Raw genomic sequence first — 57,671 nt, forward strand, 5'->3', positions numbered from 1 at the left:
GATTTTGTCATCCTTTCAGCGTGACCCGAAACCTTTGCAGTCTAGGAAGGCCGAGCATCGGGCTTTCACAGGACGTCCGCGCACTTAACCGTCGTTCCTTACTTTTAGATGTGATGACGGCGGCGTTCAGGCAGGACGCCTGAGCGATTAGCCGCCGTTCCTTCCTTGAACGTGAGCACCGACTCAGCAGGCCTGACAACGAATGCGAGGGTTTGTCGACACGCTGAGCAGATTTCCTAAAGGAAATCTGCCGCGCAACCTTTCATCAACCGACACCGAACCGCCGTTCACATGCCGTTCGAATTGATCGTAACGGAAGCTGAGCGGTTTCCTTTGATGTCAAACCATGTTTCACCCGCATTTTCACAGGCGACATACATCATGTAGATTTTTTTACAAATACGAAAAAAAGAAAGTGCCGCTTCAACACTTTCTTCTCCATTTTAATTTCCTCTTTGCTTTTTCACCTTTTCAAGCTGAGATACTGTCACCAACTGATAGCCCTGCTGGTTCAGTCTCTCAATAATCTCTTCAGCGGCCTCGGCTGACGCAGCATAAATATCGTGCATCAAGACGATTTTTCCGTCTCCTGCATGACTCATCACATGATTGACGATTTTTTGTTTATTTCTGACCTTCCAGTCTTCCGGATCAACATCCCATAAAGAGATTTTCAGATTGGTAAGTCCTCGGACAGAATCATTGATTCCGCCGTATGGAGGCCTTAAATGTGTCGGAAGATGGCCGCTGATTTTCTCAATCACTTGTTGCGTATCATCGATTTCCTTGTATGCTTTTTCATCTGAAAGCCTTGTGAGCAATGGGTGATCCCACGAGTGATTGCCCACTTCATTTCCTTCTTTCATCATCCTTTTTACCGTTTCAGGATAGACTTGAGCTCTGCTCCCCAGCACGAAGAATGTCGCATGCCCTTCATATTTCTTTAACGCATCCAATATTTTATTTGTTGAGGCAGGGTTTGGCCCGTCGTCAAATGTCAGGGCGATCACTTTACCATTCGGATTTACTTTTGCTTCTTTCGGAAGAGGAACAGCTTCCTGCTTTTGCTTTGCCTGAGAGCGATCCTTTTTCATATTTTCATATTGATCTTTTAAAATATCTCTCAGCTGCTCTTTTTTGATTTTAACAGACTGCTCCAAGCCTGTTTGCTCCTTCTCAAAATAGAATTCTACTTCGTCCTCAAGCAGGGCAAAACGGCTGAAGTTTTCTTCAACAGGACTTGTACCTTCTCTTAATAACGCTAGATCAGCGGCGGCATTTTCATTTTTCAATTGCTGATAGGCCAGGCTTGAAATTTTGTTCAGATAGTCTGAATTCTCTATAAAAAGGTCTTCAAGCGCAAGTAATTTTTTATGTTTCAAGTCGGCGTTAAACGTTTTGATCGTCGTTTTTCCCGGAGCGCTTCCGATTGCTATGTATTCATTTAAAACCACTGCAGCCGTTTGTTTTGTGTGATAGACAATCTTATATTTGATATTCAATTCAAATGGCCCGTTTTCATTTTGAGCCCGCGCATTTGCGTTGTTTTCTTTAAAGCGGTTCAGTTGATCACGGACATATGTTTTTAATTGATCATCGATTTCTTTGATATGAAAGACGGGGTAATGGACGGCGTATCTCTCTTCATCGCTGTCGCTGACTAATGATTCGACCCCGATCTGTGCATCATCACGGCCTTGTTTTGGCTGAGGGGCCTCTGTATCGCTCGATACTTTATTAAAAGAGTACCCCGCCAATCCTATTAATATCGTTAAAAAAATCAATGCTTTGATCCATCGCAATGATGGCGGTTTGACAGACATCCCTGTTCACTCTCCTGCGTTATTAGATCTGTTTTTCTTCCTGTTTTGGTTAGATGTCTGGCATGTAAACCAAGATTAATATAAAAGAGAAGCAGGAATCTTGATTTCTTGGTTGCCAGCAGCATACGGCGCAATATCATACTGCTGAAAGACAATGGAAATTCCGTTGTTTGTATAATAGAAAGCAGTATTTTCATCTAAGTGGATATCGCTCTTTTTAAGGTCTGAATAAAATTGTTCCGGATGTTCGTTTATATAGCTGTAAATATAGTTTTTAGCTTTTTCGATTTTGGCCTGGTTATTTAAAAGGTCTATCAGGTTCACCCGCTGATGCTTAGCAAAATCATAGTTGTAGGATGTAACGGTATACATTCCGTGCGCTCCGCCGGAGAACTGGTAGTCATATATTAAAAAGCTCAGTTTGTCTCCGTCGTTGTATTTGACTTTATACGACGTTTCGTAGACGCTGTCTTCATCCTTTTTCCCCGCTTCTTTCTTCAGCTTCTGATATTCCTTGAAAGACGCTTTCATATGATGCTCAATTGCATCATGAACCAGCTTGAGATCATCGGCTTTTAACCCGCTGAATGCCGGAAACAATAAAGAATTGATGTCTTTGTAAAGCTCGGTATGAACTGAAGCTTTTCGATTTTGTGAAGCATTTATTTGAGATGATCCTTTATTGATCATAAATAGCAGCGACGCAGTAAGTACCAAAAATCCTAAAATCGCCATCGCTTTCTTCATAGGCATACTCCTTTGTCAATCTTCTTTCAAACTCGTAACATATCATTTTACTTTGTAACACAAATGTAATATTTATATCACATTTGTAATGATACTCACTTTTAAGTCCTCCGTCAACTTTTTTGGGTAAAAATTTCTTTATACGGGAAAAATAAGACACCCTCAAGCTGAGAGTGTCTTTTTGCGAGATTCGTTTGCTCAAAGATTAGCATCCTCTTTCCGTCAAGTGCCCTTTTTCTTTTTCCATGGCTTTAATACAGAAATGCAGAAGATCAAAACAGTGATTGCGATCTGGATGATGACGGCATATTGCCTGAGTGAATGATTTTGTATAAATACGGGATCATGCAAAACGGCGCTTTTTTCGGCTTCAAGCATATCCATATTTGACGTCATCAATTGATCGACAATGAATATCCCAATGAACGTCTGGATGATGAAAAGCACCCATTTCACAGTGATCCATCTATGTTTGAAAAATCCCCACTTTGTCAGGATTCCGTATATAAAACCGATCAATAAAGTGCCGACAGCGCCAATTCTAATCGTATGGTCGCTGATGATAACGGCATGCTGATAAAATGACAACGTTTCTTCATATGCCGCCATGTTTACCGCGAAATGCAAAGCCAAAGAGCTCATGATGCCGCCGAAAAACATCGCCGCTAATAGAATATGGATGATCTTCAGCCACTTCATTCCCGCCGGACCCAGCTTCTTCAAAACTCTCTTCCTCTCCTTTAACATCAAAGTCCTGTCAAGTTTAGCAGGGAGGCCGGCGGTCAAACACAGGCTGCGGTCTTAATCATCAGTTGGACTGGAGTCTTCATTTTGTGCGTATTGATTCACCATTTCAAATAATGTTTTCTTTGTCCTTTCGATTAATTCAGAAGGTTTTTGAATGACCGCTTCCCGGCCGAATGAGATGAAATAATCCGAAAAAAAGTCAATATCCTTTGGCGCGATCCCGCCTTTCAGCATTCCGGAACCGTCTTCTCTCACATGCAGCTCAAGATGCGGCCATTTGAGGAAACCGTATCGCTCCACGCCTTTTTTTGTCAGTTTCACGGATAATTCCAATATCTCCCGGGGACGGGCCAAAACCGAAAACCGGTTTTTTAAATTTATTTCGGACAAATCAATCGGAACGGTATTTTCATCAAGTTCGACAAACATGATCCGGTCGCATCTGAACATGCGATAATCCTCTCTTAAAAAGCAATAAGCCGGGCAATACCATTTTCCTTGATTGGCATAGATGCCGATCGGCTGAATGGTCCTCTCGCTTGTTGTGTCATTTGTGTCATATTTGATGAGCAGGACATTTTGCTGAACCGCCGCCTCGAGCAGCACCCTTAAAAACGGAATTTCCTCTTTTTGTTCATAGGCCGTGTAAAAATCGACGCGGTCCTTCATGCTGTCAATCGTTTCCCGAATATCTCCGGCAAGATTTAAATAAAACTTTTTCTTGATGGAATCGTACTGGGCATCAAACGGGAGAGACATATAGTGCCTGAGCGCATGGATCGCAAAGAATATGGAGATCGCTTCATTCTCGCTGAATGCGATGGGGGGAAGAATTCTTTCATTTAACACCTGATAGCCGCCGTGGGGCCCTGTTTCAGAATAAAGAGGAACCCCTAATTCACTGAGCTCTTGCAAATCCCTTAAAACGGTCCTTTTGGAAACCCCGAATTCCTGCGCCAATTCACCGACCGTAAACCGTTTCTTTCGATTCACCATCATCATCATTTCGTTTAATCTTTTTGCTTTTGACATAAATACCTCCCGAAAAAACATTTTAACCATGACATAAGTTGTCACCATTATAATATACAATCGCCTTAGAACAACAAAAAAGGAGATGTTTCAAATATGGAAATGCCATTCACCCCGTACATCCTAATGAACGGAAGAGCAAAGGAAGCAATTGAATATTATCGGGAAGTGCTGGATGCTGAAGTCAAGTTTCAGCAGACCTTAGGCGAAGGGCCAAAGGATGAGGCTGCGAATTTTAAAGAAGAGGAATTAGATCTGGTTGCACATGCCGTTTTGACAATCGGCGGAGCCACCCTAATGATTGCCGACATCATTCCAGAGCTGCCTTTTCAAAGCGGAAATCAAATCTCAATTTGCATCACGGCTGATGATGCGCAATCGGCTAAACAGCTGTTCGATAAGCTCAGAGAGCAGGGCGAGGTCAATTTAGAACTGAAAGAAACGTATTTCAGCCCCGCCTATGGCATTGTCACAGATCCATACGGTGTCGCCTTTCAGATTTTTGCAGCAAGAAATTGATATTAAAAGGTCTTTCTGTTTTCAGAAAGGCCCTTTGTCATTCACCTCCTCATTTAAGCTGCTCATCATTAAAATTTTTCCCCTTCATATTATCTTTTAATGAAAGCGAAATCATATGTTTGTGGCACACTTGCATCATGATTTCTTCTTCTCCATGTAAAAAATGACGTTGAAAAAGGGCTGCATTATGCGGGCCCTTTTAATGGAGAAAATGTGTTTTTTCTTTTTTTATTTCATTCCATTTCTTGATGAACGCTTCCCGTTCAAGAACACACACCTAGCCGATGATAATTTGCGCATGCTGTCGGCCTAACCACAATCTCGTTTACGTCTACTTCGGAAGGCTGTTCGATAGCGGACAGGATTGCACGTGCAATCGCCTCAGGCTGAATCGAAATGTGCCGGTATTCTTCTCGTCTGGCGGGCTTCTTCATCTGAAATGCTGTCTGCCGGCAAACTCATTTGGTTTTGCGGGCAACATTCGGCGATTTTATTGAACAAAAGGGGTGAGAAATGACTCTCACTCCCTCTGATTATTTTAAACAATTTCATTCATGAGCAAACTAATCTAAACCCGTTTTAATGCCAAACCCCACCAGCACCATACCTGCAGCTTTTTGAAAGACCTTCTGGAATTTGACGCTTCGAAGCCATTTTTTGGCGTAATCGATCAGATATACAAGAATGAGAAACCAAAACACTGCAAGACACGTAAGGATCAAAGCGAGTATGATCAGCTGCTGATTGACGCTTTCCTTCAAATTGATAAATTGCGGCATGATCGTGATATAAACCAAAACAGTTTTAGGATTCAGGACATTACTGAACAATCCTTGCATAAACGAATTTTTATAATGCCGACTGGAAGAGTCTTCAGGCTTGTTTTTCTCGGCTTGCATGTCCTCCAAAGAAAACATCCTTTTGGCAAAAAAACTTTTGATGCCTAAATAAATTAAATAGGCCGCGCCCAAGTATTTGATTGTATTGAAAAGAATGACCGACTTCGCAATCACAACCGCCAACCCGAGAATGGCAATCAGCGTCCAAAAGGAAAGTCCCGTCGCTAATCCGAGAACATTGCAGCGTCCGGCGTTCGGACCATACCGAAGCGTATTTTTCACAACGAGCATCGTATCAGCTCCGGGTATCACAACCATCATGGCGGCGATCGATATGTATGACAGCAGGCTATCCATCAGATGTCTCCCTCCATACTGATTTTTCTGTTGAAAATACCACAGTTTTCATATAGTGACTACCTTAGTAACTACTTATAAAAAGTGTATCAGCGCACTTGAAATAAATCAATACATCCCGCAAAATATGAGTTACAAAGACAGCGACTAATTTTGAGGCTGGAGGATGTATGAAGGAAAACATTTTAGAAATACTTAAACATCTGAATTTTACCGAATATGAATCGAAAGCATACCTCGCGCTATTGGAAGAATCGCCGCTGACAGGCTATGCGGCGGCAAAAAAATCCGGTGTTCCGCGGTCGAAAATATATGAAGTGTTGGAGAGCCTCGTGATTCGCGGCGATATTTTTGTAAGCTACGGCAACACTCCGCAGTACATTCCCGTTCCTGCCAAGGAGCTGATTAAAAACCGCCGCCTGAAGGCGGAAGAGACTTTTGAACAGGCAGAAAAATATTTTGAGAAATTTGAGCGTTCCGCAAATGACCGTGAAAATATCTGGAATATCACCGGACGGAGCGAAATACTCGATAAGGTAAAGGCGTGTATATTATCTGCCCAAAAAAGAATTCTCTTGGAAATTTGGAAAGAGGATTTCAAAGAATTAGAACCAGAACTAAGACAAGCCGCAAAAAAAGGCGTCAACGTAATCATTATTGCTTATGGCGACATTGAGGCTGATTTCGCTAATGTATATCTGCATGACAGGAGCCGCGAGATTACAGAAGAGTATGACGGACGGTGGCTCGTATTCAGCGCGGATGATTCTGAAGTTGTAGCAGGCATGGTTTCTCAGGGGAAAGACAGCCGTGCGGCATGGACGATGCATGTGGGATTGGTCATGCCGATTACGGAAGTGATGATTCATGATCTGTACCTCATGGAGATTATGGAGAAACATAGAGAGGTGTTGGAGGAAAGTTTCGGTGAAAACCTCATCCATTTACGCCGAAAATTTTCGATCCATCCGGATTTCAAAAAACATTACGTGAAATAAAAGCGGCCCGCATATGTTGCGGGCCTTTGCATTCTTTATGTCTTTTGCGATGCCTCCCAGCGGGCGACTTCCTCCCTGATTCGCGGCGCCGCTTCTTTTCCAAACAGCTCAATCGCCTTCATGACATCATCATGCGGCATCGTGCCAACGGGCACATGCAGCATAAACCTTGTGATCCCTACATTCTTGCGGAGATGAATAATTTTTTCCGCTACCGTCTCAGGGTCACCTACATAGAGCGCTCCCTCAAAGCTGCGCGCAGCATCAAAGCTGGATCGGCTGTACGGCCCCCAGCCGCGCTCCCTGGCGAGCGTGTTCATGGCCTGCTGGGTGGATGGGAAGAATTGATCGGCAGCCGTCTGTGTATTCTCGGCAAGAAAGCCGTGCGAATGAGAGGCGACCTTAAGCTTTGAAGCATCATGCCCTGCATGCTTTGCCGCTTTTTTATAAAGCTGAACTAGCGGAGCAAAGTGCAGCGGACTCCCCCCGATAATGGCCAGAACAAGGGGCAGGCCAAGCAGTCCAGCGCGAACGACGGATTCCTGGTTGCCGCCGCTGCCGATCCATACAGGCAATGGATTCTGCACAGGGCGCGGATATACGCCTACATTTTGAATAGCCGGACGATGCTTACCGCTCCACGTTATCCTTTCCGACTTTTGCAGCTCCAAAAGCAAATCAAGCTTCTCCTCAAACAGCTCATCATAATCGTCTAAATCGTATCCAAACAGCGGGAAGGATTCGATGAAAGATCCCCGACCCGCCATGATTTCCACCCTTCCATTTGAGAGGCCGTCTAGCGTGGCGAAATCCTGGAAGACGCGTACCGGATCATCAGATGAAAGCACTGTGACTGCACTTGTCAGACGAATTCGCTTCGTCTGCGAGGCCGCTGCGGACAGTACGACGGCAGGAGAAGAAGCCGCATAATCTTCACGGTGATGCTCCCCCACACCGAAAACATCCAAGCCCACTTGATCGGCAAGGACGATCTCCTCTACTACTTCACGCAGACGCTCTGCATGGCTGATCACTTTTCCGGATTTGATATCCGGGGTTGTTTCTACAAAGGTGCTGATGCCTAATTCCATTTTGTTTTTCCTCCACATGATGTTTCCTTTGATTTTTTCTTTACATCCTTGATTTATGTATGCTGGCAACTCTTAACCTGCATCATATTGTTATATATAGAATACGGCGAGCGTTTTGATCATGCAATTGATGTGATTCGGCTGTCGATCGGCATCACGTTTCTTCTTGATTTCTTCATCAATTGAATTTTCATTCACACCGACGACCTCGCTTCTTATTGTAACTATTTCATTTTTTCCTATAAAAAATACTTCAATATCAGACTTCCCTTGGAAGGATATTGTGAATTATTGTACTTAAACTAAAAGGCTTTACTTACATCATTTAGAGCCATTTGTTCTGAACCATTCCTTGTCTTAAAACCAAAAGGCCAATTATCAAGCACAATAAATTATTCCTCTTCGAGATCATTCACTTTTTCGTTAAGTAAGACTCCAAATAGGCGGGGGATTAAATATTGGATTCAGCCTGCTCCGCATAGGAGACTCCCCAATCAGATAGAGTGATTAATATCGGTAAAAGACTTTTTCCAACTTCAGAAAGAGAGTATTCTAATTTAGGCGGCACTTGATTATAAACAAATCGATTGACTATACCGGCCTCTTCTAATTCCCTAAGCTACTTTGTTAACATTTTTTGTGTAATCTGCGGCAATTCTCTTTTTAATTCACCAAATCGCATATTTCTTTCACCCAAATACCACAAAATGAGGACTTTCTATTTACCTCCTATTAGGAAGAAAAACAGACAGTTTGAAATCAACGATAGCAGTTGCGGTGTCCAACTGTTTGGAGGCGGGGTCGATCGCGGCCGGGGCAGGCGGGCTTTCTGGGTTGAATACCTTGTGCTAAAGTCGGCCTTCTCGGCGCGCTAAGCGCGTCATACCGTCTAATCAGAATACTTGCATTTTAGAAATTGAACGGCCAATATAGAATCAGGCCACATGTCAATTCTATTGTTTGACATACTAGACAGAAATGAGGGATTCCAATGGAACTGTCAGGAAACACAGTGCTGATTACAGGCGGAGCATCAGGAATCGGCTTCGCTTTTGCCGAACGTTTTATGAAAGCTGGGAATACGGTCATTGTCTGCGGAAGACGCGAAAGCAAACTCAAAGAAGCAAAAGAAAAATTTCCGGACATGATAACCCGCACCTGCGACGTAACAGTTGAAAAGGAACGGCTCGCACTATTTGAATGGGTAAAAGAACATCATCCTCAAGTGAACGTGCTTGTCAATAATGCGGGAATTCAGCAGCGTTTTCATATTTTAAAAGCCGATGTGAAAGACAACTGGGCTGACTACAATAAAGAAATGACCGTGAATATGGAAGCGCCGATTCACTTGGCTATGCTCTTTGCACAGTATTTTGCAGAAAAAAATGCGAAAGCTGCCATTATCAATGTGACGTCAGGCTTGGCGTTCACGCCGATGGCGATTGCCCCGGTCTACTCTTCGACGAAAGCCGCGCTCCACTCCTTTACGATGAGTCTAAGACATCAGCTGTCAGATGCCGCTGTTGAGGTTATTGAAGTCGCTCCTCCTGCAGTTAACACAGATTTAGGCGGTGTCGGACTGCATGATTTCGGCGCCCCTTTAGATGAATTCGCCGATGCGATCTTCAATGGACTTCAAGAAGGGCGATTCGAAATCGGCTATGCCATATCTGAAAAAGCCTTGCGCATGTCAAGAGACGAAATTGATGAAAGCGTCAGCCAAATGTACAACTCTTTAAAACATTCCATCGAATAAATGGACAATGCCAAAAGCGCTGCAGAAAAGCCCCTTTTGGCATTTTATTGTTCAAATAAGGACGGGCGTATGGGTTGTCCCCTTCAGTCAGCCGTTTTATCATATAAATATACCCATTAATCGGAAATGGAAGGAGTGATCCAGGTGCCGATTATTCTCCAGCGAATTTATCACGAAAACCCCCAATCAGAAGGCCGCCGCATTTTAATTGATCGGGTATGGCCCCGCGGAATTTCGAAAGAAAAAGCGAAGCTTGACGATTGGATGAAAGAGATCGCCCCAAGCCCCGATTTAAGGAAATGGTTTGATCATGATCCGAAAAAATTCGCTGCTTTTCAGCAGGCATACAAAGACGAAATCAAACAGGACCCTTTGAAGCAGGCCAAGCTCAAGGAATTAAGGGGCATGGCGCGCGAAGAAAACCTTATCCTGCTTTACGGCGCAAAAGATGAGGTTCACAATCATGCCGTTGTCCTTAAAGAAATATTGGAATCATTGCTCTGACCTTTGATAGGGATCATGAAACTTTTTTGTGCGGGCTCTCGTATTACAATCAACACAGAAAATGAAAAGGATGGTCAAAATGGAGACGGGCTTTTTTTGGCTGGGTCTGGGTTTAGCGGCTTTGGGCTATTTCATTGGCGACGGATTGAAAAATTTCAAAAACCCAAAAGGAAATGTCGCCGGGTACCCTCATTTAATCAAAGAAAGAGATTTGCAATATTATTTAGGTTTAAGCAAAGAAGAAACGAAAGAAATGCTCCACAAATATCCTGACATCCCTAAAATCGAATTGAAAGGCACGACATATTATCCTTATCAGCACTTGATGGAATGGATGTCGTCTGCAGACCTTTATCAAAATTAAGCGCAGCATCAAGCTGCGCTGACTACTTACGACTATTCCAAAATTTCTATATAACCTTCCGAACCATTGATCCTTATCTTTTGCCCATCTTTGATATCCTTCGTGGCATTCTCAACTCCGACAACGGCTGGAAGTCCGTATTCCCGGGCAATGACGGCGCCATGTGTCATGAGTCCGCCCACCTCAGTCACCAAGCCTTTGATAGAGACGAACAGCGGCGTCCAGCTCGGATCTGTGAATGGCGTGACAAGGATATCTCCCTCTTCGATATCAGCTTCCTCTAATTTTAAAATGACTCTGGCTCTTCCTTCGATGACCCCTGATGAAACAGGGATGCCCGCCAGCGCTCCTTCAGGGAGATTCTCTCTGCCGTATTCTCCAGTTATGACCTCGCCTTCAGATGTCATCAGCCGCGGAGGCGTCAATTTTTCATAGTGTTCATATTCCGCTTTTCTTTCTTTGATGACCTCGTAATCGAGGCGATTTGTGCTCACAGCATCCTTGAATTCTTTAAAGGATAAATAATAGACATCCTCTTTCGCTTGAATAAGCTTCTTTTCCTGCAAAACATCGGCTTCTTTCATCAATGCTTGCTTATAGACAAAGTAACGCTTGATCAGTGCATATTTTGGATATTCCCGATAGCCGATAAAATTCCGCAGAACACTGATCATCTTCTTTGTCTTTTTCGCCTTTTGTCTGCCCCCTTTTAATTGCTCCAAACGGCTTAAAAGGTTCCTCTCCTTTTGTTTTGCCTCAAGCCTTCCCTGCTCAAACTTGGCCGCACACGCCCCCGGCTCAAAATTTTTGATGTTGCTCAAAATCAACGGGACAAGCGCAGAAGGCCGTTCACTCCAGCGGGTCTTAGTAATATCGATCTCCCCAGTGCAGCGCATGCCGTATTTGTAAAGATATTCCCGCAAAACCCGGCTGACGGCTGCTCCTCCTTCAAACCGTTCAAGATCTTCAAAAAAGGTTTCATCATTGGCGTGCTCAAAATACTTCTGTACCTCAGGGTATGGTCTGGCAGCATCAGCTACGTCCAGGAGCGCCAGACCCATTTCGGATGTGACATTGTTCGAAACCGATTGGGAAAGAATATCGGCCGCACTCTTTTCCCCCAGCCATTTCTCCATTTTTTTATTGATCCAATACACCGCATACAAACCAACCATGATGACGGCCATGCTCCGTGAATCATAGAGGACTTTTTTCTGCTCCTTTTGATCTTCTGCAATGACTTCAAACAACGCTTCACCGGAGACGTTTTGCATTCGTTGTTCAGCATTTTTTACAGACGCCTCTGCTTTAGACATAAGCTCGCTGACGATCCCCGTGTCGTTTTTCCGGTAAATCTTCAGCGCCTCTTTTGGAAGAGACCATGGCATTCCTTCAGAACCTAACGTAAACATCCGTTTTCCTTTGGGTAATTTTTTGACAAGCTCCTTCCTTTTCAAAAAATGAGAAAGTGAGCTGTACATCAGCGGATCGTTTTTGCCCATCGAACTGAGGACAATCTTCCGGCCAATGGAAGATGCCAAATCATGTGATAAATCAATAAAGAGCCTTCCGCCGGCACATGTCATTTCAGTATCCGAGATCATTCCGAAGAGGGACATCCCGAGCGGGTTGATCGGTTCTGTCATCATTTGCTGGTGTCCTACTGACATATAGATGCGAAGCCTGTCATCGTTCTTTTTCGGAAGAGGAAATAATGTTGTCACCGGACGGCTCTGGACAAAGTAAAACACACCATCAGCCAGACACCATTCAATATCCTGCGGCGACTCAAAATGAGCCTCGATCCTCCGTCCCCATTTCCCCAGCTGCAAAATCTCTTCATCCGTCAGTGTTTGGCTTTTCTGCTGATTGATCTCAATCTCGCGTTCTTCTGTACCGCCGCTTTCTAATGAGTAGACCGCGTTTTTTTTCGCTGAAACCGTCTTTTCAACAATTTCCCCTTCGCAAATCTTATAGTTATCGGCAGACACAAGCCCTGATACGAGCGCCTCCCCCAATCCAAAGCTTGCATCGATAGATAATACTTTTCTGTTGAATGTGACGGGATCAGCCGTAAACAAAATGCCCGAGACCTGTGGAAATACCATCTTCTGAACCACGACAGCTAATTGAACTTTGCGGTGGTCAAAACCGTTTTGAATCCGATAGATGACGGCGCGCTCCGTAAACAATGAAGCCCAGCATCTACTGATATGCTGCAAAATCGCTCTTCTCCCAACGATATTCAAGTAGGTATCCTGCTGCCCTGCGAAAGAAGCATGTGGCAGATCTTCAGCCGTAGCACTTGAGCGAACCGCATATGCCTCATCCTCACCAAGCTTTGTGTAACAGCGAATAATCTCTTTTTCGAGATTGTCAGCCATCTCCGCCCTTTCGATTACATCGCGTATTTTTTGGCTGATTTGACTGATCCGCTTCCTGTCTTTCACCTTTAAAACAGACAGCTGATCAAGCAATTCGCCGACCTCCTGATGGTCGTCAATCACGTGTTGATAAGCTTCAGTAGTAACGCAAAAACCCGCCGGTACTTGAATGCCTTCGATCTTTGACAGCGCAACGAGATTCAGCCCTTTTCCCCCAACAAGCGGCAAATCGGTTTTATCGACCTCATGAAAGCCCAGTACATATTTTCGCAAAAGGCACCCTCCCCTTTCTTTCATCGCTCAATCCCAAAACGAATCATATTCAAAAAACGGTTTCTCTCTTCAAGGAGACGTCTATTATAGGCCGGATCAAAATCATGTTCTGCCCGGACCTCTGATAAAAACTTTTGTTCAAAATGCTCCATCATCACCATAACCAATTCAAACGCCTCGTCACGATCAACTCCTTCCTTTAAAGGCACCTGTTCAAATAGCTGTTTCAAAAAGCGGTTTCTTACAGCGAATTGCTCCCCGTATTTTTCAGCTATATCATCCTTCAGCTCAGAAGGCGGTGAATAAAAAGCATCCATCGTCACCTTGTAAACATCAGGATACTTTTGGAAAAATCCAAGCTTCGCCAAGCTTATTTTTTCTTTCGCCGCAAAAAAACCCTTGTATTGCGACAGATCATCCAATGACAAATGCGCCTTCAATTTTTCAATGCAATCATCGAGCACAGACAGATATAAATTCTTCTTGCTTTTGAAATGGTGAAATATCAGCGCCTTTGAGATGCCGGCCGCTTCCGCCAGCATCCCGGTCGAAGTTTTTGAATATCCATGGCGGGCAAAAACTCCCAGACAGGCATCAAGTATTTGTTCTTTTTCATAAAGCTGCAAAGGCAAAGAAATCATTCCTTTTCGTTTATTGTCCAATTGGTTAGTAAAAATTGTAACGTTTGCTGACCGGGCAGTCAATATAATACTTCTGTTGAAAGGGCCATTTTCATATATATGCCTTCCATTTTATGATGGCTTCAAAAACACGTTGGTTTCACAATATAGCCGTCATTAGTTAAATGAAAATAAACATTCAAATCGCCGGAGTGATCATGAATGCTTACTTTGCTTGGCAAATTTGTTTTGCTCTTTATTTTATGTTGTCTTTCATTCTCAATATGGAAAATGGCCTTTTATGTAATAGCAAAACAACTGATTGGCAAAACAGCCGACCGGACCGCGCTGAACTGGATCTTGCATGTGCTCGTTAAAAACGGCGCGAAAATAAACGGCGAGGATTGCTTTACCATGGCTGTTGCAGGGGCTTTATCGGCTATTTGTATATAAAAAACTCCTGAAACAATGTTCAGGAGCTCAGCCGGTATTTCTTTAAAATGTTCATGGTGATCTCTTTAGCTTCTGTGCCTGTCCCGGAAATATTCGTTGCAAAGCGGTATGCCGGGCCTCCCGTTTTTATAAAACCGACATAACAGCCCACACCGGAGCCAGAGCCCGTCCTGCCGTAAAGTGTAAAATCGTCTCCTTCGTCCTGGATCATCATACGTTTTACTGCTTCCATAACGTCTTGATCAAAAGGAAGCTTTTCTTTATAAAATATCTCCATGAGGCCGATTTGTTCGATTGAGAAATTTGCAGTGTGCTGCTCAGCTAGAACTGATCAATGCCTCCCACTAATATCTCGGTTGCCGTAAAAAATCTTGTCGATCCATTCCATCATTCGCTTTTCTCCGATATCCCGGGCCATCGCCTGGTACCCTGAACCACGCTCCACACATCGAGTTCGCGCTTCACGCCGTCCCAAAATTTCATATCATATTCACTTCAACAGCCCCGACCTGCAGACCGATCAGGGCATTCGCGACTTTTTTAAAGTCGGCTGCTGCGCAAATGTTCAGCGCGTTCATTGTTGTAATAAAGGTTTTATCTTTTTTCATATCACGCAATTGGAGCAATAGGAGTTGCCGTTGCTATTGTAGTAACTTTGATGCTTTCGTGAGCACAGTTCAGTCTGTAAAATGAAACCATAGGTACTACTTTCAGCCACATGTATAGCTTAATAAACAAAATTTTGGAAAGAAGGTTTTTGATATGAAGTCATCATTGAACAAAATGTTCAGCGCTTTGAAAATCAAAAAAATGGCACCTGCGTTGCTTCTCTCGTGTGTAGCATTTATTGGATGTTCAAGTCATCATGTTCAGGGCGCTCAACTTAAACCAAAGAATCAGGAAACTGAGGTTAAACATCATTTTGCAAAACTTGAGGATCAATTTGATGCAAGACTGGGTGTATTTGCATTAGATACTGGTACTAATCAGACAGTCACTTATCGGCCAGATGAGCGTTTTGCATTCGCGTCTACTCTTAAAGCCTTAGCTGTAGGGGCACTTTTACAACAGAAATCAATAAAAGACCTGGACCAAAACATTACTTATACACATGATGATCTTGTAAGCTATAGTCCAATCACAGAAAAACATGTTAACACAGGAATGACACTTAAAGAACTTTCCGATGCTGCACTTCGATACAGTGACAATACTGCAATGAATCTTATCCTTCAACAATTGAATGGACCTAAGGGATTAAAAAAGGCACTGAGAAAAATTGGCGACCATGTGACGAATCCCACACGATTTGAAACTGAGTTAAACGATGTTCAACCAGGAGAGACTCGCGATACTAGTACACCAAGAGCGCTTGCGACAAGTCTTCAGGCATTCACACTTGGAGATGCACTTCCAATTGAGAAACGCGAGCTTTTGATAGATTGGATGAAGCGAAATACCACTGGGGATTCATTAATTCGTGCCGGAGTGCCGAAAGGTTGGGAAGTGGCTGATAAGACTGGAGCTGCATCATACGGAACCCGAAATGACATTGCTATCATTTTTCCGCCGAATGGATGTCCAATCGTTCTTGCCATACTTTCCAGTCGTGATAAAAAGGATGCTGAATACAATGATGAACTGATTGCTGGAGCAACAAAGGAGGTAATAAATGAATTTGAAATAAACCAGAAGTAAAAAAATGATGATCATGTTCTTAAACTAACTGAATGTTAATGCAAGAACAAATACATGAAAAAGAGAAAATTCCATGACACATTTGCATGATCGTTTTATAATCATTTAGTGTATGGACAAATACTTTTTTTCAAAAAAAATGTACACCAATACAAAAAAAGAATCCATTATGTTTGAAAAATCGACCCTAAAAAACAGAAAATGAAAAGCCTTTTTTATTCGAAAGGCTTTTCATCTTTTGGTTAATTCCCGTCCATTTTTTAAAAGGTCCCTGTTATATATCCTCTATCCACTAATTACCCAATCATTTTTATATGTATCCAACCGAGTGTATATTTGTTTTAAGCCCATCCTATTTATGATGGAGAGGAATCCTTTATTCTTCCCGATCAAACATTTCCCGTTCAAAGGAAAATAAAAAAAGGACAAACAGCCAAAACGTCAGCACCTCAAACAAACCGCTGTTATAAATGGCTGCGAGCGGCAAATTAAATGTAAAATAAGTCAATACCACAGATCCTGATAACATCAACAATGTCTTCTTCATCATATAATCCCCTACCATTTTTGCCCCCAAGATACCACACTTTTTACTATGTTTCAAAATTCCATTTAATCTTAATTCAAGCACACTCGTGAATATTCATTTCAAATGATGAAAATGATAGAATAAACATCAAAAAGGGTGATTCATATGTGCGGGAGATTCACACTGTTTTCAGAGTTCGATCATATTATCGCTCGTTTTGCCATTGATCAAATGATCGCCAAAGAAGAATATACGCCGAGCTATAATATCGCTCCTTCCCAGCAAATCCTAGCTGTCATCAATGACGGCTCCAAAAACCGGCTAGGCCGCCTGCAGTGGGGGTTCATTCCTCCGTGGTCAAAGGATGAGAAAATCGGCTATAACATGATCAACGCCCGTGCCGAGACTTTGTCTGAGAAGCCAAGCTTCAGAAAGCCGCTTGTCAGCAAAAGATGCATCATTCCGGCTGACGGCTTTTACGAGTGGAAACGTATTGATGCTAAGACAAAGCAGCCGATGAGGATCAAGCTTAAATCAAATGGATTGTTTTCGTTTGCCGCCCTATGGGAGAAGTGGCAGCCTGCTAATGGCAAACCCGTCTACACATGCACGGTGATCACCACAAAACCAAACGATTTAATGAAGGACATTCACGACCGCATGCCGGTCATTCTTAACCGCGATGGTGAAAAAGAATGGCTTCATCCTGCAAATCAAGACATTGAATATTTGGAGAGCCTTTTAAAACCCTATCCATCAGATGAAATGGAGGCTTATGAGGTGGCGGATTTGGTTAATTCCCCCAAGAATAATTCCCCTCAGCTCATCAAAAAAGCCCCTTCACAATAAAAAAGGGGGTTCAAGCCTTCTAATGTTTGGAAAGTATATACAACGCCCTGTTCAAGCCGATGCCCTCCCAAAAATGCAATGCCGGTTCATTTTCTACATCTACATAAACATGGACTGAAGAAACATCCTGTTGATGAAACCAGCTGATGAGTTCGCCGACTAATTGTTTCCCTAATTTCTTTCTCCGATATTGAGGAGTCATATAGACTTCATCTATTTGACCGGTCAGTATATGGCCGACTAAATCTTGCTTCATCGAAGCAAGACCGTATCCAATCGTCACGCGTTTTTCATTCATTACGATAAAAACCGCGCCGTATGTTGATTGTATATATTGATTTAACTGCTTTCGGATCATTTCTTTATCTTGTTCGTCCAATCCACACTCCGCCGTTTCCAGCGCATTTTCACTCCACAAATCCACAATTTCTTTTATGTATTGTGGATTCACATTGTTGAGATGATGGATATTTGTTTTCATTATATTTTCTCCTTAGCCGGACGAATTTTTTGTTAATTATAGAATCCCGCTGTTTTTTATAAAATCGGTTCACGACACGGCCATCCATTTGCAATTCTTATATGTGAATATGTTGTTAACTTGTTGAAATAGAAAAAGCAGGCATTATGCCCGCTCCTGCTGCTGCCTTCCTATATCAAATCCCCCGCCGCCACTACAGAACATTTTTGGAGACTGTCGGAAGAGAGAGAATAGGCGGCTACTTTCTTCTTGTATTGTTTAACTACATCAATATGATCGCTGTACTTGTACACGAACAGTCTGACATCATGTTTGCCTTTTTTTGCATCAATGATAAATGGCTTCCCGCTGTTCTTTGGATGCAAATATAAATGCTCGTCTCCTGGATATATGTAATAACGCTCCATAAATACGGCATCGTTAAAATCATGAATAAATTGATTTTTGTCCTGCCCTTCCAGACGTTTGCCGTCAAAGGCTACAGTGGCATTCGCGGCATCCAGTTTTGAGTGCACTTGAAATTTGCTTGTGATCCACTCGACAGCACCGGTTGGAAGACATGTCACTAAAATTTTAAGAAGACTAATGAGAGTCAACAGCGTCACGAAAACCCACGTCATATTTGATCATCTCCGTACGTTTAAATTCCTGCTATATATTATCCATACTAACATATGGAGGAAAGTGGTTTTTTGGACATTGTGTGAACATACAATAAACCGGTTTGGGAAGCTGACCAAGCAGTAACCCCCGCTATCTAGCAGGGGTCAAAAATACGGAAAAATTAAAATTCCTGATTACTTTTTTCTGTAATATGTTTTACGCCCATCCACTTCTTGCCGACATGAGAGTATTTTGTATTTGTCATCGTGACAGAACTTGTTTTGCTGTCGGTTCTGAAAATGGCTTCTTTCATGTTTGTGATGGTGCATTTGTCAATGTACACTTTGACATTAAAAGTGGTGCCGCCATTTTGGCGAATGAACTTCCCGGCGTTATCAGCAGTGAAATTTTTCACCGTAAATGTGCTCGGATGATTGATTTGGAATACTTTGTCATCTCCGTTCTTTGCAGATCCGCCGTCGATTGTCACATTTCCCTCTTTTTTAACAGTCAGTGCATCCTCGCCGATATCAGTCCACACAACATTTTTAATCGAAACGTTCCCATAAGTGTGTACGCCATCTGCAGCCGGTGCATCAAGCACGACATTTTGAAGCGTCGCTCCATCCTCCACTTTGAAAATCGCTTTTTGGTCTTCCCTCTGACTGCCGTCTCCAAGCTCAGAACCAGCCTTAAAATGCTTGCCTTTTCCATCATAAGTCTTCCCTTTTTCGACAACGATCGTTTTATGAACGACCTCAGCCGCAGAAGCTTTTACGGGAAAAGCCTGTCCTAATCCGCCCACTACTAAACCTGCTAACAAAACTACCCCTGCTAATTTCTTCATTTCTTAAAACCTCCAGAAGTTTGGTATTTGAATGAAAACAGAACTAATGCCGCTTCTTTTACATCATCTGCAGATGGTGTTTTGATTCTTTTTTAATACACGATGAGGACCTCAAATTTAACTATAGAGACGTTTCTTATTTTTGTATATCAGTCATTTGAACTTTTGCTAAAAAGAGTAAATCAAACACAAAAAAGGGAGAATGTTGTTCTTTTTGCGAGATTACAAGTGCAAGCCTTACTATTTTTACGCTGAAAAAGAATGAATGAGAGATAAATAACTGTTCAGTAAGTCAATCATATTCATACATTACGCACCTGAATGCTTTACAGCCTGTTTGAATTGGACAAGGATGGTTCATCAGAACCAGTTATCGTGAAAAAAGCAATGTCTTTATTCATCACGAACTATCCATCTCAGAAAGGCAACAGCCAATCGGATGAGCCTTGATCAATCTCTATCTGATATTTTTTAAAAAAGAACCTTTTCTCACAATCTAATTGTAAGCGTTTATTTGTAAAATAATGTTTTGCTTTTTTTTGTCATTAGCATTTTATTTGATATGAAGGCAAAAATATTAGAAAAGAAAGATGTAGATGAACAAGAAACTCATTTATTCATTCTTGGCAGTATCTTTAAGCTTGTCATTAGGCGCCTGCTCGAAAATAACGTCAGCAAGCAATCATACAAATGAAGAGGTTCATTGGTCATATGAAGAAGAAACAGGACCTGAACACTGGGGAGAATTGGAACAAGCAAACTCCGCATGTGTCAACGGAAGTGAACAATCTCCAATTCATATTGATGTCTCACAAGTCAAAACGGATCGACATTTAGAAAACATTCAGATTCAATATGAATCTGCACCTTTTACGCTTGTCAATAACGGTCATACCATACAAGCTAATGCAAGAGCAAAGAGCAGCAGCATTTTCATTGAAGGACATCAGTATAAGCTCGTTCAATTTCATTTCCATACTCCGAGTGAACATCAACTGAACGGCAAAAGCTATGATATGGAGCTGCACCTTGTACATAAAGACGAAAACGGAAAGATTGCCGTCCTTGGCGTCATGATACAAGAAGGAAAAGAAAATCAACAGCTTGCATCTATTTGGGATGTGCTGCCGAAAAAAGAAACAGTGAAGGATATTTCTTTAAATGAACAGGTTGATTTACAAGGACTGCTCCCTCAAGAAAAAACGGCTTTTCATTATAATGGATCGTTAACGACACCTCCTTGTAGGGAAAAAGTCAAATGGTATATTTTTGAACAATCCATTGAAATGTCAAAAAAACAAATCCAGGCATTTCAACAAATTTCCCTGATAATCACCGTCCAGTTCAGCCTTTAAACAAACGCAATGTATTGAAACTAGGTTAATAAAGGAAATATAAAGTATGTGAAAATACTGGTCAAAAAACGGTCTCCAGAAAAAGTCAAAATCAATCAAACAAGACCGGAATGAGCCGCCTGTTTTAAAGACGGCTCTACGTGATGGAGCTGGAAAGAATGTCATTACAGCTCAGCATTGATTTCTTTTGGTAACTGGGATGGGGCTTTTGGAACTTTTCGCAGTTCCTTGTTAACCACATCAGAAGAGTAAAGCGTGATAACCATACTTCCTCCAGATCGCTTTGCACGAATCAGCACCGGCTGATTATATTTATTTTGAAAGCGAAAGTCGGGACCGCCCCAGCTTACCGTCGCATCGCGTCCGGATGGAACATAGGGTACGCGTCTGCTGTGGGAATAGCGCTGGACGATTTTCAGCCCTGCACGATCGACAGCATTAAACAATGTTGAAGATACTTGGCAAATCCCTCCGCCAACTCCTTCAGACAACTCGCCTTTAACGATAATAGGAGCACGCATATACCCTTTGTCCTGAGTTCTCATCCCGACAACCTGGTTAAATGAAAACGTCTCATTAGGGAACACAACATGATTGTCAATTGCATGTGCGGCAAGCGAAATATTGTGTGAGCGGCTTTTATTGCCGGAATTAAAATAAGTTACGTATTGACCAATCTGCTGTGTCCGGATATGGGAAAGCAATTCGCTGTCCACTTTCGGATAAATGTTCAATTCCGGCGCTTCTACCTTTGAGGGGCCATGTCCAAAAAAATAGGCATAAAATTTTTCCTTAAACGCCTGTCGATAAAGCCTGTAACCTATCTTTCCAGGGACGATTCTTCCCGAGTCATTGATTTCGGCGTTTTTGGGGGCTTGGTAAATTTTCTGATCAAGCCGTTCGATGAATTGACTGTATTTTTCATCATCAATCATTGGAGTGCCGGAAAGCGGCATTGTAAAGTCCTCACGGTCCACAACAGCAATCGTCTGCCCTTGCTGGGTGACCGTTAAGCTGTCTGAGACCCCGGCGGGTTGAGCCAATAACAAAAAACCAGTTATCCATAGTTGCATCATAAGTCCGCATACCTCCCGTCATAGTATGAACAGGAGGTGATTCTTTCATGTATTTCTTCGGGCTTTAGACAAAGGATATCCTTTATATACATCATAAATAATACCAATAATAACCCATTTTTTGGATGATTTTGAGCGAATTCGTATAACATCACCTTTTTTACATATTTAGGTGCCTGTTTAGGGCTTGTTAAATTATAAACCTTTTGTTTTTTTGTACCCGCCCAGTATCCATAAAAATCTGAAACAGTGGTCCATGATGTCGAATAAGTTCTTGCCCCCATAGTTTTAGGAGCTTAAAACAGAAACTTAGTGCTATTTTTTTCTTCCTGCTTTTTTTAGAAATATAATACAATGTATATATTATTTGTTCTTAAAGGATAAAGAAATTATCTTTTTGGGAGGATTTTCTTTGATTAAACAGTATTCAAGATCTTTTATTTTTATGGCGAGTGTTTTTGTAATTTTTTTAGTGTTATTTTTCGGATTTAAATTATTCTATTATTACAAGTTAGAATACCCAAAATGGGAAGGAAAAAGTAAGGATCAAAACTGGGAAGTAACTATTAAAAAAGGTGAAATTGCCTCTGGATATAGTGGAGCTTTATACTGGATCGGACATAAAAAAAATATTGGCAAAACTTATTTAGAACAACTTGTGGTTAAATTTGATAATGAAGTTGCTCTGAATGATAAAACTGAAACACCTATGAAGGATTATTCTGGCGGGACTTTTGATAATGGCGAATCTAAAGAAAAATCCGTTTCGTTTTTAGCAGAATTAGAAGAATCTCAATTAGATGGGCATAAGATGACAGTTCAAGTCAAGTGGAGACAAGGAAATAAAAAATATAGTTCTGAAATTTCCCTTGATAAAAAGACTTTATTTAAGCACTAGTCTCTTTTCCATAGAGTTACTTAACATAACCAGAAAATAAAATTAGAGTTGAATGCAAAAGGATTGCTACCTGATACCATCCAACTCTTTTTTTGTCTTTTTTAGGTTGCTTTTTACCTGATACGAATTTTCTGTCCAGCATAAATTATATCGGTATTCTTGATGCCATTCGAAGCATGTAGCGTCTTTATTGATTTATTGAACCATTTGGAGATTCAGTGTCCCCGGATTTAGCCGAAATCATCGAAAGACGATTCATCGGCACACCTGGCAGGATCATTTAGATGACGCTGATCATCTTCGGCATACGGAGAAGAATAAACGAATCTATGCCAAACACAAAAAAAACGATTGAACGTGTTTTTGCGGACTTAAAACACAAGCAGGGCCTCGCTGGACAACCCTGAGGGGTAAGAAGAAAAAATTGTCCTACAGACGATGCTTGTGTTCGCTGCTATGAATCTAAACAAGCTGGCAAAGGGACCTGACAAGGTCCTAATAGCCAGCTTTTTCATCGAAAAAACAAAAGTAGGTCGGATTTTTAGAATCCGACCTACTTTGTCATATAAATGTTCATGAGCAATATCCAGTCAAAAATCAGTCATGAGAATGTGATTAAAGTGGTATTCGTCAAGTCATTTACTATGCGAATACAGACTTTTTTGCAGATAATAGAGGTTCTGCTTTCTTATATTCCAACTTATGGGCATCAGCAACAGTTTGGTAGGTCACAACGCCCTGGGACGATCTACCTTGAAATTTCGCTTAAGAAGATTGGGCACAATAAACTTACTTTCACCCGCGATGTACACTTTCTTTTTACATTAACTTGGCATTGAATGTTATATTTCTGCATAATCCTCTGTACGGTTCCTGAGATTGACTTTTATCTTACAATTGGCTTTTCTGTTACCGTGGCTGTAGCAAAAATGCCAGAGCCCCGAACAGCAGGAGTATGTAAGAGACAAAATAAATAGCCTGTCGGGTTTTCTCCGACAGGCTCATATAAAAAGTCCATTTATTAATATTGGATATAGACGGCATGAGTTTGCAAAAATTCTTCCAGTCCATGTTTCCCATCGGCTCCGCCTATACCAGATTTCTTCCAACCCGCATGGAATCCTTGGATAGCTTCAAAACTTTCACGGTTGACATAAGTCTCACCAAATTCCAATTCGTTGCTTGCTCTCATCACATGATTGATGTCCTGTGTAAAAATGGCTGAAGTTAAACCATATTGACAATCATTAGCAAGCTCGATAGCTTCATCTAACGTCGAGAAAGTAGAAATCGGTAAAACAGGTCCGAATATTTCTTCGCGCATGATTTCCATACTGTTATCAACGTTGACCAATACAGTCGGTTCATAGTAATAACCTTTTGTACCGTCCACCCGCTTTCCGCCTGTAAGGACTTTGGCGCCTCCTTCAACAGCACGTTCTACCATATCTTCCACATTCTTCAAACCATCTTCGCTGGAAAGTGGTCCCATGTCCACATTATTATTTTCTAATGGATTACCAAAGGTCACTTCAGACATAGCTTTTGTAACTTTTGTTATAAATTCCTCTGATACGTCTTCATGAACGTAAACACGCTCTGTACAGTTACATACTTGTCCGGTATTAATCACACGGGAGTCTATGACTGATTTAACGGCTAAATCAATATTCGCATCGTCCATGACAATCGATGGTGCTTTTCCCCCCAATTCCAACGAAACTTTTGTAATGTTTTGAGATGCTTTCTCCATCACTTTCGCTCCGGCATCTGTACTTCCAGTCAGACTGATCATGCTGATTTTTGGGTTTTTGGAAAGTTCTTCGCCTACTACGCTGCCTGCTCCTGTGACAATATTGATGACCCCTTTCGGCAGCCCTACTTTGTCAAGAACTTTCGCAAATTCCAAAGCATTATTAGGAGAAATACTGCTCGGCTTAAGTACAATCGTATTGCCGGTCAATAGAGCTGGTGCTGCTTTTCTTGCTATGAGGAAGAACGGGAAGTTCCACGGTAAAATCCCGGCCACTACTCCGATCGGTTGTTTGTAAATTAAAATGTTTTCGTTTTCCCGGTCACTCGGAACGATTTCCCCTTCATACTTGCGCGCCCAACCAGCAATGTATTCGAAATAATCTGCCGTTACACTCACTTCAACCTTCGCCAGGTCAAATGTTTTCCCCATCTCTTCCGAAATGACAGCAGCTAACTCGTCCACATTGTTGCGAAGCTCATTACAAATCGCAAATAGATATTTTGCCCTCTCAGAGGATGATTTTTTTCTCCATTCTTTTTGTGCTTGTTCGGAAGACTCAATGGCTTTTTGCGTATCTTCCAGGGTTGCTTTTGGCACGGTAGAAATGACGCTCTCGGTTGCAGGGTTTGTGACTTCAATCGTTTCCTGATTACTCGAATCAACAAATTCGCCATCAATATACATTTGATATTCCATTGTTAACGCTTTCACTTCTTTCATGTTATCCTCCACCCTTTATTGAATTGGAATTTCTTTTATTATCATAAAATTACAAAAGAAATAAGTCAACAAAAACAAAGAAATAACTTTTATTTTCTTTTGTTTATGTTGACTTATAGGGTGTGTGACTTTAATATGTAGGTAACCTTCAAAGAATCCATGAGGCAATGGGACTAAAGTAAACGAGGCGAAAATATGCTGAGAAAAGCATTTATGATGAAAGTTTATCCCGGCCAACAACAAGAATACGGAAAAGAGGCATCAGGAAATCGGGCCGGAGAAGGCCCAAAGACGAGCGAACTGTATTGGTTAATTGAGATCAAGGATGAGCAGCTATGGAGTGAAATGGCGGAGACAGAAATTAATCAAAAATGGTGGGAGTATATGAGTCCTGTGATGGAAACGCATCCGGATCACAGTCCGGTTTCATTTGATTTACAAGAAGTTTTTCACCTGAAGTAAAAGGAATGTATGGCAGACGCTAGAAGTTCGAGCGTTCTCCACGGGAATGACTAACCAGCGATCATCAGATCTCATCCTGTTGCAAAGAAAGGATAATGGAGTCTATCTATTAATCGCAACAAAAAAACAAATAATGACCTTTTTTTACTTTTGTTTTTGTTGATTTTGAGGGATGATCAAGGTTATCATGGAGATAGATATTACAGGTTGTGGTAAAAGAAAACACTTCATCCAGATGGGTTCCAAAACTTCATAAAGCATCTTTCCGTAGTTTTTTGAAGAAAGGAATGCTTTTTAGCCAGAAGCTGTTGAGGTGTGTCCATATACAGGTGCTTTTTTTCAAGTGGAGCCGATGTAGAAAGAAAATTACAGGAGATCAAAAATAAATAAAGGCTTAGTTAGCGGAAAGGATTTACAAGATGAGTGTAATTAACAAAGTAAAAGTGAATCAAACCATTTTAGACGCACCTTTTATACAAGATATGATGAATAATACGTATGACATGTGGAATCGTGGATGGGATGAGTTAAATGGCGGAAATATCAGCTGCTTATTGGAGGAGGGGGAAGTCTCCGACTGCTTAAATGTGAATCATGTATTGCGAACTATAGATTTAGCTTTTCCTGTTCCTGAACTTGCCGGTAAATACTTTATCGTGACAGGGTCCGGAAAATACTTCAGGCATGTTCGGGAAACCCCGGAAGAATGTCTCGGAATTATACGTGTCAGTTCCGATGGTGAAAGTATAGAATTATTATGGGGACTGCGTGATGGATCTTCGCCTACAAGTGAACTGGCATCGCATTTCATGAGCCATATCACCCGTTTGAAACAAGATCCCTCCCATAAGGTCATCATGCATTCCCACACTACACATTTGATTGCCATGACCTTCAACCATGAACTGGATGAAGTCCTTTTTACAAGAACACTCTGGAAGATGTGCACAGAATGTCTCGTTGTCTTTCCTGAAGGGATTGGGATCCTGCCATGGATGGTTCCAGGCACGGATGAAATCGGGAGGAAAACGGCTGATAAGATGACGGACTTCCGGCTTGTAGTATGGCCACATCACGGAATTTTCGGTGCAGGTAAATCCTTATCGGAAGCATTCGGACTACTCGAAACCGTTGAAAAAGCAGCACACATCTATATGCTGACAAGTACCCACAAAAACGGAATCAGACAAATGATTACAGATCAGGAATTAAAGGATCTTGCTAAACGATTTGCTGTAAACCCTCCTGAAAAGTACTTCACCGAGTAAAGAAGAGATTTTTTCATCGATCATATATGCTATCCTTAAAATCAAACAGGCAATTTTCCTCGATTTATAGAAAGTTGGTGTGTAAATGCTAATAGCTGAAAGACAACAAAGAATTGTTGAACTTGTCAATGAACGGGAAAGTGTAAGGGTTTCGGAATTGAGTAAAATTTTCTCCGTTACAGAAGAAACCATCCGAAGGGATTTAGAAAAGCTGGAAAAGAATAAAAAGTTGGCAAGAAGTCACGGGGGAGCCGTCAGCCTTCAACCTTCGGATTCATCAGAAATCCCTTATACCAAACGTGAAATCATAAATGTCAAAGAAAAAAAGCAGATCGCTCTGGAAGCTGTAAAGCATGTTAAAGCTGGGGATAAAATCATTTTAGACGCCAGCACAACAGCCTGGTACATGGCTAAAGCTTTACCTGATGAACCGCTAACCGTCCTCACCAATTCCATAAAAGCAGCTCTGGAATTGAGCGATAAGAAAGAGATTACGGTCATTTCAACAGGCGGAACATTATTGTCTAAATCACTCTCTTATGTTGGCCCTTTAGCCGAAGCTTCTTTAAAAACGTATTTTGTTGATAAAGCTTTCATTTCATGCAAAGGGCTTCATATCGAACGAGGGATAAGTGAATCGGACGAACATCAGGCCATCATAAAAAGAACGATGGTGAATAGTGCAGAACAGACGTATGTTTTAGTCGATTACAGCAAATTTGGCGTTCAGGATTTCTCCCGCATCGATCAATTAGATATCATTCACAGGGTGATTACAGATCATTACGCCTCCCCTTCCGTCCTGCAACAGCTGGAAGAAAAAGGTGTAGAGGTCACAGTAGTCGATACAGTTTCTCAACAGGAAGTCATTTGAAGGAAAAGGGAGAGAAATTTCACCTGAAATCTATCCCTTTTCTCTTGTTTCAAAAAAACATCCACCACTTCAGTGGTGGATGTTTTTATATAGAAAAGCAATGCGAACTCGTTTTTCAGGATCGCTTGGATAGAAATTCTTTTTCATATTGCCGGACATCATTCAACCATGTTTCTTTGACAGGAACATTCATTTCCTCACAATAATAATCCCAGATGGCACCGAACGGATACGTTTTGAACTCCTCCATCAAGGCTAAACGATCCGTGAAATTCCCCGCTTCCTGCAATTCCTTCAAATAATCATTCGGGAGCAGCAAACCATATAATAAAGCTTTGATCATATTTCGTGTACCAATCGTCCAGGCTGCGACTCTGTTAATACTTGCATCAAAGAAGTCCAGCCCTATACGGACTTGATCCAGCGCATCATTTCGGACAATTTCCATTCCGATTTGTTTCAGTTCTTCATCCAGAACGACCACATGATCACTATCCCATCTTACGGGCCTGGAAACGTGGAGAGCGACCTGATCGCTGTATAATAGCATGGCCGAAATTTTATTCGATACGACTTCTGTAGGATGATAGTGTCCTGTATCCAATAAGCATAATTTGTCGTTCTTCAAGGCGTATCCCATATAGAATTCGTGAGAACCCACTACATAGGCTTCCGATCCAATTCCGAACAGCTTACTTTCTACAGCATCCACATTGTATTGTTCATCGACCTCATCGGCAAAAATCTCATCCAATGATTCCTTCAATCGTTTCCTTGGCGTCAGGCGGTCACTCGGAATATCTTTGTAACCATCAGGGATCCATATATTCGTCAGGGCAGGTGTTCCTAACTCTTTTCCAAAGTATTCTCCAATTTTACGACTGGCGATACAGTGACGAATCCAAAAGTCTCGGATAGATGGATCCGGGTGGGACAACGTTAACCCGTCATCCGCTTTCGGGTGAGAGAACAGGGTGGGATTGAAATCCAGGCCAAGTCTATTATCTTTTGCCCAATTGACCCAGTTTTCAAAGTGTTCGGGCTTCAGTTCATCCCGTTCAACCACTTTTCCTTTTGTTTCTCCATAGATCGCGTGAAGGTTGATCCGATGGTGACCCGGGATCAGGGAAAGCGCCATCTCCAAATCTCTTCTGAGTTCGTCCGGGGTCGATGCTTTACCCGGGTAATTTCCAGTCACATCGATTCCTCCCGAAAGCTCCTGTTGATTCACTTCAAACCCGCCGACATCATCCCCCTGCCAGCAGTGAATCGAAATCGGTACGTTCTTTAATTTTTCCAGGGCATCCTCTACATTGACGCCCCATTTTTCATACTCTTTTTTCGCCCATTCAAAATTTTCTTTAATGGTCATGTCTTATTCCTCCTTTTTTATGCGGAAACCTTTACGTATTGTTTAATAGGAAAGGACCGTCTAATAAGGTTCCTGGCCTGATCGATGCTGTCCAATTCCTCGAGGGAGAGTAATTGTGAAACGATATTTCCGATCGCCGTAGCCTCTACCGGTCCGGCGAGCACCTCTTTCCCCGTCGAATCTGCAATCAGCTGATTGAGCATTTCATTCTGGCATCCACCACCAATCACATTGATCGTGGAGAACTCTTTTTCAAAAATCTCCTCAATTTGCCGGATCGCTTGTTTATAACGATCTACTAAACTGTCAAACACGCATTTAGCGACTTCTCCCGGCGTTGAAGGAGGGACCTGATCCGTTTCTGCACAGTACTTCCGAATCTCTTCCACCATATTTTCAGGGTTTAAAAAGCGTTGATCGTCCACCTCTACCTTAGATGTAAAATGACTGGCCTCATGGGCTAAGTCTACAAAGTCCGCGAAAGAATAGTGATCATGGTAATTCCGCTTGACCTCCTGGATGATCCAAAGCCCCATAATGTTCTTTAAGAAGCGAAAACGATAATCGATTCCCCCTTCATTCGTGAAGTTGTAATCCATTGCCTTTGGGACACAAATCGGAAATCGATTTTCAACTCCGATGAGAGACCACGTCCCTGAGCTGAGATAAATCGTCTCATCGGCAGACGGGACAGACAGGACAGCTGAACCCGTATCATGCGTTGCTGGTAAAATGACCTCCATATCAAAACCGAATTCGTCAGCCAGCTCTTTTCTCAAAGGGCCAAGCTTTGTTTTAGGAGGCTTTATTTCGTGAAACATGGAAGGATTAATGCCTAACTGTTCCATCAATTCCTTGTACCACTGTTTCGTAAAGGCATTCACCAACTGGGTGGATGTGGCATTCGTATATTCATTGGCTTTCACACCCGTTAGTAAAAAGTTCAAATAATCCGGAATCATGAGAAAGGATTTTGCCTTATCCAATATTTCCGGGTGATTCTTTTTCAAGTAATAAAGCTGATAAATCGTATTGAATTTTTGAAACTGGATGCCGGTTTCGAAATACAGTTTCTCCTTACTCACGATTTGAAGGGCTTCCTCCATCATCCCATCTGTCCTTGGATCACGATAGGAGACAGCGTCCGTCAACAATTCATCATTCTCATCCAACAGGACAAAATCAACAGCCCACGTATTAATTCCGATACTTACGGGATCTATTCCAGCCTTACGACACTTCTTTATCCCGGCTTTGATTTCATGAAAAATCTTCTGGATATCCCAACAGAAAAACACTCCGTTTTTGCTTATCTTATTTTCAAAACGGTGGATTTCCTGAAGGATTAACCTGTCCTCTTCCATCTTGCCTGCCATTAACCTGCCGCTGGAAGCTCCTATGTCCACGGCTATACTGTATTTACTCACATCATCACCTCTTTATGTAAGCGCTAACTATGTCTATCATAAAGGGTTCACCCGTTTTTTTTAATAACCTCATTCATTCATTTATTATCCTTATTTGCAATAGAAAAGAAGATGGGATGTATTGAACAGCCAGCCCCTGATTCGGAATCGCGCCTCTTTTCAACCCGTTTTCTATCCTTATTTGGCGCATTAAAAAAGAAGCGGAGCACATGATTCATCGCCACACTTCTAGATCTCCAAATTGGTCGCGGTACTGTTTCGGAGTGACTCCGTATTTCTTTTTGAAAATCCGGTAAAAGTAACTGATGTTGTCATACCCTACCTGTTCCACGATGGAGGAAATTGAAAGATGCTTGTTTTTCAATAGATTCACCGCTACACTTAATCGTTTCTCCTGTAATAAATCTTTAAAGTTTTTGTTCGTGATTTTTTTAATGTTTTTGCTGAGCCAATAATGGGTTTGATTCAATTCTTCTGCCAGCTCATATAAATTGGCCATCCGGTAATGGTCTTCGATATATTTTAAGGCTTTCATGATCATCTGGTGTTCAAGGTTCCACTCGTTAAGCTTTTTCAGTTTATCAGAATGTTTGACGAGCTCAATTATGAGTAAACCCATATATAGCTTGATCGAGGACTGAGACAAGAGGCTCGGCTCCATAATTTCCCTGATCACCCGTTTGACGAGCGCCTGGATGGACTCCATTTCAGAGACGGCAAAATAAAGGAACTGTCCATTCTGTGTATGTTCAAAGAGGCTGTTTATCAGGAAATCATTCATCGTATTCTCTGTATTATCGGTCGTCAAATAGGTAAAAATATATTCAAAGAACCTGGGGCGGATGATGAAGTTGATAATGATATCCTCTCGCTCACATGCTTTTATTTCATGCTCAATAAACTGATTGAGCAGAATCAATTCACCTTGTTTCAGCCGGATCGGGGTCTCCCCTACGGTTTGCTCGAGTTTGCCGCTGTACACATAATTCATCTCGATATAATCATGCTTATGCTTCGGAAAATCCGCATATCTTGCATGTTTCCTGATCATGATCATTTTATCTGAGTCCATCAGCTTCTCACTTTGAATAATAAAATCCCGCCTATTTGTGTAGAGGTCTTTTTTCACTTGTTTACTTTGCTGTAACAGTGATTTTTCTTCATCCGTTTCCTGAAGCAGCTGATGAAGGATATCCGCTGACAATATTCGTTCACCCTCTCCCTTATGGTAGTCAACACGAGAGGCCTATAAATTTTGCAACTCGTCCTCTCTACGGAAAAGAAGGATTATGATCTCGCTTTTTTTACAGCTTCGGTATAGGAGTAGCGATTTGTTCAAATTCAGCAAAATTCGCCTCTGCAATTAAAGTATGATTGACAAGGTTCCCGCCTGCACTAATCGCAACTGCTCCAGCCATTTAAAGTCTGCCGCATTTGGTCGGGATTTGGGGTAACGGCCCTTTCATGTTCTTAATGAACGAAACCCCTACAGAAGAGGCCGGAAAAACTTTCACCATGTCGGCTCCCATCTCATAAGCCGTAATGGCCTCCGTCGGCGTCATGACCCCTGGAACAGATAGTTTGCCATACCGAAGCGTCGTTTTCACAACGTGTTCGTTTAACACCGGGCTTACGATGAATTCAGCTCCGCTATCGATCGCCTGTTTTGCCGTTTCACTATCCAGGACGGTTCCTGCTCCAATGATTGCCTGACCTTTGAAGACAGTCGTCAATTTTCGGATGGCAGCGAGTCCATTCGGATCATCGACGGTTACCTCAAGCGCATTTACACCGCCTTTAATCAGACTTTCACATACCTGTTCAACAGCATGTTCGGGGACTTTACGGATAACAGCCACGACACCACTTTCTACTTAACGATTGAGTAGAGTAACTTTATTGATCAACGCACACATTTTAACGAGAAATTATTCGCTGAGATTGGTCAGGATTAACTTGCCCCCAGAAAAGATAGCCTTCCATATCTCCTTCCACAGATAAAGCATAAGCTCCGATCCGGTTGCCGAACTTGACAGCTTTCGCATAGCCCCATCCACGTAATAACCCTGAGATGAAACCTGCTGCGAAACCGTCTCCAGATCCATCCGTATCCACTACTTCGCCTACTTGGAATCCTGAAACATATGCCCTCTCACTTTCTGTGGCAAAATACGCTCCTTCACTCCCAAGCTTGACTACGACAACTTTCGCTCCCTGATTTAAGAAAACTTTGGCGATTTTCTCAAGGTCACTCGATCCCGTCAGAAGTTCCCCCTCTTCTATGCCTGGCAACACACTATCCACCTGCCCGGCAATTTCCATCAGTACTTGCCTGGCCTTTTCTTTAGACCACAATTTCAAACGTATATTCGGGTCGAAAATAATGGTCTTCTCATGTTTTCTTGCCGGTTTGATCGCTTCATCCACTGTTTCTTTACAGCTTTCACTTAAAGCTGGAGTGATTCCGGTCAAATGAAGGTATTTGGCCGATTGGAGATAGTTTTCGTCCAAATCATCAGGAGATAGCAAACTGGCAGCTGAATGATTCCGGTAATAGTAAATGTTCGGATCCTTTATTGGTCATTCTTTCTTTAAAAAATACAGCCGTAGGAGCCTGGTCATCGAAAACGACGCGAGAAGTGTCTCCGCCCCGCCCACTGTTTTCCTATATGAATCTACATATCTGAGCGGACCTGTCGAATCCGGCTTGAATAGAACCATACTTTCACCCCGTGTTATAACATCCAGGTTTTCGCTCCTGTTCATCGTATTTATTGATCTTCCAATGGTCAGATTAAAAAATCCCCACCAGAAGAGGGGGAGAACCTCCCGCTTCTGATGGTTCCCTGATCACCTTTATTTCAGCTCTTCCATTTTCACATGATCCATATCATCGAATGTATAATTCTCTCCGGCCATGGCCCAGATAAAGGTGTAATTGTTTGTACCGACACCGGAGTGGATCGACCAAGGCGGAGAAAGAACCACTTGTTCATTTTTGACCACTATATGACGGGTATCATCCGGCTTGCCCATGAAATGGAATACACGGGATTCTTCGTCCATATCGAAGTATAAGTACGCTTCCATACGGCGATCATGCACGTGCGGCGGCATCGTATTCCACATGTTGTTCGGAGCAAGAAACGTCATGCCCATCATCAGTTGGCAACTTTGGATACCATCACCATGAATGTACTTATAAATCGTACGGCGGTTGGATTCAGCATCTGAACCCAAGTGCGCAGGCGTCGCTTCTTCAATGGCTAACTTTTTAGTCGGGTAGTTGGTATGAGCTAGAGCGGAAACAATATAGAATCTGGCAGGGTTAGAAGCATCAACACTCTCCACAGATACTTCTTTATTACCTTTTCCGACATAGAGGCAGTCACGCTTATTCAATTCATACGATTCACCATCGACCGTGACTTTGCCGGCATTTTCCGAGATATTGATAAAACCGACCTCTCTACGCTTTAGGAAATACTCTGTTTTCAACGTTTCTTTATCTTCTAACTTCAAAGGCTGGTCTGTTGGTACAGCTCCGCCTGTGATCAAGCGATCATAGTGGGAGTACACCATGTACAGTTCACCCTGAACGAATAGGTTTTCAACTAAGAAGTCGTTCCGGATTCTTTCTCCATCGTACTTTTTGAAATCTGTTGGATTGGTTGCGTATCTTATTTCCATTTCATTCACCTTCCTTATTTTTTCTGAATACTGAATAAGTGATCGATTAAGAGCTCATCCATCCGCCATCAACGCAAAGGATGTGACCATTCATGTAGTTCGCCGCATCAGACGCGAGGAAAATAGCTGCTCCCTGCAAATCTTCCGGCTTTCCCCACCGCCCCTGAGGGATCCTTGCTTCAATAGAGGATTTACGCTCTTGATTTTCACGAATCGGCGCTGTATTGTCTGTCGCAAAATATCCCGGAGCGATAGCGTTTACATTTAAGCCTTTACTGGCCCATTCATTAGCTAAGGATTTCGTGATTCCGGCCACAGCATGTTTACTGGCGGTATATCCCGGAACGGTCAAACCTCCCTGAAAAGATAGCATGGAAGCGATGTTAATGATTTTTCCAGATCCACGCTCCAGCATATGCTTTCCGATTTCACGGGATAAATAGAAAACGGAGTTCTGGTTAATGTTGATGACACTCTCCCAATCCTTATCAGAATGCTCCGCTGCAGGATTGCGCCGGATGATCCCAGCGTTGTTGACTAAAATATCCACATTTCCAGTCAATAAGGCAGCCTCTGAAGCCAGCTGTTTGGCTGCTTCAGGATCCGTAAGATCTGCCGTTAATTCATAATATTTCGATCCTGAACCCTCAACAAGATCCTTCGTGTCCGACTTACCATTTCCAGAGCTTACACCAATAATGTCTGCGCCGGCCTTTGCAAGACCGACCGCAATCCCCTGTCCCAGCCCTCTGCTGGAACCCGTCACTAATGCAACTTTTCCTTTTAAAGAAAAAAGCGATTCTATCAAATGATTTACCTCCCTGAATTGAAAGCCCTCTTTTGTTCATAAATGTTCATTACAGTTTGTATTCTACCATTTGATTCCGAAAAATTCAACCTACCCACACTATTAATCCACTATTATTTCGTTGCAACCCTCACATTAACCCCTTTATTCTCTATCTCTTTTATGGCAGAGTGGGCTAATTGATCGTCCGTTATAAGTTCGTTAACATCTGTTATCTCGGCAAATTGCACCAAAGCTACTTTTTCGAACTTCGTAGAATCTGCTACGAGGGTGACATGATCGGCACAATCTATAATCTTCCTTTTCCAATCAGCGTGCAGGCTATTGAGTACGGTTAAACCATGTTCAATAGAAAAGCCTGTCGTTCCAAAGAAAAGACGATTCACCCTCAGCCTTTTCAAAGCTTCTGTAGCCTGATCCCCAAGCAATGAAGAAGAATGATGGATCCGGGTACCTCCTAGTACGACCAGCTGAACATTTTCTTTATCATGAACAATGTGCGCGATCTTGATATCGTTTGTAATCACGGTCACCGGGAAGTTGCCGAGCCTTTCCGAAATCGCACTCGTCGTACTTCCTCCATCCATCAGAATCGTTTCATGTGGTTCAATCAGCCTTACCGCTTCCCTTGCGATAGCGTCCTTAATTTCTGTATGGCTGGACTGCCTCTCCCTGACAGGTAATATTTTCCCCTCCTTGTTTTCCAACACTGCACCACCATGAATTCTCTTCAATAACCCTTTTTTCTCCAAAGCTTCTAAATCGATTCGGACGGTTTTTTCCGTTACACCAAGTAATTGGCTTAGCTGAGAGACTTTGACCGCTTTGTCCGTTTCCAATTTATTTAAAATGGTTTCATATCGTTCAATAGATAACATCATTTTATCCTCCTTATTCCTTCACACTCCCTCATTATAATATAGAAACGAACAAAAAGGAACATATACAAACTCGCACTTCCGTAAAGGTCATACGGGCACCTGTTACACAATAATTGGCATCCACTCTTTCTGTATGGTCAATAGAAAAGCCGCCCCCAGTCATCTGTAAGGCGACCTCCCGGATTTTTTATCTTCCTTTGTCCTCCTTATTCCCCTTCCTTTCCCACTGATCGGTTAAGAGGTGAACATAATAGGTCAAGTTTCTTTTAGCCTGAAGAGAGATGTGTTTCTGCTTCGTTTCATCTTTAAGCCGTTCCTCATACTTATTCAAAAATTTGAGCGCCTGCTTTTCCGATCCTTTTTCAAAATGGTGCCTGACCTGTTTCAACGTGTTCGTTAACTGATGGAGTAAAGGACCCGTCAGTTCTCCGCTTTCCTCATATTCATTCATCCTGTTTTGTAACACCGACAGGACACCGGAAGTCGAGAAATCCGGAACAGGAACGCTATCCCAGTTCATATCCGATCCGAAATAGAAGCTGGTGTAGGCGGGCTGATTATACGCAGAGTTTTGTCTTGCGATTTCCACCCGATATTGCTGGTCGTGCATCAATGTATATAATTTGTGATCCGTCACCTCTGTACTGAGATACATCCGAATGGCAGAACTGTCCTCTGTTCTCAACAGCAATTCTTCTCGCCAGTCACCGAATAGATCGGCTACAAGAGCGGGGTTTCCTTTTGTACCATTGTTGGTCAACGTACCTGAAGCCGTCAGCAGATTACCTTCTTTCCAGTCCTCAATGGAAGGCGTGTTCTCCAATGCACCTGTAACGATTTGTGTCGTCATATCCGGAGACCACTTGATGTTCATGTTTGTACCCGGTGCTTCCGTACTGATCTGTTCACCATCTGCCGTCCATACTCCAACCGCCCATGTTTCCAAGCCTCTCCGATCAGGGTCAATGTCCCCGATCATTCCGCGGCCGGTATCTTTCCCTGTATAGCCGCCATAAATCGCTTCACCTGTCTCAGAGTCACGTAAAACATATCCATACGGAGCATTGGCACCATTTTCGTGAACAGAGAATATCTCTAATCCCGGTCTGTCCGGGTCGATATCCGTCACGTGCATCGCATCTCCATGTCCCAGTTTAGCGACGGTCCCCGGTGCTGCACTTTGGGCCGGTAATGTATCCTTTGAACTGTACTTCAACGTACCATCGTGATCGATTGCGGCTCCTCCATAGATCACTTCCTGTTTGCCATCACCATCCACATCCGCCACACTCAATGAGTGGAATCCCTGATTGGTGAGAGAGGCGAACTCATCATCCTTCCCTGATTGATCATGGGGCCGGTCATTGAAAGGGTTGCTCATCGGAGTCCAGCCACTATCCACCGACCAGTGTTCCTCAATGCGCTTTCCATCCCAGCTGTAAGACACAAGGGCAGCTCTAGTGTAGTAACCACGCGCGAAAATGGCGTAAGGCTGTTCCCCGTCGAGGTAACCGACTCCTGCGAGAAAACGGTCGACCCGGTTACCGGGCTCAATTCTCGACATCGCATAGTCTCCCCACATAAGACCATCATCTTGGCGTCCCGGTTTGTAATGGATCGTATCCATTTCATCACCCGTCGCCCCGTTGAATACGGTCAAATATTCAGGCCCTTCCACTATGAAGCCTTCAAATTCCCTTAAGTTGTTACGGCTGCTTCTACTTGGAGCATACTCATCCATGAAGTAATCCGTCAGACTTTCCGCATCTTCCCTTGATAACGGATAGCTGTACCGTTTCTCAATTCCGAAAGCTTCCTCAAGCGTCTCCGGCCAATGACCACTTGTCACTTCCTCGTGCTCATGCCAGTTCATGAACATCTCTACAACGTGCTCATAATAATCATCACTGCTCATCCGGTAATCATCCTTATGACTGTAGCCATTTTTCCTGTCTTCTTCAGACATCGTGATGAATTCCTCCGATGTTACATTCCCCGCCTTATCGTACTGGATGATCTTTGTACCGGGAGCCGTTTTCAGCATCAATTCTGATTTTCCGTTTCCGTCAAAATCATAGGCTAAGAACTGCGTATAATGCGCCCCCGACCTGATATTCACTCCTAAATCAAGGCGGTAAAGGAGGGTTCCGTCAAGCTCATAGGCATCGATGTATGTATTTCCGGTATAGCCTACCTGGGAGACGTCTTTCGAGTTTGATGGATCCCATTTCACAAAGTATTCGTACTGTCCGTCGCCATCCACATCCCCTACACTCATGTCGTTAGCGGAATATGTATAAGTTTCTCCAGCAGGTGTCGTCCCATCTTCCGGTTTCACAAGCGGAAGATCATAATACTGATTTTCCCATGGAGAAACGGATGAACTTTGGTCGATTTCTTTCCCGTCCCTTATAGCGGATACATAATATTCCGATTGATCGGTCCCGTCCTTGTCCAAATAGTTCGTACTGTCTTCCACTGTGGCAATCTTATTTCCGTTACGATAGACGTGAAAAGTTAAACCCGTCAGACCTGTGCCGGAAGAACCGGTCACTTCGTCAGCCAACAACCTCCAGCTCAGGAATATCCCTTCAGATGTAGACGCCGCAACCAGTCCCCGGTCGAGATATTCCAACTGCACACCTGCACCATTTCCTGTTCCCTCGTCTTTTTTCCAATCAGAGGCGGAAGCACTGAACGTCCCCGTCATCAGCAGAGGGACGACTAAAGCGATCATACATACCTTTTTAACAAGAGAAGATTTTTTCAAATACATGTTTCATCACCTTTTTTCATTATTTGGAACAGTTGCAAACGGCTATCCCTTTGTTATGGCAAATAGGTTGAAAATATAAAAGAAAATTCAGTTAATTAAAGAAAGTCTATGAAAAGCACACCATGATTGATCACGCGGTGTGCTTATGCGTTATAATCCCAGCAGGTTCGGTAAGAACAAGCTGATTTGCGGAAAGTATGTGACTAGCATAAGTAAAACGAAAATCGCTGCATAGAATGGAAGGAGCGGCTTCAGTACTTGTTCAATCTTCACTTTCCCTACACTCGATCCTACAAAGAGTCCTGTTCCAACCGGAGGTGTGATGGTACCGACACACAAGTTGAGAATGAAGAAGATTCCAAAGTGAACAGGGTCTATACCAATACCTGTAGCAATGGGCATAAAAATCGGGGTGAAAATCAGAATCGCCGGCGCTACGTCCATGACCGTACCGATTAACAGCAGGACAAGGTTCATGACAAGCAAAATGATGATCGGATTATCAGAAATGCCTAACACCAGGCTGCTGAGCGCTGCCGGAATACCTGTGAAAGCCATAGCAAATGACATTAAAGAAGAAGCAGCAATCAGAAGCATGATCACTCCTGTCATTTCAACGGCCTGGGCCATCACATGTGGCAGCTGTTTCAACGTGATCGTCTTATAAAAGAAGAAAGCCAAAATGAAAGAGTACACGACAGCAATAGCTGATGCTTCAACTGCCGTAAACACACCAGTCAGTATTCCTCCGATAATAATAAAAATCAACAGGATACTCGGAACAGCTTCCCAAACGATTTTTTTCACATTCAAATTGGTTTTCTCGGTCACAACCGGATATTTTCTTTTCTTCGCAATGATGTAAGAAACAATCATAATCGCGAGAGCCCAGAGGACACCGACGACATATCCGCCCATGAACAGAGCTGCGATCGAAGTCCCTCCACTGATGAGGGAGAAAATGATGAAACCGGTACTTGGAGGGATGACCATTCCAGCCGGAGCTGAGGCAATATTGACGGCCGCTGCAAATTTCCGGTCGTACCCTTCTTTTTCCTGCAGCGGGACCATGACCCCACCGATCGCCGTGGAGGCAGCGATTGCAGAGCTGGAAATCGAACCGAACAGACTGTTTCCGATAACGTTCGTATGGGAAAGAGAACCCGGGACTCTCCCCGCCAACAGCTTAGAAAAGTCCACCAACTTCGCGGCAATCCCGCCGTTATTCATAATAATTCCGGATAAAATGAAGAATGGAACCGCTATCAAAGAAAAGCTGTCGATACTGGCTACCATCTTTTGAGCTGAGGAGAAAACCGCTATATCGATAGGCAGAATCAGTAAGATGGTAGCTAAAGACGAAACGGCAATACTGATTGCTATCGGTATACCTACCGCCAGAAGAACTGCAAAGACAAGGACCAAAATTAAGCTAGCCTGTAAGATCATAGAACTTCACCTGCTTTTTCGTATTCCACACTATCCCTTTTTTCCATAGCCGGAGTTTTATCTTTTTTTAATAACTGAACCATATTGACGATACTGTAGAACGTGATCAACAAACCTGATACCGGCAGGGACAGATACACGAATCCCACCGGTATCCCTAAGGAAGGGGACAGCTGGGACATCGTAATCGAGATGGCTTTCACTCCACCATATGTCATGATGGCCAACGAAAAGAGTAAAAAGGCGGATTGTATAAAAAGCTCTAACACTACTTTGTTCTTTCCTTTGAACCGGTCACTGATCATCGTGAAGGCGATGTGACTCCTTTTTCCCACGACATACGAGGCGGCTAACATCGAAAGCCAGATCAGACTGAATCGTATAAACTCCTCCGTGATAGTACTCGGGTTGCTCAAAACATAACGGGCAATGACCTGCCACGTTGTAACCGCTACCATAATAAGAAACAAAGTAGCCGTTACACCCAAGAGTATTTTGTCCACGTACTTTTTCACTGTTTCCATTTGATTCCCCCCTTACTTATTGACCGCTCATTTCTTGTATCGCTTCATACAGATCCTTGAACTCTTCATTATTTTTGAATTCGTCGTGAAGGGGCTGTACGGCTTCTTTAAAAGGTGTGTTATCCACTTCATTAAATTCTACGCCGTGCTCTTCTATCGCCAGCTGCTTTTCTTTTTCAACGGCCGCTTTCCATACTTTCTTCTCGTATTCCGTTGATTCTTCCGCCGCTTCATGAACCGCTTCCCTTTGTTCAGGTGTCAATTTATTCAACGTGGCTTCATTCATGACCACAATGTCAGGCACTCTCGTATGCTGATCATAAGAATAATACTTCGCCACTTCTCCATGGCCAGCTGTCACTAAGACGAATTCATTATTTTCTGCCCCATCAATAATCCCTTGCTGTAAAGAGGTGTACACTTCTCCACTGCCCATAGGTGTCGGGGAACCGCCGAGCAGTTCGATCATTTCAATGGCCGTCTCACTCTGCATCACTCTGATCTTCTTCCCTTTAATATCTTCCGGGGATTCCAGAGGGCCGTCTTTCATATAGAAACTTCTCTGGCCAGAATCATAGTATGTCAATCCGACAAACCCAAGATCGGAAGTCGATTGATAAATCGGCTCCATGATTTCTTCATTTTCCATGACATTGTAGAAATGTTCTTCTCCATCAAATAAATACGGGATGGAAAAAATCGAATAGCGGTCAGAAAAACTTTCCAGAGCAGATCCACTGACCTTGGTGATGTCGACCGCCCCTGTCTGGGTCAACTCAATCAATTCCCGTTCCCCGCCCAATTGCGAGTCCGGATAATATTTGACGGTGACTTCACCATCTGTTTTCTCTTCAAGCAACCGACCAAACTCTGCCATCGCCTCTTTGACAGGCGGTGCATTACTGGCATAAGCAAAACGTAAAACGACCTGATCACCCGCTTTTGCATTCAAGCTGCAACCCGTGATCAGCGTAAGGATACATGCACCTACTAACAACAAGATGACATTCCTTTTCATGCTCTTTCCTCCCCTGTAAGTTTTAAAGGTTTACACGGACCACCATCATGACTCGTGTAAGGATTGTGAATCTGATCAGATATATGTGTGCAGATATTCCGTCAGGCACAAAACGGCCAGAGACTGCCCGTACGGCATCGTCGTCGTCTTAATTTCCTTGTAGAATTCCAGCGAGTCCCCCATCCCCGTTCCGACAGAAACTTTTTGAACGGCTCCGTCTTCATTGATTTCGTTTGCGACACCCTGAATCGCCTGGCGGGCGACTTCTGCATATTTTTCATCAATGTAGCGTTTTCGGACCGCCTTCAATATTCCATACGCAAATCCAGCCGTTGCGGATGCTTCCAAATAGGAATCCGGATCGTCAATCAGCGTATGCCATAAACCGCTTTCATTTTGGTGTTCAGCTAACGTCTCGACCTGGCGATTCATAGTCTCGAGAAGAAACTCCCGGAAGAAATCCCCTTCTTTCAAGTCCAGCATTTCAATGATTTCAGGGATAGCGATGGTGATCCAGCAGTTGCCCCTGCCCCACAAAGCATTAGCAAAATTGTGGTTCCCTTCAAATGTCCAGCCGTGAAACCATAAACCTGTCTTTGGATCACATAAATATTTCGTATGAATCAAAAACTGCCTTTTCGCTTCTTCGATATATTCGGGCTTGTTCAACAGCTGACCAATCTTGGCCAGTGGCAGCACCGTCATCATCAACGTGTCATCCCACAACTGTTCGGTATTCGGCGGACCATAGGTCATATGCTGCAAACCGTTCTCTTTGGTACGAGGCATATCGTACATGACCCAATCCGCCCACTTTTCCAAATAAGGGACATAGGTTTGTTCGCGAGTGTCCTCATACATATAGGCTAAGGTAAGAAACGGAGCCATCGTATTGACGTTTTTCGGCGGGACCCCTTCTTTAAACCTCGCTTCAAACCATTCTTTCACTGTTTTTAAAGCCTTTTCATTTTTCGTCAGCTTATACAAGTTGTAAATCCCATACAAACCCACACCCTGCGGCCAATTCCAGACATGCCAGCTTTTATCATCTACCACAAGTCCATCAAAATTTAAGAGAAATTCACCAGTGTCATCTTTTATCTGCGCCAGGTTTTCTATAAGGGAATCTATGTGTTTCAGTACGGTTTCCTTTTCCAGTTTCACTTCGCTCTGTATCATCTTTACCTCCATGATCCCTCGTTTTTTATATTCTGATTTTTTTGACTGCGCTTTCATTATAAAGATAATTCAAAAAACAATCAACATAAGTAAAAATATTTTGTGCTTTATTCAAAAAAAAACAGCTGTATTTTTTTTGTTTTATTGGTTTTATGCGTTCTTGTATTTGTTTGTTAAGTAGTCGATACTTTCGTTGATATACGGTTCTTTCGTCTCTTCCATCAAAATGTTGACGAACGGTTTCTTTTTCTTCATATATTTAAACACCGCATCGTAGTTTAAGAGACCTTTCCCGACCGGGACGACCTGGAGTATACCGTCTTCGATCCGGAAATCTTTCGCATGCATAATCGCGATCCGGTTCCCGAACCGTTCAAACGCTCCCTGAATGATCGCTTCCTGCTGCTCATAGTTTTCGACGGTCAAATAGTTGACGGGGTCATAAATAACTTGCAGATTATTAGAATCTACACAATCCAACAGCCTCTTCATGACGGCCGGGGAATAGATCGGGTGATTGACTCCCCCTTCGATTCCGACAATCACACCGAATTTTTCGGCTTCTGCTACAAGCTCACGAACACTTTGTACGACGTCCAAAAAAGGCTGTTCATGAAAGTTCGCTTCTGTGTACACGATTTCCGGATGCACATTCCCCGTTTCCGTCCCTACAATGCTGCATCCGAAATCACGGGCATACCGGATATGCTCCTTGAACCGGTCCAGCGCTTTTCTTCTTTCGTCATAATCAGGGTGAATCATATTGATGTAACAGCCAAGAACGGCAATTTGAACATTCCTGTCCGAAAAAGTCCTGCCGACGTAATGAGCGAAGCCCGGGCTCAAACTGCCTGTTTCCGTACTTTCCTCCCCAATCGATTTTGCCAAGGCCAGCTGAACGGATGTTAACCCTTTTCCGGAAATCGTTTCGACTAATTGTTCCAAAGGTAAACGTTCAAGGTCATGTGCTCGAATACCTAAATTGATCATCTGCAGTCCCTCCATGTGTTGATTTATTTATAATAAAAACCTGTCTTTTTGATTTGGTCAGGCCCTTTCTATCATTGCAAAAGCGGCTCCATTGTGACCATGGCCCTTACATGTATCCCCTTACAAAATGCGGATTCCTTAAGAAAGCTTGGTCATAATTATAGGAATATATTTTGGATAAATATATAACCTTACTTATTTTTTTATTATCCTTATTTGCCTAATAATATAAATTTCAAAGATCCTCTTGAAAATTCACCCTCGTTTTGAACATAATAAATATACTTCTATAACACTCTGAACTGTTGCTGGAAATGCCGCTCAACATAGATCAACCAATTCGCTTGAAATTCACAGGGGATCTTCACAGAGGGAAAAATAAAAGAGAGGTTGATTGGAATGGATGAGAAAAAAATGAATGCCGGGCTGAATGTTGCAAAGGGATTGGAAACAGGTTCAAAAGAAAGCAGGAAAGTGCTGAACATCGTTCATACGGCAAACAAGTTTGATTCGAGTATTGTGTTACATACTCCCCACAAAGTCATTGACGTCAAAAGCTTCTTAGGATTAAGTGTGTCGTTATCTGATAAGGACGATTATAAGCTGGAGGTTCACGGACCGGATAAGGAAAAAGCAGAAAATGCGATGGTTGATATTTTTACAGAAAACGGCCTGAAAGTTCATATTGTATAAGAAAAAGGCTGAGTATGGGGCTCCATACCCAGCCTTTTTCCATGACCCCGATTGGATTGTCAACACAAAACTAGACAATCTTGTTAAGGTGTTTCTTCTTGAATTCGATTGGGCTGAGATAGCCTAGAGTTCCATGAATTCGGATGTGATTATACCAGTGAACATAATCAAATAAGGCCAGGTCTAATTAATTGTTTCTGGCTTTCGAATGTTTCTCCATAGACAAACTCTGTCTTAATCACCTTATATGTAGCTTCAGCGACCGCATTATCATAAGGACAGCCCTTCATGCTCAAAGAACGATCAATTCTAAAGGCTTCAAGTAGCTCTTCTATGGCTTGATTTTTAAATTCATTTCCACGATCTGTATGAAAAAGTTCTATTTCTTTAAGATTACCATCAATCGAAGAGAAGGCTTTCTGAACCAAGGCGGCATCTTTTTGAGGATTTGAACTGTAGCCTATAATTTCGCGGTTATATAGGTTTGCTCAATTTTCGAATTTATCTCAACCACATTCGTACGAGACATTTGAGCAGCTTCAACATGATATGGATAAATACAACCATAATCGTTTACAAGAAAAACTAAACGGCCTCAACCCAGTGGAATAAAGGGCTAAAGCTGTTTAGTGTGTTTTGCTTATTTTTACTGTCTACTTGACAGGGTGCAGTTCAATTGTTCTTGTGTGGAACCGGGCTTACACTACATAGTGTTTAAAAAAGCTTTATATCCATTCATAAATCGTTCGACATATTTCATTTCTCCATCTAAAAAAAACCAGTTTGGTCATCTTAATGAATCGAACCAAGATGTTTGATTGTCACATTTTTAAAGATCGCTGTACCGCCTTCGGAGAAAAAGGTGATTCCTTGATCATCTGATTTTGGGTATATTAAATTTGAATGTGTGAACCTTCCATTATCGACAAAGACTTCAATACTACTTTTATCAACAATAATCTTTAAGTGAGCTTGCCGTTTACCAGCATCAAATGGTGTTGTGCTTTCTACCGATTGATTATTTTTGTCAGAGTGGTTTGTTAATGATCGATTGACATAAAAATAATTTCCTTCTGCAAAAATGCCTACATCGACATGGCGTTCTTGATCCGCTGATTCCCGAAGCCTTAAACCTACATTTTTCAGTTCTGACCAAGAGATATCCGTCTCCAACTGATATACATCACCGGTTACATGAAGTGTTTTTGAGCCGTTTACTTCAATTTGTTCATAGGTATCTGTAGCCTTTGTTAATTTATTTAAAGCGTTAATTGGTTGAGAGACTAGATGATAATTATTGTCTTTGTCATGCTTTAGTTCAATTTGGCGAACAATCGAGTCCATTCCGTTAAACCCTTCTTGCATTGTTGGTGTTTGATGGGCATAATCCCAATTATTCATCCACGCAAAGGCATAACGTTTGTTGTATTTTTCTTTTTCCTTTCCGCCCTCAAACGTCACTCCGCCGTACCAATCAAAGCCATAGTCCAGCCATTGAGGTTCGTGGTGATCCGGAAAGAATTCCTTTCCATCAAAATTTCCGGTCCAGTAGGCGTAAGTATTGGGCCTGCCTCGCGATTTACCATTTGCACTAACACCAAGCACCCATTTGAATGTCCCGTTATTGGCTCGCATTACATAAAGATCAGGGCACTCTACGATTCCGATATGTTCCGTAACGAAACTACTCATATAATTCCAATCTTTTAAATTGTGAGATTCATAAAAGCCTATTTTTGTTCCTTCCGCCATGACCATGATCCATTTATGGCTACTATCATCCCAAATGATTTTCGGATCTCGAAAATCTTTTGTTCCCGGATTTGGCATGATAGGATCGTCACTATATGAGGTAAATGTTTTTCCGTGGTCATTACTGTACCATAAAAACTGTTCCTGCTGGCCTCCATCCTTAGAGGGCTGTGTCACAATCGCAATGAGAGCGCCTTTTCCAAACCCCGCTGTATTTTCCTTGTCAATAACGACTGATCCTGACCATGGATCTCCATTTTCGTTTGTATATTTTGGAATGGCTATCCCTTCATCATTCCAGTGCACCAAATCTTCTGATGTGGCATGTCGCCATTCAGTTCCATTTCCATTTGGATAATCACCATTATAGAGATAATAGTAATGATATTTTCCATCCAAATAGATCGGCCTCTGAGGATCATTTTTCCAGTTGTCTGGTGTAGTAAAGTGGTATTTTGCACGGTATGAGGGCTTTTTATGTGTATGAGTCGATTCCTGTGACTTATCCGCTTGTTGCTCAACTGTTGGTTCACGAGACTTAAAGACAAAGTGATACACTAATCCGATGGCAGTCATGATCAGTAAGCTCGTAATCAAAAAAACCAACGGCTTATATCTCCTTTTATTTTTTACTCGTTTGTCCAATCAAACTCACCGCCCTCTAAAAATAAAGTCAAAGCAAAAAGAAAATGCCAATCATGATTGACACTTTCTTTTTTTACAACATTATTCGTTAATTGTGATTTGTCCTTGTTCAAGGATACTATCTTTTACAACAGATGTTTTTGGTCCTTTAATATTAAGTAAAAAGCTTGGTGCAAACGTAGAGTGATGGTCCTCAAAGTAACCTCTGTTTGTCATGTAGCTTGTTACAACCACATTATCGCTATCCTTTTGTGGGATCGCATAATGAGCATAATTCCAAGTAATGTCATAAGGATCAAGATCATGATGTAATACAAGTCCGGTTTTATTGAGTGGCTTGTATGGTCCAGTTAAGGAATCGGACACATAACCTAACAAGTAAATGTCTTCGTCATCAATACCGTCAATTGTCATTTTAGATCCTCTTGAGCTTGTGAATAAATACCATTTGCCATCCTTTTTAAAGATGTTCGGACGCTCAATTTCATCTGTTACTGTATTTGACACAACCAATGGTTTCATTACTTTATTCAAAGTATAATCATCATTGATTTCAATGATTCCTATTGCACCATTTGCTAAAGTAGCCAGCTCCTTTTTCGAGCTTTTTAACAGCTTATTCTTTTCAGCTTGGAAGAATTTATTACTTCCGCCATAGTAAGCTTTATTGTATAGTGATTCTTCGCCTTCATAACCATATTCTGTTCCCGTATTTGCTTCAAAAATAAGATACTTATGGCCATTATCTTCAATATAATGAGGATCTCTCAATGTATGGTTATTCATGAAATTACCTTCACTGAAAGCTTGATCAACATTTTGATAAACTTTACCGTTTCCACCTTCAAAGATCGATTTAAAATCTTCAACACCTTTAATTTTTAGTGTATCAGCATCTGGTTGAGATAGATTCACTTGAGCTGTTGTTAACGTTTGTTTACCTAAGTGTTTTTCTCCATCCCATGGATGGCGATTTGTGTAAAATAGGCGAACTTCTCCGTCAGACGTTAAAGTTGCAGATCCTGACCATTCTTCAGCTTGATCTTTTAAATACGGATCGTTTGCAGCGTATTTATCACTATCCTTAAATACTCTGCCGGCATTTTTCCAGCTATCAAGTGAATGATCGCCAACTTTTTTATAGAACATGTATATAAAAGTGTCGCTTCCATTGTCAGGGTCTCCTGCTAAACCGAAAACGATATGGTAGCCTTTATATTCTGCCACTGTTCCATCAGCGTTTTGAAGCGGCCAAGTGTCCCATACGTCTATATCCATCAGCTTGCCATTCTCATCATACTTTTTTGCTGAAGGAATGTTTTTAATTGTGGATGCATCGAACTGAGGTACTTCAAATCTTGGATCATCATGTTGTTTGATGATGTTGTACATATCTGAACGAGTGATTTGAGAAGTCCCATACGTTTCTTTGTGATCCAATGTGTCTTTTTGTTTTGCAAACGAGAGCGGTGCCCCTCCGCCTACTAGAATTGCTGTACCAAGCGTAACGACTGTTGCTTGTTTAACAAGACTTTTGATGTTCATCTTCTTCCTCCCTTAATTTTTTTATGAATGTTTACTAGAAATCTAGCAGCATTCAAACCGTGTTTCATTTACAAATATCATTATAGTTTAGGTCAAATTCTGTGGATATGGCTTATATTGATTAGAATGTTGTCTTAAATTGATATCGTGCTTTCCGGCAGATTATTAAAAAAATGCCTGCAAAAAATGCGGGCATTTATAAAGAGCTAATCAGCGGATTGATCAACTTTTGAATGTGAATCTCTATACGATGAAGGCGAATTATTGGCTTGCAGCATTATCCCAGGACTTCTGAAACTCTTGCAGCAATTGTTCACGATTCAGCTGTTTTCCTACGTAAAGCTGCATTGCAGTGCCAAATTCAGCTTTTACTCCCACAGGAAAATGAAACCAGTTGGAAGATAACGTCTTTCCCGCTGTTGAGTAACGGATAATTTCATCCGCGAGGGGTCCTAAATGGTCCGTCTCTATGTTTTCAAACGCAGGAATATATTTCAAACGTTCCGTCATAAACATTTTTCCTTGTTTTGAAGAAACCATCCAGTTTAAAAATTTTTTCGCTTCTTTTTTCTTTTCTGGTGTTGCTTGTTTGTTTACAACCCAGTAATTCGGAACACCGACAACTAAGGCATCATTGTTAGGCTCGTCATTAATTGGTATTGGCAGCATTCCTATGTTCATATTTGGTGACAGTTGATCAATGATCGGCTGAATCCAGTTTCCTTGTAGTATCATCGCTGCTTGTCCCTTTGCAAATAAATTCAATTCCATGTTGTAATCTGTTGCGAGCGGACTATCGTTTCCATATTTTGTTGTTACATCGAGCAACTTGATCACATCTTTGAATGTTTGATTGTTCTCAATTTTTCTCGTCCCGTCATTTAGGCCTTTTATAAAAGCAACTGGATCTTCTTGTTTTGCAAATGCAATACTCAATAGGTGGTCACCCAATTTCCACCCTTCATAATAACCGTTTGCAAAAGGAGTAATCCCTGCTTTTTTCAACTTTTCCGCCGCTTCTATTAATTCAGTTAGCGTATTCGGCAACGTATCAATGCCTGCCTTATGAAATAAATCCTTATTATAAATGAATCCGAATCCTTCGAGATTAAATGGCATTCCATAAATTTTCCCATTCAACTTCATTGGGGTTAACGTATCTTCATATGCATGTTCGACCCATGGCTGGTCCGTAAGATCCTCCAAATATTCACTCCAGTGTTTGGCATGTTCGTATCCGGTGTTTGTAAAAATAGCAGGACCGTTACCGGCAGCCATCTGTGCTTTCAGGTCAGAAAGGTCATCGGCGGCCCCGCCCACGGTGTGAATCTGAATATCTACGTTTGGATTTTTCTTTTCATAAGCGTTTACCATTTGTTCGAACTGCGTAGATATTTCCACTTTCGGATTTCGAACCTTTAATATGATTTTTTCCTCCGCAAGTTCCGGTTCTTTTGATTCCGATACCTTCTTCATCTTCGTCTGACATTCCGAAAGAGATAGGCTGAGTATGCCAACTAAAAACATGTGAAATATCCCTTTTTTCATCGATTCACCCCAATCGTTCACTCAAAAGATATGAAAAAGGTGGATTATCTACTTCCAACTTTGAGCTTCTTCCCGTCATTGCGGTACTCAAAAGGTGTCATGCCAACGACCTTTTTGAATAACTTTGAAAAGTATTTCTCGTCCTGATAGCCAAGCATTAAGGAAATGGAATAAATACTTTCTTCCGTTTCACTTAACCAACATTTTGCTTGATCGATTCTAAGTTTCATGATGTATTTGGACAGAGTCATTCCCGTTTCTTGTTTGAACTTTCTTGATATGTGCTCACGACTCAAAAAGAACCGGTTTGATAGTTTTTCCAAACTCAATTCCTTCATGTAGTGCATTTCAACATAAGAAACAATATCCTTCATGCGACAGGCGTCATCCAGATCATTTAAACGATGAATCGATCTGAAGTTTTGCTCTTCCACTGCTTTTTGTAAAGACTGAAACGATTTCGGGATCTCTTCCAATGATTTTATTGGTTGACCAGTAACAAGACGAACAGGGATATCAAATTCATGACTAATCCATTCTTCAACAGATAACCATTCGCCCTGTACAGTCATAACTAAACAAAGACTTTGATCATCCTGAAGCGTAAATGCATTTCCAAGTCCCTGATCGACAAGCTGATCAGCAAGCCTTTGAATGTATGGATCAGAATGGTGCATTTGATAAAAGGAAATGAGTGTAAGATCGTACTCATCAGCTGAGGGAAGACATAAAGCAATTTCATTCATGTCAAAAGGTTCACCGTTGCAAGCCTCTGTAACTAACTGATTCATACGAAGCCTTTTAACATCTTCATAAACACCGGTCTCTTTATATTGACGATCCTTCTCTTCACTTGCCCAGCATTTAACAGCTTCCTCCAACGTTTTATTAAATGCATCAGCTTCAATCGGCTTCAATAAATAATCAAAGCTGCCGCACTTAATTGCTTTACGCATATATGAATAATCGTCAAAACCTGTGATTAAAATGACTTTTCCAGGATAAGACATGGCATCTAACCACTCCATTAATTCTATACCGCTTATTCCAGGCATTTTCACGTCTGTAAAGACGATCTCCGGATTCTCCCTTTGAATAACTTTTTTTGCTTCTTCTCCATTACTTGCTTCGAAGATATCAGTAATACCGTACTTTTTCCACTGTCCCAAATGACGGATGACATCACGCACATTAAATTCATCATCTACAATTAGAGCCTTCATATTTTTTTCATCCTCCTTACAAGATACGGGTAAACATTTTCTGTTTGGATGACTATGAAACAATCTCTTCATTTGCAATCTTTGAATCTAACGGAATCATGAGTCGAACGAAAAATCCGTGTCCTTGCTTCCGATCCAGCTCTAATCCAGCATCTTGTCCATAATTTAGAACTAGTCGGTCATGAATATTTTTCAAACCGATATGCTCGCGGGAATACGTTCCTTCATCAGAAGCCGTATAGATCTTTTCCCTTAATGTTTGCAGCTCTTCATGTGTCATACTGGGCCCGTCATTTTCTACCACGAGATGTAACAATTCTCCTTGGATTTCTCCATAAATGTTTAAATGTGAGTGATAGAAACCTTCTTCATAACAGTGTTTAAAAAAGTTTTCAACGAGCGGTTGAAGAATCATACTTGGAATTTTCATAGCAAGGATTGTTTCGTTTATTTGAATAGAATAATTTAAACCGCTTCCAAAACGCTCCATTTGAAGAAATAAGTATGATTGAATATACTCCACTTCTTCTCGAACCAATACCCACTGATCTGCCCGAATAGAGTACCGCATCATTTTCGATAAATACGTGACCAATTGGTAAACTTTCGGAGATTGATCTCTTAAGGCGACCGCCCCTATTGATTGTAATGCGTTAAATAAAAAGTGCGGGTTAACTTGGGATTTGAGCGCTCTGAATTGGTTTTTCCGATTTTCAATTTCCAGTTTATATTCACGTTCAATATGCAGATTAATTCGGTCCATCATGTCCTTCATATGATTTTCTAAAAGGCCGATTTCGTCTTCTCTACTGTCATCAAAAGGGATATCCGTATTTCCGCCTTCAATTGATTCCACTTTCCTGCTAAGAAGTTTAATTGGACTCGTAATTTTGTAAGTAATAATACTTATCATCATTAACCCCAGCAATCCTACTCCGATCCCAACAAGTATGTTTGTATATGCGGTCTGCCTGACATCATGAAATAATACGTGACTAGGAGTTATCTTGACTAGTTTCCATTGATTTAGTGGTTTTGATAAGGTTTTCGATAAGATAATATCTTCTTCCCCAACATTTTCAGCTGTATCGATTCTCTTTAGTAAATCAGGGGGAATGGGCTTACCTATAAGTGCTTGATTACTTGCATACATGACACGATGATTTGAATCTATCAGTAATACGGACTCTTCTTCATGCTGAACAATACTTTTGCATATACGTGCATATCCATCTAAATCGAAATCAATCGTAATGATTCCGAGAAATTCGTTTGAAAGCACATCTACCAATTTATGATGAATCGTCATCACCATTGTGGTATCCGCTTCTGGAATAATTGCGGCATTATTATAGTTCTCAATTCGATGCGGAGGCTCAATCATATACTTTAAGTTAGAGTGATAGAGTTTATGAATTGAATGTTCCTTTAATAAATCTGGTTGAGGTTTACGAGCACTGACCATCGTATTGTAAACAGTAAACGATTCTTTATCCTTATCAATATAAAAGCGGACCTGACGAATTTCGTTTCGCATGAGAGAAAAAGTTTCGATGCTTTTTTCAACAGCAATCGGATTAAAATAAATGGAATCTTCAAAGCCATTTTGAAAAATTCGGTATAAATCAGGAGTTCGATATAAATTATATGAAAGATTGATCTTATCATGAAAATATTGCTGCAGTTCCTCCGACAATGTCTCCATTTGATCATGACTAACTTCAAGCTCGTGCTCTTCAACACTTTTTTTCGTATATTCATAAATCAAAAAAACGGAAAAAAAATACGGCAGGATAATAAAAGTAAGCAGCATGAACAATAAACGACTTTGAATACTCTTCATTTAAAATACTCCTTTCGTGAATATGGAGTCCAAATTAACATGCCTTTTTCATAAGAGAATTAGAAAGTATGCAAATGACATATAATGAACCTCCATCAAAAGGAGTTCTATTAAAATCAGCAAATCTAAATTTGAGTATATAAAAATGTTCTTTAACGTTTAGGCATCCTAATACTTTTTATTTAAATTTATTTGAATATGTATGTCAACATAGGACAAATAGGTTAAAAAAAAATAAAGAATTATAAAATTTCCTTGTTATAGCGCATTTTGAAAACGGTTGCCAAAATAAACGAAACCGCTGTCATCATAAGTGAAATGAATCTTAATGACTAGAAAATCATTGATTATTACAATAATGCAGGAAAATATAATTATTTGTTGTAACAATCTAAATAAATCCCCATAAAAATATGGGTTGTTACGAAATTATGTTATTTTGGAATAGAATCAGGAATTTGTTTTTCCCGCAAAAGAGCCTTCAAAAAGAAGATTTCCAATGTCTTTTGAAGGCTTTTTTCATATCCAAAACTCGGTGATTGCCGAACCTTTAGTAGACAGCAAAACCGCAGCTGCATTTATTCCTAACAGCTAAAACGATCTTCTCTGCTAAAATTTTATTCTTTCTTAATGTAATTTAAAGAGGAGCGGCATTTGCTGCTCTCTTTTCATCGCATTCCCTCACAAGATCTCAAACAGTTTTGAACATAATTCAATTAATCGGCGAAAAGAAGGTGAATAAATGACATGCCCAAGACAAAACAAAAGGATTGTTTGTACTAGAGGGTTTTGAGTTAGTTGGTGATGGTCAGTTCTTCTAACCTTCAGTGCAGGTCTTCCTCTTTTTCTTCATATAAAGGTTTTTTATCCTGAATCTTATGATTCATTTTCATGGATGCTAAGGATTTCCCCATCAATATATCTCCACAAAACAGGGAACTATTTCCTGATATGTCACTTTAGTATTAGAGGAGAATGCCATGAAGACCCTTGACGTTCAGGCGTCGCATCATGCAATTGACCAAACGCTGGAACAATTAAAAAAGCAATCAGAAGAAATCGACAAAGTCAAAAAAGAGGTGAATAATAATGATTGAAATAAAAATTTCTGATCCTGTCTATCAATTTCTAAGTGGGATTTTTCATCAAGAAATTGAATCTCCAGAGTCAGCACTTGAAGAGTATTTAGATGAGGTATCCAAAAAGGAACAAGAAGACGATGTAATTGCTCTAACCGATTTTATGAACAGTCAGTATTCAGAAGAAGACAAGAATGATTTTATAGTGGAAGCTACCGATGGTGTAGATTTTAGTTATGAAGTATCTCCATTGATTTGGCTTAAACAAGTTACTCAAAAAATAGAAAACAATATCAAAGCTTTATAATCACTTACTAGTCCCTTGAATCTTCAAGGGGCCATTTTTATTTCAATAACGATTCAAGTTTCGCTTTCGTTTTCAGCCCGTAATAACCATCTGTGCCGTTGTTTTTGGCTCCTTTGTCTGGATAGAAATAAAGAGCAGCGAGCACCTCCTGAAACTGCCGCACAGCCGTTCCTTTAATCATCGGGTTTTCCACTTTATAGATTCCGGTCGGCAACTTGTAAGATGATTTTTACCGCTTGAAGGTGACTTTTTCTCTTCAATGTCCTGAAAAGCTTTTTCGGTTGCCGGGCCATAAATGCCATCAGCCGCTATTCCGGCTTTCTTTTAAAGGGCTTTAACGGCTTATACAGTTTCGTTTCCGTAAGAGCCACGGGCATCGTCCCTCGGTAGCGAAAAGCTTGCAGCAATCAGACGTTTTTGCAACTCTTTGACTTCAGATCCGGACGAACCCTTTTTCAAGATAGTCCCTGTAGAATTTCTCGTCTTGCTTCGTGGATATCGTTATTTTTGAAACGATTTTATTCCCGAGCAAGTTATGGACTTTTTTGCGAAATACCGCAAGCTTGCTTGAATCGCTCACCCACGGGCGGGCAATTTTTGTTTGCCACCTCCATAATGACGGATTTTGTCAGCAAATAGCGTAATGCTTATACAGATCTGCCCTCAATTTCAGCGGTATTTTGAAATGTTTCACTGTGAATCACTTTTTTAAAACACATTGCAACACCGGGCTCTGTTCGGGAATTTAAACGATTGATAGAGTAAAAAAGAAAAAACCCCTTGATTTCTCAAGGGGTTTCAGCGGCTGGGGGCTTACATCATGCCGCCCATACCACCCATTCCGCCCATGTCAGGCATTCCTGCGCCGCCGCCTTTGTTTTCTTCAGGCTTGTCAGCGACAACTGCTTCAGTTGTCAGGAACATCGCTGCTACAGATGCTGCGTTTTGCAGAGCGTAGCGTGTCACTTTTGTCGGGTCGACGATGCCTTTGTCGATCATGTTGACCCATTCGCCAGTTGCAGCATTGTAGCCGACACCGATTTCTTCGCCTTTCAGGCGCTCAACGATGACAGATCCTTCAAGACCGGCATTGTGCGCGATTTGGCGGATCGGCTCTTCAAGAGCGCGAAGAACGATGTTGATACCAGTCAGTTCGTCGCCTTCAGCATTAAGAGCAGCTACTTTATTGTATACATTGACAAGAGCTGTACCTCCGCCTGATACGATTCCTTCTTCTACCGCAGCGCGAGTAGAGTTCAGGGCGTCTTCGATGCGAAGCTTGCGTTCTTTCAGTTCTGTCTCAGTCGCAGCACCGACTTTGATGACAGCTACACCGCCGGCAAGTTTAGCAAGGCGCTCTTGTAATTTTTCTTTATCGAACTCAGAAGTTGTTTCTTCAACTTGAGCGCGGATTTGGTTGACGCGTGCCGCGATTTGTTCTGCATCTCCGGCGCCTTCAACGATTGTTGTGTTTTCTTTTGTGACAACGACTTTAGAAGCGCGTCCCAATTGGCCGATTTCAGTTGATTTAAGGTCTAGGCCTAAATCTTCTGTGATCACTTCTGCACCTGTCAGAATAGAGATATCTTCAAGCATCGCTTTGCGGCGGTCCCCGAATCCAGGAGCTTTAACAGCTACTGCATTGAATGTTCCGCGAAGCTTGTTGACTACAAGTGTTGCAAGAGCTTCACCTTCAACGTCTTCAGCAATCAGAAGCAACGGCTTGCCTTGCTGAACGACTTGCTCAAGCACTGGCAGGATTTCTTGAATGTTTGTGATTTTCTTATCTGTCACTAAGATGTACGGATTTTCAAGAACCGCTTCCATCTTATCAGAATCCGTCACCATGTAAGGAGACGCATATCCGCGGTCAAACTGCATACCTTCAACCACTTCAAGCTCAGTCGTGAAGCCTTTGGACTCCTCGATTGTGATGACGCCGTCGTTGCCGACGCGCTCCATCGCTTCTGCGATCAGGCTTCCGACTTCCTCGTCAGCCGCTGAAATCGCAGCAACCTGTGAGATGGACTCTTTGCCTTCGATTGGTTTAGAGATTTCTTTCAGGCTTTCAACCGCCACTGCAACAGCCTGCTCAATTCCTTTACGGACGCCCACAGGATTGGCTCCGGCTGTTACGTTTTTAAGACCTTCGCGAATCATCGCCTGGGCTAGAACTGTCGCTGTTGTTGTACCGTCACCGGCCACATCGTTTGTTTTGCTCGCAACTTCAGCAACAAGCTTTGCACCCATGTTTTCAAAAGCATCTTCAAGTTCGATTTCTTTCGCGATGGTTACACCGTCGTTTGTGATAAGTGGAGAACCGAATTTTTTCTCAAGAACGACGTTGCGTCCTTTAGGTCCCAAAGTTACCTTTACTGCATCCGCCAATGCATCTACACCGCGCAGCATTGAACGGCGGGCTTCTTCGCTAAACTTAATATCTTTTGCCATGTTATTCAAACCTCCTCAGGATTGTGTAAAGATTTGATTTTATTTATGTCTTAGCCGATAACAGCTAAAATGTCGCTTTCACGCAAGATTAAGTAATCCGTACCTTCATACTTCACTTCGGTACCTGCATATTTTGAGAAGATAATGCGGTCGCCTGTTTTAACTTCTAATGCAACGCGCTCTCCGCTCTCTAATACACGGCCTGAACCGGCAGCAACCACTTTACCCTCTTGGGGTTTTTCTTTTGCGGAGTCAGGAAGTACGATTCCGCTAGCAGTTTTTTCTTCAGACTCAACGAGCTCAATGACAACGCGATCACCTAATGGCTTTAACAATGAAACAACCTCCTCAATATTTTCATATGTAATTTTAGCACTCGCATCTGTTGAGTGCTAACACAATTATTATAATAAAGAATCTCCCAGGCAATTTCAAGTGATAAGATTAAAATTTTTTGCGCTTACATTTTTTAATGCTCATCCTTATCACCCTATAATTTAAAAAGAGGTGTGTTACAATAAACATAGTCTGTATTACATTTTAGAAAA

General features: G+C 41.8%; 52 protein-coding genes and 5 pseudogenes. 18 read left to right on the plus strand and 39 right to left on the minus strand.

What is annotated here, in order from left to right; all coding sequences use genetic code 11:
* Positions 1-443: 443 nt before the first annotated feature.
* The 4 genes from BTA30_RS18270 to BTA30_RS18285 form a co-directional block, all read right to left on the minus strand.
* The gene (locus tag BTA30_RS18270; protein ID WP_076762724.1) at positions 444-1,823 is read right to left on the minus strand and encodes a polysaccharide deacetylase family protein; all 1,380 of its coding nucleotides are present in this window, start codon (positions 1,821-1,823) and stop codon (positions 444-446) included.
* Between the two features lie 75 nt (positions 1,824-1,898).
* Entirely contained in the window at positions 1,899-2,570 is a 672-nt protein-coding gene (locus BTA30_RS18275) for a DUF3298 and DUF4163 domain-containing protein (protein ID WP_076762725.1), read from the minus strand.
* Between the two features lie 222 nt (positions 2,571-2,792).
* Positions 2,793-3,293, minus strand: a complete 501-nt coding sequence (locus BTA30_RS18280) for a DUF2269 family protein (RefSeq protein WP_076762726.1) — start codon at positions 3,291-3,293, stop codon at positions 2,793-2,795.
* A gap of 78 nt (positions 3,294-3,371) precedes the next feature.
* Positions 3,372-4,349 (minus strand): helix-turn-helix transcriptional regulator, encoded by a 978-nt coding sequence (locus BTA30_RS18285; RefSeq protein ID WP_076762727.1) that lies wholly within the window; start codon positions 4,347-4,349, stop codon positions 3,372-3,374.
* Positions 4,350-4,445: 96 nt separating this feature from the next.
* Between BTA30_RS18285 and BTA30_RS18290 the strand changes: the two genes are divergently transcribed.
* Positions 4,446-4,868 (plus strand): VOC family protein, encoded by a 423-nt coding sequence (locus BTA30_RS18290; protein ID WP_076762728.1) that lies wholly within the window; start codon positions 4,446-4,448, stop codon positions 4,866-4,868.
* Between the two features lie 563 nt (positions 4,869-5,431).
* Here the strand turns inward: BTA30_RS18290 and BTA30_RS18300 are convergent.
* Positions 5,432-6,064, minus strand: a complete 633-nt coding sequence (locus tag BTA30_RS18300; RefSeq protein ID WP_076762729.1) for a homoserine/threonine efflux transporter — start codon at positions 6,062-6,064, stop codon at positions 5,432-5,434.
* A 170-nt stretch (positions 6,065-6,234) separates the two neighbouring features.
* Between BTA30_RS18300 and BTA30_RS18305 the strand changes: the two genes are divergently transcribed.
* A complete protein-coding gene (locus tag BTA30_RS18305) occupies positions 6,235-7,062 on the plus strand; it encodes a TrmB family transcriptional regulator (protein WP_076762730.1) in 828 nt (275 codons plus the stop codon).
* Positions 7,063-7,097: 35 nt separating this feature from the next.
* On the opposite strand, the gene BTA30_RS18310 is transcribed toward BTA30_RS18305, so the two are convergent.
* Complete coding sequence (locus tag BTA30_RS18310; protein WP_076762782.1) at positions 7,098-8,153, minus strand: LLM class flavin-dependent oxidoreductase; 1,056 nt, start codon at positions 8,151-8,153, stop codon at positions 7,098-7,100.
* A 451-nt stretch (positions 8,154-8,604) separates the two neighbouring features.
* Positions 8,605-8,835: pseudogene (locus BTA30_RS18315) on the minus strand (winged helix-turn-helix transcriptional regulator).
* A 38-nt stretch (positions 8,836-8,873) separates the two neighbouring features.
* Between BTA30_RS18315 and BTA30_RS24520 the strand changes: the two are divergent.
* The 4 genes and pseudogenes from BTA30_RS24520 to BTA30_RS18330 form a co-directional block, all read left to right on the plus strand.
* A pseudogene (locus BTA30_RS24520) lies at positions 8,874-9,036 on the plus strand (MFS transporter); the annotation flags it as partial.
* A gap of 108 nt (positions 9,037-9,144) precedes the next feature.
* Entirely contained in the window at positions 9,145-9,909 is a 765-nt protein-coding gene (locus BTA30_RS18320; RefSeq protein WP_076762731.1) for an SDR family oxidoreductase, read from the plus strand.
* Positions 9,910-10,053: 144 nt separating this feature from the next.
* Positions 10,054-10,413 carry a DUF488 domain-containing protein gene (locus BTA30_RS18325; protein WP_076762732.1) on the plus strand — a complete coding sequence of 120 codons (360 nt, stop codon included), beginning with the start codon at positions 10,054-10,056 and terminating at the stop codon, positions 10,411-10,413.
* A gap of 79 nt (positions 10,414-10,492) precedes the next feature.
* Positions 10,493-10,777: a DNA-binding protein gene (locus tag BTA30_RS18330; protein WP_076762733.1), complete on the plus strand. Its 285-nt coding sequence runs from the start codon at positions 10,493-10,495 to the stop codon at positions 10,775-10,777.
* Between the two features lie 32 nt (positions 10,778-10,809).
* Here the strand turns inward: BTA30_RS18330 and ppsA are convergent, their stop codons facing one another.
* Both ppsA and BTA30_RS18340 read right to left on the minus strand, forming a co-directional pair.
* A complete protein-coding gene (ppsA, locus tag BTA30_RS18335; protein WP_094777355.1) occupies positions 10,810-13,434 on the minus strand; it encodes a phosphoenolpyruvate synthase in 2,625 nt (874 codons plus the stop codon).
* A 20-nt stretch (positions 13,435-13,454) separates the two neighbouring features.
* Positions 13,455-14,066 carry a TetR/AcrR family transcriptional regulator gene (locus tag BTA30_RS18340; RefSeq protein ID WP_076762784.1) on the minus strand — a complete coding sequence of 204 codons (612 nt, stop codon included), beginning with the start codon at positions 14,064-14,066 and terminating at the stop codon, positions 13,455-13,457.
* A 210-nt stretch (positions 14,067-14,276) separates the two neighbouring features.
* Here BTA30_RS18340 and BTA30_RS18345 point away from each other — a divergent pair, with 210 nt between their 5' ends.
* Positions 14,277-14,507 (plus strand): hypothetical protein, encoded by a 231-nt coding sequence (locus BTA30_RS18345; protein WP_076762735.1) that lies wholly within the window; start codon positions 14,277-14,279, stop codon positions 14,505-14,507.
* 19 nt (positions 14,508-14,526) lie between these two features.
* Here BTA30_RS18345 and BTA30_RS24525 read toward each other — a convergent pair whose 3' ends face one another.
* Positions 14,527-14,784, minus strand: coding sequence for a hypothetical protein (locus BTA30_RS24525; protein WP_076762736.1), 258 nt, complete (start codon positions 14,782-14,784; stop codon positions 14,527-14,529).
* A 485-nt stretch (positions 14,785-15,269) separates the two neighbouring features.
* On the opposite strand from BTA30_RS24525, the gene bla reads away from it, so the two are divergent.
* Complete coding sequence (bla, locus tag BTA30_RS18355; protein WP_076762737.1) at positions 15,270-16,205, plus strand: class A beta-lactamase; 936 nt, start codon at positions 15,270-15,272, stop codon at positions 16,203-16,205.
* Between the two features lie 376 nt (positions 16,206-16,581).
* Here the strand turns inward: bla and BTA30_RS23455 are convergent, their stop codons facing one another.
* Positions 16,582-16,752, minus strand: coding sequence for a hypothetical protein (locus tag BTA30_RS23455; protein WP_164470260.1), 171 nt, complete (start codon positions 16,750-16,752; stop codon positions 16,582-16,584).
* A 147-nt stretch (positions 16,753-16,899) separates the two neighbouring features.
* On the opposite strand from BTA30_RS23455, the gene BTA30_RS18365 reads away from it, so the two are divergent.
* The gene (locus BTA30_RS18365) at positions 16,900-17,583 is read left to right on the plus strand and encodes an SOS response-associated peptidase (protein ID WP_076762739.1); all 684 of its coding nucleotides are present in this window, start codon (positions 16,900-16,902) and stop codon (positions 17,581-17,583) included.
* Positions 17,584-17,602: 19 nt separating this feature from the next.
* Here BTA30_RS18365 and BTA30_RS18370 read toward each other — a convergent pair whose 3' ends face one another.
* From BTA30_RS18370 to BTA30_RS18380, 3 genes are all read right to left on the minus strand, one after another.
* Positions 17,603-18,064: a GNAT family N-acetyltransferase gene (locus BTA30_RS18370; RefSeq protein ID WP_076762740.1), complete on the minus strand. Its 462-nt coding sequence runs from the start codon at positions 18,062-18,064 to the stop codon at positions 17,603-17,605.
* Between the two features lie 170 nt (positions 18,065-18,234).
* Positions 18,235-18,684 carry a YfmQ family protein gene (locus BTA30_RS18375; RefSeq protein ID WP_076762741.1) on the minus strand — a complete coding sequence of 150 codons (450 nt, stop codon included), beginning with the start codon at positions 18,682-18,684 and terminating at the stop codon, positions 18,235-18,237.
* A gap of 164 nt (positions 18,685-18,848) precedes the next feature.
* Positions 18,849-19,514 carry a pectate lyase gene (locus BTA30_RS18380; RefSeq protein ID WP_076762742.1) on the minus strand — a complete coding sequence of 222 codons (666 nt, stop codon included), beginning with the start codon at positions 19,512-19,514 and terminating at the stop codon, positions 18,849-18,851.
* Between the two features lie 596 nt (positions 19,515-20,110).
* On the opposite strand from BTA30_RS18380, the gene BTA30_RS18385 reads away from it, so the two are divergent.
* On the plus strand, positions 20,111-20,869 hold the full coding sequence (locus BTA30_RS18385; RefSeq protein WP_239693724.1) for a carbonic anhydrase: 759 nt from the start codon (positions 20,111-20,113) through the stop codon (positions 20,867-20,869).
* A gap of 164 nt (positions 20,870-21,033) precedes the next feature.
* Here the strand turns inward: BTA30_RS18385 and BTA30_RS18390 are convergent, their stop codons facing one another.
* The gene (locus BTA30_RS18390; RefSeq protein WP_076762743.1) at positions 21,034-21,945 is read right to left on the minus strand and encodes a VanW family protein; all 912 of its coding nucleotides are present in this window, start codon (positions 21,943-21,945) and stop codon (positions 21,034-21,036) included.
* 412 nt (positions 21,946-22,357) lie between these two features.
* Here BTA30_RS18390 and BTA30_RS18395 point away from each other — a divergent pair, with 412 nt between their 5' ends.
* A complete protein-coding gene (locus tag BTA30_RS18395) occupies positions 22,358-22,843 on the plus strand; it encodes a DUF4944 domain-containing protein (protein WP_076762744.1) in 486 nt (161 codons plus the stop codon).
* A gap of 232 nt (positions 22,844-23,075) precedes the next feature.
* Positions 23,076-23,422: pseudogene (locus BTA30_RS23970) on the plus strand (transposase); the annotation flags it as partial.
* A 442-nt stretch (positions 23,423-23,864) separates the two neighbouring features.
* Here BTA30_RS23970 and aldA read toward each other — a convergent pair.
* On the minus strand, positions 23,865-25,319 hold the full coding sequence (gene aldA / locus BTA30_RS18400) for an aldehyde dehydrogenase (RefSeq protein WP_083696830.1): 1,455 nt from the start codon (positions 25,317-25,319) through the stop codon (positions 23,865-23,867).
* 195 nt (positions 25,320-25,514) lie between these two features.
* On the opposite strand from aldA, the gene BTA30_RS18405 reads away from it, so the two are divergent.
* From BTA30_RS18405 to BTA30_RS18415, 3 genes are all read left to right on the plus strand, one after another.
* A complete protein-coding gene (locus BTA30_RS18405; protein WP_076762745.1) occupies positions 25,515-25,781 on the plus strand; it encodes an L-rhamnose mutarotase in 267 nt (88 codons plus the stop codon).
* A gap of 419 nt (positions 25,782-26,200) precedes the next feature.
* Positions 26,201-27,049, plus strand: a complete 849-nt coding sequence (gene rhaD, locus BTA30_RS18410) for a rhamnulose-1-phosphate aldolase (RefSeq protein ID WP_076762746.1) — start codon at positions 26,201-26,203, stop codon at positions 27,047-27,049.
* A gap of 85 nt (positions 27,050-27,134) precedes the next feature.
* Positions 27,135-27,923, plus strand: coding sequence for a DeoR/GlpR family DNA-binding transcription regulator (locus BTA30_RS18415; protein ID WP_076762747.1), 789 nt, complete (start codon positions 27,135-27,137; stop codon positions 27,921-27,923).
* A gap of 115 nt (positions 27,924-28,038) precedes the next feature.
* Here the strand turns inward: BTA30_RS18415 and rhaA are convergent, their stop codons facing one another.
* From rhaA to BTA30_RS18485, 14 genes are all read right to left on the minus strand, one after another.
* A complete protein-coding gene (gene rhaA, locus BTA30_RS18420) occupies positions 28,039-29,295 on the minus strand; it encodes an L-rhamnose isomerase (protein WP_076762748.1) in 1,257 nt (418 codons plus the stop codon).
* Positions 29,296-29,312: 17 nt separating this feature from the next.
* Positions 29,313-30,722 carry a rhamnulokinase gene (gene rhaB, locus BTA30_RS18425; protein ID WP_076762749.1) on the minus strand — a complete coding sequence of 470 codons (1,410 nt, stop codon included), beginning with the start codon at positions 30,720-30,722 and terminating at the stop codon, positions 29,313-29,315.
* Between the two features lie 214 nt (positions 30,723-30,936).
* A complete protein-coding gene (locus tag BTA30_RS18430) occupies positions 30,937-31,926 on the minus strand; it encodes an AraC family transcriptional regulator (RefSeq protein ID WP_076762750.1) in 990 nt (329 codons plus the stop codon).
* Positions 31,927-32,140: 214 nt separating this feature from the next.
* Positions 32,141-32,581 carry a bifunctional 4-hydroxy-2-oxoglutarate aldolase/2-dehydro-3-deoxy-phosphogluconate aldolase gene (locus tag BTA30_RS18435; RefSeq protein WP_239693560.1) on the minus strand — a complete coding sequence of 147 codons (441 nt, stop codon included), beginning with the start codon at positions 32,579-32,581 and terminating at the stop codon, positions 32,141-32,143.
* 58 nt (positions 32,582-32,639) lie between these two features.
* Positions 32,640-33,299, minus strand: coding sequence for a sugar kinase (locus tag BTA30_RS18440; protein WP_326140344.1), 660 nt, complete (start codon positions 33,297-33,299; stop codon positions 32,640-32,642).
* Positions 33,300-33,578: 279 nt separating this feature from the next.
* On the minus strand, positions 33,579-34,412 hold the full coding sequence (gene kduI / locus BTA30_RS18445; protein WP_076762751.1) for a 5-dehydro-4-deoxy-D-glucuronate isomerase: 834 nt from the start codon (positions 34,410-34,412) through the stop codon (positions 33,579-33,581).
* 46 nt (positions 34,413-34,458) lie between these two features.
* Positions 34,459-35,217 carry a 2-dehydro-3-deoxy-D-gluconate 5-dehydrogenase KduD gene (gene kduD, locus BTA30_RS18450; protein WP_076762789.1) on the minus strand — a complete coding sequence of 253 codons (759 nt, stop codon included), beginning with the start codon at positions 35,215-35,217 and terminating at the stop codon, positions 34,459-34,461.
* 116 nt (positions 35,218-35,333) lie between these two features.
* Positions 35,334-36,098, minus strand: coding sequence for a DeoR/GlpR family DNA-binding transcription regulator (locus BTA30_RS18455; RefSeq protein WP_076762752.1), 765 nt, complete (start codon positions 36,096-36,098; stop codon positions 35,334-35,336).
* A gap of 190 nt (positions 36,099-36,288) precedes the next feature.
* Positions 36,289-38,877: a rhamnogalacturonan lyase gene (locus BTA30_RS18460; RefSeq protein ID WP_076762753.1), complete on the minus strand. Its 2,589-nt coding sequence runs from the start codon at positions 38,875-38,877 to the stop codon at positions 36,289-36,291.
* Positions 38,878-39,027: 150 nt separating this feature from the next.
* Positions 39,028-40,326 carry a TRAP transporter large permease gene (locus BTA30_RS18465; protein ID WP_076762754.1) on the minus strand — a complete coding sequence of 433 codons (1,299 nt, stop codon included), beginning with the start codon at positions 40,324-40,326 and terminating at the stop codon, positions 39,028-39,030.
* Positions 40,323-40,850, minus strand: coding sequence for a TRAP transporter small permease (locus BTA30_RS18470; protein ID WP_083696829.1), 528 nt, complete (start codon positions 40,848-40,850; stop codon positions 40,323-40,325). Before BTA30_RS18470 ends, BTA30_RS18465 begins: the two co-directional genes overlap by 4 nt.
* Positions 40,851-40,866: 16 nt before the next feature.
* Positions 40,867-41,868 (minus strand): TRAP transporter substrate-binding protein, encoded by a 1,002-nt coding sequence (locus BTA30_RS18475; RefSeq protein WP_076762755.1) that lies wholly within the window; start codon positions 41,866-41,868, stop codon positions 40,867-40,869.
* Positions 41,869-41,943: 75 nt separating this feature from the next.
* Positions 41,944-43,047, minus strand: a complete 1,104-nt coding sequence (bglB, locus tag BTA30_RS18480; RefSeq protein ID WP_083696828.1) for a beta-galactosidase BglB — start codon at positions 43,045-43,047, stop codon at positions 41,944-41,946.
* Between the two features lie 150 nt (positions 43,048-43,197).
* Entirely contained in the window at positions 43,198-44,037 is an 840-nt protein-coding gene (locus BTA30_RS18485) for a sugar phosphate isomerase/epimerase family protein (RefSeq protein WP_076762756.1), read from the minus strand.
* Positions 44,038-44,436: 399 nt separating this feature from the next.
* Here BTA30_RS18485 and BTA30_RS18490 point away from each other — a divergent pair, with 399 nt between their 5' ends.
* Positions 44,437-44,730 carry an HPr family phosphocarrier protein gene (locus BTA30_RS18490; RefSeq protein WP_239693559.1) on the plus strand — a complete coding sequence of 98 codons (294 nt, stop codon included), beginning with the start codon at positions 44,437-44,439 and terminating at the stop codon, positions 44,728-44,730.
* A 70-nt stretch (positions 44,731-44,800) separates the two neighbouring features.
* On the opposite strand, the pseudogene BTA30_RS18500 reads toward BTA30_RS18490, so the two are convergent.
* The 6 genes and pseudogenes from BTA30_RS18500 to BTA30_RS18525 form a co-directional block, all read right to left on the minus strand.
* A pseudogene (locus tag BTA30_RS18500) lies at positions 44,801-45,215 on the minus strand (transposase); the annotation flags it as partial.
* Positions 45,216-45,522: 307 nt separating this feature from the next.
* A complete protein-coding gene (locus tag BTA30_RS18505) occupies positions 45,523-47,058 on the minus strand; it encodes a glycoside hydrolase family 32 protein (RefSeq protein WP_076762800.1) in 1,536 nt (511 codons plus the stop codon).
* Between the two features lie 150 nt (positions 47,059-47,208).
* Positions 47,209-48,672: a glycoside hydrolase family 68 protein gene (locus BTA30_RS18510; protein ID WP_076762758.1), complete on the minus strand. Its 1,464-nt coding sequence runs from the start codon at positions 48,670-48,672 to the stop codon at positions 47,209-47,211.
* 261 nt (positions 48,673-48,933) lie between these two features.
* The gene (locus tag BTA30_RS18515; protein WP_076762759.1) at positions 48,934-50,220 is read right to left on the minus strand and encodes an ABC transporter substrate-binding protein; all 1,287 of its coding nucleotides are present in this window, start codon (positions 50,218-50,220) and stop codon (positions 48,934-48,936) included.
* 44 nt (positions 50,221-50,264) lie between these two features.
* Positions 50,265-51,443: a response regulator gene (locus BTA30_RS18520; protein WP_076762760.1), complete on the minus strand. Its 1,179-nt coding sequence runs from the start codon at positions 51,441-51,443 to the stop codon at positions 50,265-50,267.
* Positions 51,444-51,495: 52 nt separating this feature from the next.
* Complete coding sequence (locus tag BTA30_RS18525) at positions 51,496-53,286, minus strand: sensor histidine kinase (protein WP_076762761.1); 1,791 nt, start codon at positions 53,284-53,286, stop codon at positions 51,496-51,498.
* 980 nt (positions 53,287-54,266) lie between these two features.
* Between BTA30_RS18525 and BTA30_RS23975 the strand changes: the two genes are divergently transcribed.
* On the plus strand, positions 54,267-54,383 hold the full coding sequence (locus BTA30_RS23975) for a T7SS effector LXG polymorphic toxin (RefSeq protein ID WP_275666866.1): 117 nt from the start codon (positions 54,267-54,269) through the stop codon (positions 54,381-54,383).
* A complete protein-coding gene (locus BTA30_RS18535; RefSeq protein ID WP_076762762.1) occupies positions 54,376-54,672 on the plus strand; it encodes a contact-dependent growth inhibition system immunity protein in 297 nt (98 codons plus the stop codon). The genes BTA30_RS23975 and BTA30_RS18535 overlap by 8 nt, the downstream gene beginning before the upstream one ends.
* A 37-nt stretch (positions 54,673-54,709) precedes the next feature.
* Here the strand turns inward: BTA30_RS18535 and BTA30_RS24190 are convergent.
* From BTA30_RS24190 to groES, 3 genes and pseudogenes are all read right to left on the minus strand, one after another.
* Positions 54,710-55,391: pseudogene (locus BTA30_RS24190) on the minus strand (peptidoglycan-binding domain-containing protein).
* A 94-nt stretch (positions 55,392-55,485) separates the two neighbouring features.
* Positions 55,486-57,123: a chaperonin GroEL gene (groL, locus tag BTA30_RS18545; protein WP_076762763.1), complete on the minus strand. Its 1,638-nt coding sequence runs from the start codon at positions 57,121-57,123 to the stop codon at positions 55,486-55,488.
* A 50-nt stretch (positions 57,124-57,173) separates the two neighbouring features.
* Entirely contained in the window at positions 57,174-57,458 is a 285-nt protein-coding gene (gene groES, locus BTA30_RS18550; protein WP_003179248.1) for a co-chaperone GroES, read from the minus strand.
* Positions 57,459-57,671 lie beyond the last annotated feature (213 nt).

Source organism: Bacillus swezeyi, assembly GCF_001969815.1.
Lineage (GTDB): Bacteria > Bacillota > Bacilli > Bacillales > Bacillaceae > Bacillus > Bacillus swezeyi.

What these genes read in the sequence shown, in the direction of transcription:
- BTA30_RS24525 (WP_076762736.1), bottom strand. Translation starts at nt 14,784, where the DNA reads ATGGAGATATTTTATAAAGAAAAGCTTCCTTTTGATCAAGACGTTATG.
- BTA30_RS18470 (WP_083696829.1), bottom strand. Translation starts at nt 40,850, where the DNA reads ATGGAAACAGTGAAAAAGTACGTGGACAAAATACTCTTGGGTGTAACG.
- BTA30_RS18485 (WP_076762756.1), bottom strand. Translation starts at nt 44,037, where the DNA reads ATGATCAATTTAGGTATTCGAGCACATGACCTTGAACGTTTACCTTTG.
- BTA30_RS18415 (WP_076762747.1), top strand. Translation starts at nt 27,135, where the DNA reads ATGCTAATAGCTGAAAGACAACAAAGAATTGTTGAACTTGTCAATGAA.
- BTA30_RS18380 (WP_076762742.1), bottom strand. Translation starts at nt 19,514, where the DNA reads ATGAAGAAATTAGCAGGGGTAGTTTTGTTAGCAGGTTTAGTAGTGGGC.
- BTA30_RS18385 (WP_239693724.1), top strand. Translation starts at nt 20,111, where the DNA reads ATGAACAAGAAACTCATTTATTCATTCTTGGCAGTATCTTTAAGCTTG.
- BTA30_RS18310 (WP_076762782.1), bottom strand. Translation starts at nt 8,153, where the DNA reads ATGGAATTAGGCATCAGCACCTTTGTAGAAACAACCCCGGATATCAAA.
- BTA30_RS18390 (WP_076762743.1), bottom strand. Translation starts at nt 21,945, where the DNA reads ATGATGCAACTATGGATAACTGGTTTTTTGTTATTGGCTCAACCCGCC.
- BTA30_RS23455 (WP_164470260.1), bottom strand. Translation starts at nt 16,752, where the DNA reads ATGAAGAAGACATTGTTGATGTTATCAGGATCTGTGGTATTGACTTAT.
- BTA30_RS18475 (WP_076762755.1), bottom strand. Translation starts at nt 41,868, where the DNA reads ATGAAAAGGAATGTCATCTTGTTGTTAGTAGGTGCATGTATCCTTACG.
- BTA30_RS23975 (WP_275666866.1), top strand. Translation starts at nt 54,267, where the DNA reads ATGAAGACCCTTGACGTTCAGGCGTCGCATCATGCAATTGACCAAACG.
- BTA30_RS18370 (WP_076762740.1), bottom strand. Translation starts at nt 18,064, where the DNA reads ATGAAAACAAATATCCATCATCTCAACAATGTGAATCCACAATACATA.
- BTA30_RS18330 (WP_076762733.1), top strand. Translation starts at nt 10,493, where the DNA reads ATGGAGACGGGCTTTTTTTGGCTGGGTCTGGGTTTAGCGGCTTTGGGC.
- rhaD (WP_076762746.1), top strand. Translation starts at nt 26,201, where the DNA reads ATGAGTGTAATTAACAAAGTAAAAGTGAATCAAACCATTTTAGACGCA.
- BTA30_RS18535 (WP_076762762.1), top strand. Translation starts at nt 54,376, where the DNA reads ATGATTGAAATAAAAATTTCTGATCCTGTCTATCAATTTCTAAGTGGG.
- BTA30_RS18465 (WP_076762754.1), bottom strand. Translation starts at nt 40,326, where the DNA reads ATGATCTTACAGGCTAGCTTAATTTTGGTCCTTGTCTTTGCAGTTCTT.
- BTA30_RS18490 (WP_239693559.1), top strand. Translation starts at nt 44,437, where the DNA reads ATGGATGAGAAAAAAATGAATGCCGGGCTGAATGTTGCAAAGGGATTG.
- bglB (WP_083696828.1), bottom strand. Translation starts at nt 43,047, where the DNA reads ATGATACAGAGCGAAGTGAAACTGGAAAAGGAAACCGTACTGAAACAC.
- BTA30_RS18285 (WP_076762727.1), bottom strand. Translation starts at nt 4,349, where the DNA reads ATGTCAAAAGCAAAAAGATTAAACGAAATGATGATGATGGTGAATCGA.
- bla (WP_076762737.1), top strand. Translation starts at nt 15,270, where the DNA reads ATGAAGTCATCATTGAACAAAATGTTCAGCGCTTTGAAAATCAAAAAA.
- BTA30_RS18520 (WP_076762760.1), bottom strand. Translation starts at nt 51,443, where the DNA reads ATGAAGGCTCTAATTGTAGATGATGAATTTAATGTGCGTGATGTCATC.
- BTA30_RS18515 (WP_076762759.1), bottom strand. Translation starts at nt 50,220, where the DNA reads ATGAAAAAAGGGATATTTCACATGTTTTTAGTTGGCATACTCAGCCTA.
- BTA30_RS18320 (WP_076762731.1), top strand. Translation starts at nt 9,145, where the DNA reads ATGGAACTGTCAGGAAACACAGTGCTGATTACAGGCGGAGCATCAGGA.
- BTA30_RS18375 (WP_076762741.1), bottom strand. Translation starts at nt 18,684, where the DNA reads ATGACGTGGGTTTTCGTGACGCTGTTGACTCTCATTAGTCTTCTTAAA.
- BTA30_RS18405 (WP_076762745.1), top strand. Translation starts at nt 25,515, where the DNA reads ATGCTGAGAAAAGCATTTATGATGAAAGTTTATCCCGGCCAACAACAA.
- BTA30_RS18305 (WP_076762730.1), top strand. Translation starts at nt 6,235, where the DNA reads ATGAAGGAAAACATTTTAGAAATACTTAAACATCTGAATTTTACCGAA.
- BTA30_RS18345 (WP_076762735.1), top strand. Translation starts at nt 14,277, where the DNA reads ATGCTTACTTTGCTTGGCAAATTTGTTTTGCTCTTTATTTTATGTTGT.
- BTA30_RS18455 (WP_076762752.1), bottom strand. Translation starts at nt 36,098, where the DNA reads ATGTTATCTATTGAACGATATGAAACCATTTTAAATAAATTGGAAACG.
- BTA30_RS18460 (WP_076762753.1), bottom strand. Translation starts at nt 38,877, where the DNA reads ATGTATTTGAAAAAATCTTCTCTTGTTAAAAAGGTATGTATGATCGCT.
- BTA30_RS18510 (WP_076762758.1), bottom strand. Translation starts at nt 48,672, where the DNA reads ATGAACATCAAAAGTCTTGTTAAACAAGCAACAGTCGTTACGCTTGGT.
- BTA30_RS18300 (WP_076762729.1), bottom strand. Translation starts at nt 6,064, where the DNA reads ATGGATAGCCTGCTGTCATACATATCGATCGCCGCCATGATGGTTGTG.
- BTA30_RS18365 (WP_076762739.1), top strand. Translation starts at nt 16,900, where the DNA reads ATGTGCGGGAGATTCACACTGTTTTCAGAGTTCGATCATATTATCGCT.
- BTA30_RS18505 (WP_076762800.1), bottom strand. Translation starts at nt 47,058, where the DNA reads ATGACTGCCATCGGATTAGTGTATCACTTTGTCTTTAAGTCTCGTGAA.
- BTA30_RS18270 (WP_076762724.1), bottom strand. Translation starts at nt 1,823, where the DNA reads ATGTCTGTCAAACCGCCATCATTGCGATGGATCAAAGCATTGATTTTT.
- BTA30_RS18275 (WP_076762725.1), bottom strand. Translation starts at nt 2,570, where the DNA reads ATGAAGAAAGCGATGGCGATTTTAGGATTTTTGGTACTTACTGCGTCG.
- rhaA (WP_076762748.1), bottom strand. Translation starts at nt 29,295, where the DNA reads ATGACCATTAAAGAAAATTTTGAATGGGCGAAAAAAGAGTATGAAAAA.
- kduI (WP_076762751.1), bottom strand. Translation starts at nt 34,412, where the DNA reads ATGGAAATAAGATACGCAACCAATCCAACAGATTTCAAAAAGTACGAT.
- BTA30_RS18525 (WP_076762761.1), bottom strand. Translation starts at nt 53,286, where the DNA reads ATGAAGAGTATTCAAAGTCGTTTATTGTTCATGCTGCTTACTTTTATT.
- groL (WP_076762763.1), bottom strand. Translation starts at nt 57,123, where the DNA reads ATGGCAAAAGATATTAAGTTTAGCGAAGAAGCCCGCCGTTCAATGCTG.
- BTA30_RS18290 (WP_076762728.1), top strand. Translation starts at nt 4,446, where the DNA reads ATGGAAATGCCATTCACCCCGTACATCCTAATGAACGGAAGAGCAAAG.
- aldA (WP_083696830.1), bottom strand. Translation starts at nt 25,319, where the DNA reads ATGAAAGAAGTGAAAGCGTTAACAATGGAATATCAAATGTATATTGAT.